This is a genomic window from Acetobacterium wieringae (genome assembly GCF_026646375.1).
Lineage (GTDB): Bacteria > Bacillota > Clostridia > Eubacteriales > Eubacteriaceae > Acetobacterium > Acetobacterium wieringae_A.
This window is the reverse complement of record NZ_JAIPPU010000007.1, coordinates 1-57,671: the sequence shown is the minus strand read 5'-3', so window position 1 is coordinate 57,671 and position 57,671 is coordinate 1. Positions and strand designations below refer to the sequence as shown.

48 protein-coding genes and 1 riboswitch (1 of these 49 running past the window's edge) are annotated in these 57,671 nt (G+C 43.6%); of the genes, 6 read left to right on the top strand and 42 right to left on the bottom strand.

The features are described from left to right. Together Q7P33_RS08025 and Q7P33_RS08020 are read right to left on the bottom strand one after the other, a co-directional pair. Positions 1-479, bottom strand: the 5' portion of a protein-coding gene (locus Q7P33_RS08025) for a hypothetical protein (RefSeq protein WP_303869114.1). 82 nt of this gene lie to the left of the window's left edge; 479 of the gene's 561 nt are visible here — the first part of the coding sequence; it begins with the start codon at positions 477-479; the stop codon falls past the left edge of the window. A 91-nt stretch (positions 480-570) separates the two neighbouring features. Next, the gene (locus tag Q7P33_RS08020; protein ID WP_303869113.1) at positions 571-1,080 is read right to left on the bottom strand and encodes a hypothetical protein; all 510 of its coding nucleotides are present in this window, start codon (positions 1,078-1,080) and stop codon (positions 571-573) included. A gap of 128 nt (positions 1,081-1,208) precedes the next feature. Then, positions 1,209-1,331: riboswitch (molybdenum cofactor riboswitch) on the bottom strand. 185 nt (positions 1,332-1,516) lie between these two features. On the opposite strand from Q7P33_RS08020, the gene Q7P33_RS08015 reads away from it, so the two are divergent. Then, positions 1,517-3,586 (top strand): carbohydrate-binding domain-containing protein, encoded by a 2,070-nt coding sequence (locus tag Q7P33_RS08015; protein ID WP_303869112.1) that lies wholly within the window; start codon positions 1,517-1,519, stop codon positions 3,584-3,586. Between the two features lie 65 nt (positions 3,587-3,651). Here Q7P33_RS08015 and Q7P33_RS08010 read toward each other — a convergent pair whose 3' ends face one another. The 4 genes from Q7P33_RS08010 to Q7P33_RS07995 form a co-directional block, all read right to left on the bottom strand. Further along, the gene (locus Q7P33_RS08010; RefSeq protein ID WP_303869111.1) at positions 3,652-4,056 is read right to left on the bottom strand and encodes a zinc ribbon domain-containing protein; all 405 of its coding nucleotides are present in this window, start codon (positions 4,054-4,056) and stop codon (positions 3,652-3,654) included. Between the two features lie 12 nt (positions 4,057-4,068). Continuing rightward, complete coding sequence (locus Q7P33_RS08005; protein ID WP_303869110.1) at positions 4,069-5,106, bottom strand: DUF4349 domain-containing protein; 1,038 nt, start codon at positions 5,104-5,106, stop codon at positions 4,069-4,071. A 92-nt stretch (positions 5,107-5,198) separates the two neighbouring features. After that, entirely contained in the window at positions 5,199-5,894 is a 696-nt protein-coding gene (locus Q7P33_RS08000; RefSeq protein ID WP_303869109.1) for a hypothetical protein, read from the bottom strand. Next, positions 5,891-6,424: a flavodoxin family protein gene (locus Q7P33_RS07995; RefSeq protein WP_303869107.1), complete on the bottom strand. Its 534-nt coding sequence runs from the start codon at positions 6,422-6,424 to the stop codon at positions 5,891-5,893. Before Q7P33_RS07995 ends, Q7P33_RS08000 begins: the two co-directional genes overlap by 4 nt. Before the next feature lie 253 nt (positions 6,425-6,677). Here Q7P33_RS07995 and Q7P33_RS07990 point away from each other — a divergent pair, with 253 nt between their 5' ends. The 3 genes from Q7P33_RS07990 (at position 6,678) to Q7P33_RS07980 (ending at position 10,209) form a co-directional block, all read left to right on the top strand. Beyond that, a complete protein-coding gene (locus Q7P33_RS07990; RefSeq protein WP_303869105.1) occupies positions 6,678-7,328 on the top strand; it encodes a TetR/AcrR family transcriptional regulator in 651 nt (216 codons plus the stop codon). Positions 7,329-7,569: 241 nt separating this feature from the next. Continuing rightward, a complete protein-coding gene (locus Q7P33_RS07985) occupies positions 7,570-7,839 on the top strand; it encodes a zinc ribbon domain-containing protein (RefSeq protein ID WP_303869104.1) in 270 nt (89 codons plus the stop codon). 216 nt (positions 7,840-8,055) lie between these two features. Beyond that, complete coding sequence (locus tag Q7P33_RS07980; protein ID WP_303869103.1) at positions 8,056-10,209, top strand: HD domain-containing phosphohydrolase; 2,154 nt, start codon at positions 8,056-8,058, stop codon at positions 10,207-10,209. Positions 10,210-10,246: 37 nt separating this feature from the next. Here the strand turns inward: Q7P33_RS07980 and Q7P33_RS07975 are convergent, their stop codons facing one another. The 10 genes from Q7P33_RS07975 to Q7P33_RS07930 form a co-directional block, all read right to left on the bottom strand. After that, positions 10,247-10,768 (bottom strand): PadR family transcriptional regulator, encoded by a 522-nt coding sequence (locus Q7P33_RS07975; RefSeq protein ID WP_303869101.1) that lies wholly within the window; start codon positions 10,766-10,768, stop codon positions 10,247-10,249. Between the two features lie 165 nt (positions 10,769-10,933). Beyond that, the gene (locus Q7P33_RS07970; protein ID WP_303869099.1) at positions 10,934-11,770 is read right to left on the bottom strand and encodes an HD-GYP domain-containing protein; all 837 of its coding nucleotides are present in this window, start codon (positions 11,768-11,770) and stop codon (positions 10,934-10,936) included. 18 nt (positions 11,771-11,788) lie between these two features. Beyond that, positions 11,789-12,193: a response regulator gene (locus Q7P33_RS07965; RefSeq protein WP_303869097.1), complete on the bottom strand. Its 405-nt coding sequence runs from the start codon at positions 12,191-12,193 to the stop codon at positions 11,789-11,791. Positions 12,194-12,251: 58 nt separating this feature from the next. Next, positions 12,252-15,308, bottom strand: coding sequence for a PAS domain-containing hybrid sensor histidine kinase/response regulator (locus Q7P33_RS07960; RefSeq protein WP_303869095.1), 3,057 nt, complete (start codon positions 15,306-15,308; stop codon positions 12,252-12,254). Between the two features lie 56 nt (positions 15,309-15,364). Beyond that, the gene (locus tag Q7P33_RS07955; protein ID WP_303869093.1) at positions 15,365-15,835 is read right to left on the bottom strand and encodes a chemotaxis protein CheD; all 471 of its coding nucleotides are present in this window, start codon (positions 15,833-15,835) and stop codon (positions 15,365-15,367) included. 9 nt (positions 15,836-15,844) lie between these two features. Continuing rightward, positions 15,845-16,894 carry a chemotaxis response regulator protein-glutamate methylesterase gene (locus tag Q7P33_RS07950; protein WP_303869090.1) on the bottom strand — a complete coding sequence of 350 codons (1,050 nt, stop codon included), beginning with the start codon at positions 16,892-16,894 and terminating at the stop codon, positions 15,845-15,847. A gap of 148 nt (positions 16,895-17,042) precedes the next feature. Next, positions 17,043-18,722, bottom strand: a complete 1,680-nt coding sequence (locus tag Q7P33_RS07945) for a methyl-accepting chemotaxis protein (RefSeq protein ID WP_303869088.1) — start codon at positions 18,720-18,722, stop codon at positions 17,043-17,045. Between the two features lie 40 nt (positions 18,723-18,762). Beyond that, entirely contained in the window at positions 18,763-19,275 is a 513-nt protein-coding gene (locus tag Q7P33_RS07940; RefSeq protein WP_303869086.1) for a chemotaxis protein CheW, read from the bottom strand. Between the two features lie 27 nt (positions 19,276-19,302). After that, positions 19,303-21,381, bottom strand: coding sequence for a chemotaxis protein CheA (locus tag Q7P33_RS07935; RefSeq protein ID WP_303869084.1), 2,079 nt, complete (start codon positions 21,379-21,381; stop codon positions 19,303-19,305). An 18-nt stretch (positions 21,382-21,399) separates the two neighbouring features. Beyond that, a complete protein-coding gene (locus Q7P33_RS07930) occupies positions 21,400-21,990 on the bottom strand; it encodes a TetR/AcrR family transcriptional regulator (protein ID WP_303869082.1) in 591 nt (196 codons plus the stop codon). Between the two features lie 262 nt (positions 21,991-22,252). Here Q7P33_RS07930 and Q7P33_RS07925 point away from each other — a divergent pair, with 262 nt between their 5' ends. Continuing rightward, positions 22,253-23,875 (top strand): NAD(P)/FAD-dependent oxidoreductase, encoded by a 1,623-nt coding sequence (locus tag Q7P33_RS07925; RefSeq protein ID WP_303869080.1) that lies wholly within the window; start codon positions 22,253-22,255, stop codon positions 23,873-23,875. Positions 23,876-23,990: 115 nt separating this feature from the next. Here Q7P33_RS07925 and Q7P33_RS07920 read toward each other — a convergent pair whose 3' ends face one another. From Q7P33_RS07920 to Q7P33_RS07885, 8 genes are all read right to left on the bottom strand, one after another. After that, complete coding sequence (locus Q7P33_RS07920; protein ID WP_303869079.1) at positions 23,991-24,458, bottom strand: NAD(P)H-dependent oxidoreductase; 468 nt, start codon at positions 24,456-24,458, stop codon at positions 23,991-23,993. 258 nt (positions 24,459-24,716) lie between these two features. Continuing rightward, positions 24,717-26,855 carry a clostripain-related cysteine peptidase gene (locus Q7P33_RS07915; protein ID WP_303869078.1) on the bottom strand — a complete coding sequence of 713 codons (2,139 nt, stop codon included), beginning with the start codon at positions 26,853-26,855 and terminating at the stop codon, positions 24,717-24,719. A 315-nt stretch (positions 26,856-27,170) separates the two neighbouring features. After that, entirely contained in the window at positions 27,171-28,841 is a 1,671-nt protein-coding gene (locus tag Q7P33_RS07910; RefSeq protein WP_303869076.1) for a formate--tetrahydrofolate ligase, read from the bottom strand. Between the two features lie 545 nt (positions 28,842-29,386). Further along, a complete protein-coding gene (locus tag Q7P33_RS07905; RefSeq protein ID WP_303869075.1) occupies positions 29,387-30,745 on the bottom strand; it encodes an MFS transporter in 1,359 nt (452 codons plus the stop codon). A gap of 154 nt (positions 30,746-30,899) precedes the next feature. After that, on the bottom strand, positions 30,900-31,880 hold the full coding sequence (locus Q7P33_RS07900; RefSeq protein WP_303869073.1) for a uroporphyrinogen decarboxylase family protein: 981 nt from the start codon (positions 31,878-31,880) through the stop codon (positions 30,900-30,902). A 15-nt stretch (positions 31,881-31,895) separates the two neighbouring features. After that, positions 31,896-32,525 (bottom strand): corrinoid protein, encoded by a 630-nt coding sequence (locus Q7P33_RS07895; RefSeq protein ID WP_303869071.1) that lies wholly within the window; start codon positions 32,523-32,525, stop codon positions 31,896-31,898. An 84-nt stretch (positions 32,526-32,609) separates the two neighbouring features. After that, a complete protein-coding gene (locus Q7P33_RS07890; RefSeq protein ID WP_303869069.1) occupies positions 32,610-33,977 on the bottom strand; it encodes an MFS transporter in 1,368 nt (455 codons plus the stop codon). Between the two features lie 814 nt (positions 33,978-34,791). Further along, a complete protein-coding gene (locus Q7P33_RS07885; protein ID WP_303869067.1) occupies positions 34,792-35,295 on the bottom strand; it encodes a GNAT family N-acetyltransferase in 504 nt (167 codons plus the stop codon). Positions 35,296-36,062: 767 nt separating this feature from the next. Here Q7P33_RS07885 and Q7P33_RS07880 point away from each other — a divergent pair. After that, on the top strand, positions 36,063-38,429 hold the full coding sequence (locus tag Q7P33_RS07880) for an ATP-dependent DNA helicase (protein ID WP_303869065.1): 2,367 nt from the start codon (positions 36,063-36,065) through the stop codon (positions 38,427-38,429). A 30-nt stretch (positions 38,430-38,459) separates the two neighbouring features. Here the strand turns inward: Q7P33_RS07880 and Q7P33_RS07875 are convergent, their stop codons facing one another. The 18 genes from Q7P33_RS07875 to Q7P33_RS07790 form a co-directional block, all read right to left on the bottom strand. Next, positions 38,460-38,750 (bottom strand): nitrous oxide-stimulated promoter family protein, encoded by a 291-nt coding sequence (locus Q7P33_RS07875; protein ID WP_303869063.1) that lies wholly within the window; start codon positions 38,748-38,750, stop codon positions 38,460-38,462. Positions 38,751-38,763: 13 nt separating this feature from the next. Further along, the gene (locus tag Q7P33_RS07870) at positions 38,764-39,006 is read right to left on the bottom strand and encodes a hypothetical protein (RefSeq protein ID WP_175440961.1); all 243 of its coding nucleotides are present in this window, start codon (positions 39,004-39,006) and stop codon (positions 38,764-38,766) included. Positions 39,007-39,021: 15 nt separating this feature from the next. Further along, positions 39,022-40,275 carry a DNA polymerase IV gene (locus Q7P33_RS07865; protein ID WP_303869061.1) on the bottom strand — a complete coding sequence of 418 codons (1,254 nt, stop codon included), beginning with the start codon at positions 40,273-40,275 and terminating at the stop codon, positions 39,022-39,024. Between the two features lie 314 nt (positions 40,276-40,589). Next, positions 40,590-41,099 carry a hypothetical protein gene (locus tag Q7P33_RS07860; RefSeq protein ID WP_303869058.1) on the bottom strand — a complete coding sequence of 170 codons (510 nt, stop codon included), beginning with the start codon at positions 41,097-41,099 and terminating at the stop codon, positions 40,590-40,592. 11 nt (positions 41,100-41,110) lie between these two features. Next, positions 41,111-41,809 (bottom strand): sulfite exporter TauE/SafE family protein, encoded by a 699-nt coding sequence (locus Q7P33_RS07855; RefSeq protein ID WP_303869056.1) that lies wholly within the window; start codon positions 41,807-41,809, stop codon positions 41,111-41,113. Next, positions 41,809-42,597 carry an acyl-CoA dehydratase activase gene (locus tag Q7P33_RS07850; protein ID WP_303869055.1) on the bottom strand — a complete coding sequence of 263 codons (789 nt, stop codon included), beginning with the start codon at positions 42,595-42,597 and terminating at the stop codon, positions 41,809-41,811. Before Q7P33_RS07850 ends, Q7P33_RS07855 begins: the two co-directional genes overlap by 1 nt. Before the next feature lie 127 nt (positions 42,598-42,724). Then, a complete protein-coding gene (locus Q7P33_RS07845; protein WP_303869052.1) occupies positions 42,725-44,089 on the bottom strand; it encodes a 2-hydroxyacyl-CoA dehydratase subunit D in 1,365 nt (454 codons plus the stop codon). Beyond that, positions 44,070-45,896 (bottom strand): 4Fe-4S binding protein, encoded by a 1,827-nt coding sequence (locus tag Q7P33_RS07840; RefSeq protein WP_303869050.1) that lies wholly within the window; start codon positions 45,894-45,896, stop codon positions 44,070-44,072. Before Q7P33_RS07840 ends, Q7P33_RS07845 begins: the two co-directional genes overlap by 20 nt. Beyond that, positions 45,893-47,158 carry a 2-hydroxyacyl-CoA dehydratase family protein gene (locus Q7P33_RS07835; protein WP_303869048.1) on the bottom strand — a complete coding sequence of 422 codons (1,266 nt, stop codon included), beginning with the start codon at positions 47,156-47,158 and terminating at the stop codon, positions 45,893-45,895. Before Q7P33_RS07835 ends, Q7P33_RS07840 begins: the two co-directional genes overlap by 4 nt. A gap of 216 nt (positions 47,159-47,374) precedes the next feature. After that, positions 47,375-47,992, bottom strand: a complete 618-nt coding sequence (locus Q7P33_RS07830) for a carboxymuconolactone decarboxylase family protein (protein ID WP_303869046.1) — start codon at positions 47,990-47,992, stop codon at positions 47,375-47,377. A gap of 155 nt (positions 47,993-48,147) precedes the next feature. Further along, a complete protein-coding gene (locus Q7P33_RS07825; RefSeq protein ID WP_303869044.1) occupies positions 48,148-49,080 on the bottom strand; it encodes a DUF1848 domain-containing protein in 933 nt (310 codons plus the stop codon). Between the two features lie 18 nt (positions 49,081-49,098). Continuing rightward, complete coding sequence (locus Q7P33_RS07820) at positions 49,099-49,893, bottom strand: epoxyqueuosine reductase (protein WP_303869043.1); 795 nt, start codon at positions 49,891-49,893, stop codon at positions 49,099-49,101. Positions 49,894-50,042: 149 nt separating this feature from the next. Then, positions 50,043-51,050, bottom strand: a complete 1,008-nt coding sequence (locus Q7P33_RS07815) for a uroporphyrinogen decarboxylase family protein (protein WP_303869041.1) — start codon at positions 51,048-51,050, stop codon at positions 50,043-50,045. Between the two features lie 265 nt (positions 51,051-51,315). Further along, positions 51,316-51,483, bottom strand: a complete 168-nt coding sequence (locus Q7P33_RS07810; protein ID WP_303869039.1) for a hypothetical protein — start codon at positions 51,481-51,483, stop codon at positions 51,316-51,318. A 106-nt stretch (positions 51,484-51,589) separates the two neighbouring features. Next, positions 51,590-53,389: an aldehyde ferredoxin oxidoreductase family protein gene (locus Q7P33_RS07805; protein WP_303869038.1), complete on the bottom strand. Its 1,800-nt coding sequence runs from the start codon at positions 53,387-53,389 to the stop codon at positions 51,590-51,592. Between the two features lie 41 nt (positions 53,390-53,430). After that, positions 53,431-54,594 (bottom strand): iron-containing alcohol dehydrogenase, encoded by a 1,164-nt coding sequence (locus Q7P33_RS07800; RefSeq protein WP_303869037.1) that lies wholly within the window; start codon positions 54,592-54,594, stop codon positions 53,431-53,433. A 238-nt stretch (positions 54,595-54,832) separates the two neighbouring features. Then, on the bottom strand, positions 54,833-55,639 hold the full coding sequence (locus Q7P33_RS07795) for an MBL fold metallo-hydrolase (protein ID WP_303869036.1): 807 nt from the start codon (positions 55,637-55,639) through the stop codon (positions 54,833-54,835). A gap of 586 nt (positions 55,640-56,225) precedes the next feature. Then, the gene (locus tag Q7P33_RS07790) at positions 56,226-57,530 is read right to left on the bottom strand and encodes an ATP-binding protein (RefSeq protein WP_303869034.1); all 1,305 of its coding nucleotides are present in this window, start codon (positions 57,528-57,530) and stop codon (positions 56,226-56,228) included. Between the last annotated feature and the right edge of the window lie 141 nt (positions 57,531-57,671).

The window sequence follows — 57,671 nt, the reverse complement described above, 5'->3', positions numbered from 1 at the left end:
GTTCCACCCTGGGTCTTATCGGTGTTTTCGACGCCATTGCGTTCATAGACAAGATAAACCCCATCGCCATCCAATTCTGCAATTGTCCCAGGGGAGGCATATCCGTCAATCGCTTTATAGGTTACTTTTTCATATTGCTGGTAATCAAAACCGATGGTCTTTAATACATCTTTTAACAATACCCCACCAAAGACAATCTCCACTTTACCTTTGCTGGTATTTAAACCTTCATCCGTGAAAACCTTTGGCAGTGCTTTAACCGCATCCAGATCAAACTGAGCTACAGTTTCATCATTGACGATAATTTTAACCGTTTCCCGGCCCAGCGCCGCCAACCGTTCTTCAGTCTGCGTTTTATTGATCATGACCAGAAGCACAGACGAAAGGGTTAAGAATAGAATTACCAGTGGCAGAATCCATCGTTTGAGACTTTTCTTGCGATTGACAACGCGATCTTCTCCGAGTTCTTGTCTGCTCATCTTCATAGCTCTCCTTAACTGCTAAATTTACCGATTTATTCCCAAACTAAAATAAAGCAGGCAAAGATGTCTCTGCCCACTTAAGTCTTTATTATTTGACAACAGTCATTTTACTGATGTTCTGAACCCAGGCACTGGAACCTAAACTGCCGGCAACTACGCTAACCAGCTCTTCACCGTCTAATGATACTGTCAGTAGCGAATCTTCTGCCTCAACTGACGCTTTGTCATAGGCCTTGGAATAGCCGTCTGATGCTTCCATTGTGATGCTGGTGAAGTCTGTGATACCCAATTGTTTAGCGACATCCTTTAAAGCATAACCTTGAAAAACACCACCCGTTTCTGATCCATCTTTTTTAGTCATTTTAATGGTTTTTTCTACCAGCGGTAACGCTGCCAGATCTGCCTGAGTCAGCTGGGTTTTTCCATTAACCCCTTCCAGGGTGATACTGAATTGCGCAACCGCCTCCTGACTCTGGGTTGTCGTTTCCGTTTTGGAAGCGTTTTCTTCTTTGCCTGAATTTGCTGCTGGCGTACTGCAACCAAGCAGACCAACCCCCAAGACCATCACCAATGCCAGTGTTAACAACTTCTTTTTCATTTTTTCCTCCTGAGCTTTCTTTTTAACGGAAGGCTGCGCAAACCAAAAATCACAAAGGAACAATAAAAATTTCAAATTTTGCAAAAAAAAGCAGGTTCAGCAAAGCTAAACCCACAAAAAATTCCATGCAAACATAATTCTTCTTACTTTTCCAATGTGGGAGGCCCTGTCGTTTCCGGCAGAACCCTAACGTCTTAACCTCCATGACATGTTTACGTTTTAGGAAGATAAGATCAGTAAGCAATTTCATTCCGTATTTGATTATTTTAATTATATTTTTTTAGCCTTTAATTGTCAACTTCTATTTGCAAATGGCACCGATAAATTTTCAGTTGCCACTCACTATCTCTTCACATAACGCTCACCTATCAGGAATATGATAATAAAATGAAGTAACAAGTCCTCTGGCTGCTTCTTTATAAATTTGGAGGTAATTATGAAAAAATCAACCCTATCCATAATCTCAGCAATGACCATCCTGTCGCTGAGCTTCTCAACCAATGTTTTCGCTGGATCCGATCATACAACCGCTATCAGTGCCACCACTACAACCGAAGTTTCAAATAGTATCGGTGTCGAGTACCGGGGTCATATTCAGAATACCGGGGACTACCCCTTGGACAACACCTGGATTCAAGGCCCCACCGAATTGGGCACCGAAGGTCAAGGTCTGCGTCTGGAGGGTTTCTGGATTGAATTAACAGGAACCGTACCAGAAAATGCCCACATCGAATATCAGGTCCATGTTCAAAATGAAGGCTGGATGGACTGGGTATCGGACGGTGAGTTTGCTGGAACCAGAGATAAAAGCCAACGCATCGAAGCCATCCGCATTCGCCTGGTGGATGATGACGGCAATGCCTTGTCCGGATATTCGGTTGAGTACCGCGGTCATATCCAGGATCAGGGCGACACTGAATGGGTTTCTGACGGTGCTGAATTGGGAACAACCGGTTTGAACCGACGACTGGAAGCGTTGGAAATACAGATTATCCAATCTGATGCCAACAACACCGACTCTGAAGACCAAAGCAGTGATGACGACACGACTGATGAACCAACCAGCCCTGGATCGGCCATTGCCTCTCCAACTTCAACCATCGCCATCGATAAAGAATTCTCGAATCGTGAGCAAAACGCCAGTTATGACGACAGTGCCGCTACCCACGCAGTTTTTAACGGAACTGACATCCAGGTAACTGGTGCCGGCGCTACTGCCGAAAATGGTATTCTTACCATAACTTCGGAAGGCACCTATGTAGTAACCGGAAATCTTACTGAAGGCCAAATTCGAGTCGAAACCACCGATACCGAAAAGGTTCAACTGGTCTTAAACGGCGTCACCATCCATAACAGCAGCAGTGCCCCCATTTATCTTAAAAGTGCGGACAAGGTCTTTATCACCCTAGCCGAGGGTACCACCAATACCCTGACAGATGGCAGCGAATATATCCAGATCGATGACAACACCGTTGATGCGGTTATATTCAGCAAAGCCGATTTAGCGATAAATGGAACCGGTACCTTGAACATTACTGCTAATTATAAACATGGGATTGTCTCCAAAGATGATCTGGTCATAACCAGTGGAAACTTTAATATTTCCTCGGTAAAAGCTGCATTAAACGGTAAAGATGCCCTAAAAATAAAAGATGGTGTCTTTAATATCTCATCCTCAGACGGCAAAGGCCTCTCCTCAAAAAACGACAGTGACACCACCAAGGGTTATGTCTATATTGCTGGCGGCACCTTTAATATCAGCAATTGTACCGAAGGGATTGAAGGCACTGCCATTGTCATTGAGGGCGGCGACATCGACGTTACTGCCACTGATGACGGTTTAAACGCCGCCAGCGAAACAACCACCGATACTGCAACGAGCGAGACAACCGAAACCGCACAGATGCCCGATGGTCAAGCACCTGGTGGGGGCGGTGGGATGATGGCGGCTGATACAAATGCCTATATCGCCATTGCTGGCGGTGCCATCAAACTCAATGCTGCGGGCGACGGCATCGACTCCAACGGTAATCTTTACGTGTCCGGCGGCACCATCTTTGTCAGCGGCCCTACCAGCGACGGTGACGGCGCTTTAGACTATGATGGTACTGCCGATGTCAGCGGCGGCACCATCGTGTTAGCTGGTAGCTCGGGGATGGCCCAGAGCTTTTCCAGCACCTCAACTCAAGCGTCCCTTCTTTATAATCTCACCACAAAAGCTACCGCCGGCACAGAGATCAGTTTAAAAGATGCCGATGGCAAGGTATTGGTTTCCTTTACTCCTGAAAAAGCCTATCAGTCGGTGGTGATCAGCACCCCTGAGATGAGCATCGGATCAACCTACACATTGACTACCGGTAGCCAGACCGCAGAGATCGAGCAAACCGCCATGGTTACCAGTAACGGCAATACCCAAGGAGGCCCCGGTGGTACCCGACCAGATGGCGGAAACAGACCCGACCCGGGAGCCACACCGACGACACCTCCAACTGAGACAGCCGTTTAACCTTTCTGCTTAATTATCCCTAAAAAAAGATGCCTGTTTCCTGGTATCTTTTTTATTCTATACTACTAATAATACATGGAACTCACAACAAACGCCATAATCATTCCCATCACAATGCTGATAAGAATCGCTGCGCCAACTGCAATGGCCATCATCACCAGATACGCCCGGGCAAAATTCTTTTTGTTGGGACCCGTTTCACTGCCAAACCCCCAAATAAAAAGCATCACAATCCCGGCAATGGGGATCGCCATAATCAAAAACATGATTAAATATTGACCCATTGTAATTAGATCTGTTGCCTCCGTTTTCTGCAGTGATGATGTCGGTGTACTGGATCTGGTCGGTTGCGGTGATTGAATACTACTGACGTTTTGGGGCGAAGCCGATTTTCCTAACTGCTTTGCCCCACAATGGGTACAAAACGCCGCATCATTGGGAATCTGTTTGCCACAGTTTTCACAAAACATGGTTTTACCTCCTTAGTTTTTACTTTCCGTTTCTTTGTCTTCAGTTTTAGATTTACCTGGCTGTGCGGCTTTTTTATCTTTCATTTTTTTTCTGATTTTCCAGACAATAAAGAATACCAATCCGACAATGGCGGCAAAAGGTATCAGTCTGAATATTAAAACGATTAAAAAAGCCACAATGTAGAGAATTAAATTGATTGAAGTCACAAAACCTTCGCCAATTTTTGTGAATATTTCTGAAAATGGTGAATTAACCGCAGTGGCAGACAATCGCTTTTCATACAACGAAACATATATCGTTGAATAAGCCATTTCAGTATCCCAGTTTTTTATGGTCGTCGTCAGGCTGTCAATTTCTGTTCGAACTCGATTTAATTCGCTTTCGATGGTCAGCATATCATTAATATTTGTTGCCTGTTTTAAATATTCCAACAACCGACCCTCTTCAATTTTCAAGTTGTTTAGCTGTGCCTGGACATCTGCATACTGTTGCGAAATATTGGTACTGCTGACATTGGCACTAATGGGACTGCCCCAGGTCTGAATCATGGTCATGGCTTCGGAAAATTTCGATGATGGTACCCGGATAGTCAGAAAACCTGAGTTATTCTGAACACCAGCCTGTTCAGAGCCGTAATTTGATCCGGAATCCTGGACGAATCCGCCCAGTTCCACAGCATAACTGCTGATTTTTTCAAAGGTATCTTGATAATTCTCCGTATTCAGACTGATGTTTCCGGAATAGATAATTTTGGATGTATCAAAAGGAGTACTGGCATTAGCGGTTGCTTCCGGAAGTGGCACCGCATCGGCTGTTTCACCAGTCATCTGATCAGAAACCATGGCTTCATCAGACCCAGCTTTACTATTGTCCTGATTTGCTCCGTTAAAGCATCCTCCAGCGACAACCATTATCAGACAGAACAAAATAACGACTATACCCCAAAACCATTTTTTCCTGACTTTTGAAAACCTGGGTATTACTCCACTGGAATCAGCTAACGTTTCTTTTTCAGATGCCAGACTTTGATTCGCTTTTTTCTGATTCATGAATCCACCTCCTAAATAATTTTTAGACCAATATCCTTATTTCGTTTTTACCCGTGTTTTTATTGAAAATGCATCAAAATATTTATTTATCTTTAACAGTCAATTGTCCGATCTTTTTTGGAATGGTACAAATCGAGTCCATGATTGTCATAGGGACTTTTTTTTGAATCGCCCTGTTTTTCCCTTCGCTCTTTTTCAATTTTTCGATTCATGATTTTTGCCATTATACAATAAACCAATCCAGGCATTTTTAACTGAGCCTCGTGATAGAGCGTAGCTGGCGAATCTTCCTGCTTTGCCACATTTTCCAGAAAACGGTCAAACTTTTTTTCAGTACTTTTTCCATTTATAAGCTTGCTTAACGGCTGACCATTAAGCATCGCCCCCATACCAACTACAAATCCACCGTTATAACAAAGACCATTCTCCCTGGCAAACAGTTCCATCATTTTTAGCCCCGATTCATGTGTATGAACATACGGCATCCCCCCCTGAATAACTGCATAGAGACATTGTCCATGAAGAATATCCTGATTTTTCTCGAGTTCTTCCAATAAATATACCGTATCAGCAGGATAAGTATTAATGTAGCAAGGGCCAACCATAATGATTGATTCCGCCTCATTAATTGCCGCAAACAACGGACTTAAATCCTTTAAGTTAGGATATAAATGCAGAATTTCCACCCGATAATCCCGGGATAACAAGAATTCCCAGCAACGATTGGCCAACATCATGCTAGTCCCTACTTTTCGGGGGCTTAAATTTATAATCACTGCTTTTTTCATTTGCTTAACCCCTCCGCAGCCGTCTCAAGGCAATCACCGATGTTACTATCATCCGCCAGATACACCCGGCCCCGGATATTCATAATTCTGATATTTTCCTCAACCAGATTTTTAAACGCTCTTTTTTCCTCGTCGAGCCATTCCTCTTTCACACCGACGGCTACTAATGTATGGACCCGACCAATTTTTCCTTTGACCAGTTCGCCGTTTTTACTGTAATAGTGGCGATCGCCAATGACCGCACATTTATCAAAAATGCGCTTCGTTTTAAACGAATAGCTCCCCCATTTAACCGGAGTTACCATAACAAGCACATCAGTTCTCATCAATTTGGGCAAAATAGTGTCGGCATCATCCCGATGGATGCACTGTCCATAAGTTTTGTTGGTGCAGCCACCACAGCTATAACAAGGATCAACATGTAAATCCGTGATGTCAATCAATTCCATTTCAATTTTTCGCTCCCGCAATTTTTGCTCAAGTTTTTCTCCAGCTTCCTGTCTGGTATTGTCTGATAGTATGGTAATCATATTTTCCTCTTTTCTCACTGTTATCTAGCCTCACTTAACAAAAGTAAAGCCTGTTATAAAAGGTAATATATTACATATTTCTTATCTTGTCAACAGAAGCGATTGAAACCTTGTATTAAACACCAAATTCTTTGACACCTTTTTAAAAAGAAAAATCATAAAATAAATGTCCATTATAATTTTTGTGATTCAAATCTTAGTTGAAATATGATAGGATATGAATAGCATCACTATAAAAGTCGAGGAGTAAATAATGTACGAAAAAGGCATCCAGACAAGAAACCATCTTTATGAAATTTCAAAAAAATGCTTTTATGAAAATGGTTATGAGAACACCAAAATTAAAGACATCGTCACGGCAGCTGACACGCCCATTGGTCTTTTTACTTATTACTTTAAAACAAAAGATAATATTGTCCACGAAATATATTCGGATTTTTATCAGCAAATTGATCAATGTCTGGGTGCATTGTCAATTGATGGCCTGGAAAATTCAATTCTTCATCATGCTACATTGAGCTATATCTATTTTGATCTGATCCTCAACAATGAAAATAATCGTCGCTTTTACTTTGAAATTCTCAAAAAAGCATCCAACTATCGAATTGCCGGTGATTTCATCCGCAATACTTATCGTGGCTATATCCATGAATACAATCTTGTCGTCAGCGAACGCGAATTCGATAATTTTCTGTTCATCGATTTTGGCGGACGCCGGGAGTATTTTCTGAATTATTTTCAAAAGCCACTTAACGATTCCATCGATGAACTGGTTTTTTTACTTAATGGCATCCTTCCCCGATTATTAGGTATTGATCAACATGCCGTTACCACGCTTCTTTATAAAGGAATTCAGATTGCCAAAACCATTGATTGCCACCAAATTCAGTTTCTTTCCAAATAAATCTTTTTATTTAAAAGAATGTCACCCTGATACTTAAAACCAGGGTGAAACATTCTTTTTTATTCGTTTTAAACCGTATCTCGCAGAGAGTGAGTTTCTCAATCACTATAACCGTGGCATCTGTTTGTTTTGATTCGGAAGCTGCGGGTATAATGATATCATAAGAACTTCGGCAGATCGCCGCGTGAAACTCTCTATTGGTTGTGTTGTAAAAAATTTTTTTAAAAAACTGGAGATTAAAATGATGAATGAAAAACTGTGTCAAAGCTGCGGAAAGCCCATGGGCCAAACTAACGAACTCTATGGAACTGAAAAAGATGGTACTAAAAGCCGTGACTATTGTAATGACTGTTATAAAAACGGTAAATTTACAACGACTATTTCCAAGGAACGCATGATCGAAGTGAGTATACCCTATCTTCTCAAAGAAAAGCCCGGAATTGATGAGGCTCAGGCGCGAAAAGAAATGGAAGACTTTTTCCCGACCTTAAAAAGATGGAAGACTCACTAAGTCATCCAAACAAATTGCCAATGGATACGATTGGATTATATTTTTCTAGCAATTGCGTTTATTTTATTAATAAATTATTGTATTCTTTATTTAAATTATGCATAATAGTAATATCAATCAGTTTTTTTTACTCAAACATTGTCTCATAATGGTCAAACATTATAATTCATAAAACAACTTTTAAAACTCGAATTTTTGCAAAGGAGGTCAGGGACTATGACAAATAGTTTTTATCATGAAATTATTAAAAATCTGCATGTTGGTTATGCATATCATCGAATTATTTGTGATACCCAAGGAACTCCAGTGGATTACGAGTTTATCGAAGTCAATCCGGCCTTTGAGGCAGCAACCGGACTGATTGGTGAAGAAATTATCGGTAAAACTGTAACTGATGTTATCCCTGAAATCAGAGATTCCGAATTTGACTGGATTCGTTTTTACGGTGAGATTGCACTTAAACATACAACTGCCGAAATCGAACAATATTCTTCTCCGCTTAGTCGCTGGTATCGGGTACAAGTCTATTCTCCCGAAACGAATTACTTTATTACGTTATTTAATGACATCACCCGAGAAAAACGGGATTTAGCGGAACGAAACCTACTACTAACGACTCTTCATGATATTGTTTTTGAAATCAGCACTGACTACTATTTTACCAATGTGATCGTTCAAGATGAAACGACCCTTTTTGTTCCCAAAAACACGATCATTGGTAGCCATGTTACCAGCATTTTTTCCAAAGACTTAAGTGAAGAAATACTTATAATTTTTGCAGCTGCCCACGCTACTGGCCAAAAACAGGAACTTGAATATAAATCTCCGATACCTACTGATAAACGGTGGTTTTTAGCCGAGATTTTTTATATCAATGATAACGACTCACCCCGATTTGTGGTCAGCATTCATGATATCAGCCGACGCAAGCAGATGGAAAAATCGCTTTTTATTGAAAAAGAGCGTTTACAAACTACTCTGTTATCCATTGGTGATGGTGTCATTTCAACCGACTCCCGGGGCTGCGTCACCCTCATCAACAAGGTCGCCGAAAATCTGACCGGATGGAATCAACAGGAGGCTTATGGTCTCCCTTTAGATCAAGTCCTCAAGCTGGTTAACGAATATACCCGGGAAAGCTGCGAAAATCCGGCCCGTCGCGTGCTGGAAGAAGGGGTAATCATCGAACTGAACAATCACACATTAATGCTTTCAAAGGATGGCCGGGAGATCCCCATCGAAGACAGTGCTGCTCCGATTAAAGATCAAGACGGACAAATTACGGGTGTCGTAATTGTTTTTCGAGATTTTACTGAGAAAAAAGAGAAACAGGAAAAAATCGAATACCTGAGTTTTCATGATCACCTCACTGGTTTGTACAATCGTCGTTATTTTGATGAAGAACTGAAACGATTAAACACGCCCCGAAATCTGCCTTTATCACTGCTCATTTTTGACGTAAATGGGTTAAAGCTCACAAATGATGCCTTCGGACATATAGCCGGAGACCGGTTATTAAAAAAAGTTGCTCAGACCATGCAGACAGTCAGCCGGAGCGATGATATCATCGCCCGGATCGGCGGCGATGAGTTTGTAATTCTGCTCCCTCAGACCGAAATCCGGGAAGCAAAGGAGCTGGCCAAACGAATCAATACCGCACTCAGCCACGAACACCTGGAAGCTGGACAAATCTCAATTTCCAGCGGATGGGCTGTAAAAACCACGGGAGACGAAGAAATCACCGAAGTTTTCAAAGCGGCCGAGAATAAAATGTATCAGTTCAAAATTTCTGAACGCAACAGCACTCGAAACGAAGCCATCCAGTTTATCATGAAAACCCTTTATGAAAAACTTCCCCGTGAACAGCAACACTCCGAACGCGTCAGTCATATCAGTGGTCTCATCGGTGCAGCCATGGGCATAAACAAAGAAGAAATCAATGAATTAAGAACCGCCGGGGCTTTGCACGACATCGGAAAAATTGCCATCGGCAATGAAATTCTCGATAAAACAGGCGAGCTCAGTGATTTTGAATGGCTGGAAATCCGCCGCCACCCGGAAATCAGCTTCAGTATTCTGAGCTCACTCAACGACTATGCACCATTGGCTAATATCATTCTTGTTCACCATGAACGGTATGATGGCACTGGCTATCCCAAAGGCTTATGCGCAGAACAGATACCTTTACCGGCACGCATCATTGCCATCGCCGATGCCTTTGATGCCATGACCTATGGCCGACCTTACAAGCAGCCCCTAACAACAGAAGCTGCAATTCAGGAAATAAATGCCGGTAAATCTACCCAGTTTGATCCCGAGATAGCAGATATTTTTTTAAACGTCTTAGCTGAAAATAATTATTGCTTATAAAAAACCGGACATCCATGAATGATGCCCGGTTCTTTACTTATTCCAGCGCCGTATGTTTTAAATTATCAATAAGTTTTTCATGCCAGTTTAAAACCATCTCATAATAGCTTCGACCAAACTGAAGACTGGCATATTCAAAAGGATCCATCCCATCGCTGATCGTCCGTTCAATTTCTGACAGCTTTTCGATGGCATCCTGTACCGTTCCTCTAAAAAGTTCGATATTGAGAATGGCATCGTTTTTTTTCAAATATTTATAGAAGAATAATTTCGCCAGAAACTCAAGATTGAAGGGAGAAAAGGTACATGGGGTTTGCAACCATTCCAAAAACCGTTCCTGACCTCTTGGTGTAATCCGATATAATTTTTTAAATCGATTCCCTTCAACAATTTCAGTAAACGTAATCAATCCCAGTTTTTCCAGCCTTTTTAACATTGGATAGATACTACCAAAACTGGCATCGATAAAATTCGAGGTACGCATTACCATCATTTGCTTAATATCATACCCGGTCATATCCCGATCCAATAAAAACCCAAGAATTGCAAATTCTAACATGTCATCCTTCTTTCAGCACTGTTTTTCTTTTCCAACTTTTTTCACCCAATCACCATTTCAATTTAAACAAATATACAAATCTCCATGTCTGTTTGTTTCCATCATAAACTATCACAATTTGCCTGTCAAGTTTTGGTTCTTGTTGCTGATTAAGGCCACTGCTCTTTATTGTGACATTTTGAAGTCGTATACTGGGATATTACTCAGAAAATAAAACAATACTTGATTATCCAGTTGGCTTCGCCCCTGATGACTGAGATAATCAATGGCTTCCCGGGCGGTTTTTGCTTTCTTATAAATCCGATTTGTGGTCATTGCATCATAAACATCAGCTACAGCAACTATTTTTGGCAATAGACCCACGTAATCATCAGTTGCACAAAGCGGATAGCCTCTTGCATCAATCCGTTCATGATGAAAAAGGACTGCCCGTTTAACCTCAAGGTTAAACGCACTAAACTCATTAAGAAGTGAATAGCCATAAAGTGGGTGAAGCTGAATAATTTCATATTCCTCTCGGGTCAACGCTCCAGATTTATTTAAAATTTCCTCTGGAATATAGATCTTCCCGATATCGTGTAAAAAACCCGCCTGGGTTGCATTGATAATATCTTGCTCATCCAGACCCATCCACATGGCGATAAACATGGAATAAAAGGCTGTATTAACACTATGGGTAAAGGTGTATTCATCCATTTTTTTGATCTGATCCAGGGCTTTTAGAATAATTGGGTTACCTTCGATACTTTCGTACATATGTGCAAGGAATTGGGTCACGTGAGTGTACGTGTATTCTTCTTGAAACAACACATTACTCAGGTTATTTTTTAATTCCACCAACATATCGCGGTTGAGCTGTTCTGTCATATTTTCATCAAGATCACACAGATAATGAGACAATGAATTACCAATTTTTCGCCGCTTATGATTGCTAAGTGTTGCTTGAACCTCCGACTGTTCAAGTTGTGTATGATTATTAATGTGATCTTCTAAAATTCCCATTTTTCACCCCATCATGGCTTATTGATCGACTTTGATCACACCCAGCTTATTCATCACTTCAACCAACTTATCCGTATCAACTGGTTTTGCCGCATACGCTTCACAGCCCAGATCAAAGGCGGTGTTGACAAACTCCGTATCAGCCAGAGCCGTAATAATAATGATCTTCACCCTGTTTTCTGCATGGATTCCCCGTTGCATCTCAAAATCCCGAATAGCTTTGAGCACCTTCACCCCATCGACCTTCGGCATCATTATATCCAGACAAATCAGATCATAGGGATCTTCTTCTTTAATGGCAATGAGATACGCGTCGAGGGCTTCCATTCCATCCACCACAATATCACATTCTCCATATTGGGCTAAAAATTTACCTAAAAAACGTCGGCTTACCATGTCATCTTCCACAATTAATATTTTCATCTTCATTCCTACCTTTCATTTGCTGTGCTGTTTTTTCTGGCCACTATCGTTTAAATAATTATACTGTTTTTTTATATACTGAGTAAATATGATTAATCTGACTGACTCGCTTGGCAGCAGCTTCAAAATTTCCCCGCCGGATATCCAATTCAATTTTAAAGGCAACCACTTTTAAATCTTCAATATCCAGAGAAATTGAGAGTTTCTTGATCCGGTTTGCCAATTTTTCTAAGTCATCTAATTTACCAGCCGCCACCTGATTGTTTATTTCGCTAATTAACTCAGCTAACCGCTCTTCTTTTTCCGCATCACGCACTCTTTCATTTGCACCATCCATTGGTTTTTTTTCCTCGATGATAATTTCCCCATTCGAATCAATATGCATTTTAAAATCTCCGGTCTGGCCAACAACCGCTTTGCGATTGATACACGTCTCTATCTCTTCGACCAGTTGTTCCACTTTAATCGGTTTAGAAATATAACCATCCATCCCCTGAGACAAGAATTTTTCCCGATCGCCATGGAGTGCATAGGCTGTGATCGCCAGAACCGGGATCTCCTGGTTGAATTCCCGAATTCTTCTGGTCGCCTCAATTCCATCCATTTCCGGCATTTGAATATCCATCAAAATAATATCATAACTATTCTTGCGAACCTTTTCCACCGCTTCATAGCCATTTTCTGCAATATCCACCCCATAACCACACTCATTGAGCATTCGTGAAATAACCAGTTGATTAACCTTGTCATCTTCAGTTAAGAGAATTTTATATTGCTCACTGATTTTAAAATAATCCGGCTGTTTCTCCTGCTGACTGGTTTCTGCCAAACCCGGTTCAAAATTGAGCTGAAAATAGAAACGGCTACCCTGCCCCTCAGTACTTTCCACCCAGATTTTTCCGCCCATCAATTCCACTAACTGCCTGGTAATGGCAAGACCTAATCCGGTACCGCCAAACCGGCGGGTGAATGAGCCGTCCACCTGACTAAAGCTTTCAAAAATTCGCTGTCGGTTTTCTTCAGCAATTCCAATGCCCGTATCTTCAACCACAAAAAGCAGTTGAATCGGCTGTTTCCCGACCGACAGATTTTTTACCTTGACCCACACCTCACCGCCATCAGTAAACTTGATGGCATTGCTGATCAGGTTGTTAAGAACCTGCTGAATTCGATGGAAATCCGCCATAACATACTGCGGTACAACGGCAGAAAAAGCGTAATTCAGCTCAAGTCCCTTAGCTGCTGCTACTGGAGCCTGGGCTTTAATGGTATGTTCCACCAGCGCTTTGATATCGCAATTTTGCTTCTTGATTTCGAGTTTTCCCGCTTCCATTTTTGAAAAATCAAGAATATCATTAATCACATTAAGCAAAGCGTTGACACAGGTTTTGATAATTTTGATATTTTCCTGCTGTTCCTGGTTGAGGTTTGACAAACGCATCAGATTAACCATACCAACAATCCCATTTAGCGGGGTTCTGATTTCATGACTCATATTAGCCAAAAATTCACTTTTCGCCTGATTCGCAGTTTCTGCTTCTTCTTTGGCCAATTTTAAGGCTTCCTCCACCGCTAATCGTTCAGTAATATCCCGAACAATATTAATGGCCATTTTTTTTTCATTTAAATAGCAGTGACTGCAGATCACCTCAACCGGCAAAGTCGACCCATCTTTGCGTCTGGCCTTTGTCTGTAAGGTAATATAATCTTTTTCACTCAACTCATTCAGGTTCCGTTCGGTATCACCTGGTGCCTGAATAATTTTAAAAATCGGATCATCCAGTTCAAAAAATTCTTCATAGGTGTACTGAAACATATCGCCAGCCGTCTGGTTAACCTCAATCAACCGACCGCTTAAACCATCCTGGTTTATTTCCTGAACAAAGATAGCATCTGAGGAATTATGAAAAACCTGGCGGAACTTTTCCTCGCTATCAATAAGGGCATTTTCTGAATTTTTCCGCTCTGAAATATCCCGGATAATGCAAATAATCACCCGTTTTTCATTAATTTTGGTGGTTTTGGCACTGACCTCCACTGGAAAATGAATACCATCCTTATGCTTATGGATGGTTTCGAAAAAAACGCCATCTTTTTCGCCATTTTTCATCTCTTCAATGGCTACCGATCGCCCCCCTTCAATTAAATCAAAAACCGAAAGTTCAAGCAATTCCCGCCGTTTGTATCCGTAAAGTTCCACTGCCGCATTATTGGCATCTATTATTTTACCGTTGGTTTCTACAAAAAGAATGGTATCGCGAACCTTTTCCGCCAACATTTTATAGCGGATCAGTCCTTCCTCCAGGTTTTTACGATCGGTAATATCAATACCAATGCCGATATACCCGCCATAACTGCCATCCACCTCAAAGGACGGGCTGTAAATCCCTTCAATCCAGCGATAATTACCCGTAGCATGACGAATCCGATACTGAATGCTAAACGATTTTTGACTGCAAAAGGCGTTCTTTTTCAATTCCATATAGAACTTGCGATCCTCGGGATGAATCAGATCCAACCACTTAATTCCCAGATAGTCTTCATTGTCCTTACCAGTAAACAATGACCAGCTGCGGTTGAAATAAACTACATTCCCCTCCAGATCAGTCTTCCAGATTAGCGTTGGAAAGTTTTCAAACATCCGGTAATAATAATCCCGGGATTTTTCCAGGGACAGCTCCCGATTTTTACGCTCGGTAATATCGACAAAAGTTACCACTGCATGTCGCTTTTGACCACGGATCAGCGGGGCGATACTAACTCGGAACCAATAATCATTTTCTTCGTCATCCACGAAAATACTTTTTTTAAACTCTATTTTGATTGGAATATCTTTTGATTCCAGAACCTTGGAATAGGCATTTCTCAATTCGCAGAATTCACAGGACGGATCAAAACCACAGCCCAGTTTATTTAAACGACTGCTCCGGCATTGAACCGCATCACCAAACTGTTTGCCAATAAAATCTTCGCTGTTCCGATTGAAGTAGTTCAGCAACGGCTCATTAACTCGGGTGACCCGACCATTTTCATCGATGACCACCACCCCCACCGATATGGCATTAAATTCCTGAATAAAATCACGTTCAGTATTTAAGCGCTTCTCCTTTGACATGTACCTCTCCCTATGTATGTATTCCGATCGTGCTCACCACCGTGTCGATCAGATTTCTAAATGATCATATTCTGGTGCCAGATATTGATGTCGCCGCTGGCGACTTCCAGCTCAATGGTGCGACTGACTCTGGCTCCAGTTTCAGCATATTGAATCCCCAAATTCATTTCTTTTAAAATCGCTTTTGTTATTTCCAGATTATGCCGCCCCACGTTGAAGGTATCATTCTGGCGCAGGGATTCTGCGCCACCAAAAATACGGATCACCAGTTCATTTTTCAGACACCCATATTGACTGGAAAACTGCGAAATAAAATATGGTAATCCGGTGCTGGCATAATAACAATGGCGATCACTGGCATCCTCCATTCGAGCTGGCTGGGGCAGAGCAATATGAATAATTCCCCCCACTTTGCGAATCGGCGAGTACGCAGTAATCCCCAGACATGAGCCCAAAGCAAACGTCTTAATTGTATCATCACAGTTATTGGAAATAGCCATTTCGCCGATTCCAATTATTTTTGTCATCACTTCACCTCATTCCTTTAACGCTGCGAGAATGCAGTGGTGGATATTTTCCAGAGCCGACTGAACTGCTACAGCCCCAATATTGTAAGCCACCTTGTTCATCCCGTAGACCACTGAAGATGTTTCATCCTGACCGATGGTGAAGCCGCCACTGCGGCGGATATTCAGCAATCCCTTTGCACCATCATTCCCCATTCCGGTTAACAGCACCCCAATCGCCCGATTGCCAGCTTCCTTCGCTACTGAATCAAAAAGCATGTCCACCGAAGGACAATGTCCATTTACTTTTTCCCCGGCAAAAACTTCAACCCGGTATTTTTTGCCGATCCGTTTAATCCGCATGTGCTGATCACCGGGGGCAACATATACCCCCCCTGGCTCGAGATAATCCCCGGTTTGGGCTTCTTTGCACCGCAGTGACGTCTGGCTATCCAGTCGGTCGGCAAACATTTTTGAAAACACCGGGGGAATGTGCTGAACAATCACAATTCCCGGACAATTCGCTGGCAACTCTTTAAGAATTTCAAATATCGCTTCAGTGCCGCCGGTAGACGCACCAATCGCAATGAGCTGCTCATTTGACTGCCTCTGATCTGATTCTATCACGGCAGAAGTGGCCAGATCAGAGGCAAAATTTCTTTTTGGTGCAATGTTTTTGGCTCCAGCAGCCAACCGGATCTTTTGAATCAGTTCCATCATAAAATTCTCAACAGTCTTCATTGATCTGGGAGTTGGTTTCTCCACACAATCCAAAGCACCGACTTTTCTGGCTTCAATACCAACCTGAGCATCACTTATCATCACTACCGGTAAGGGGTACTGAGGCAATAAGCGTCTAATAAATTCAAGGCCATTCATTCTTGGCATTTCCACATCACAAACCAAAACGTCCAGATCAAATTTGAGAATTTTATCCCGAGCTTCAAAAGCATCATCAGCAGTGGCAATGACTTGAATCTGAGGATCAGCAGACAGATTTCTGACCACCATTTCTCGGAAAGACTTACTATCATCAACGACGAGAACTCTGATTTCTTTTTTTCTGTGCATTATTCTCATCCTTTCTGCCTTATATAAGAAAAGATACACCCATCAACATTGACGCTGATGGGCATTCTCGTTCTCGTTAAATTGATCAACATGAGATTATTTGAACTGCGTTTGCCTGATAATACTGTTTAAATATACCCATTTTCAGGCAGTTAATTTAATACTTTCCAAATTCATTATCCGTTAAGGCAATCCGAGTCGGTTTTGAGACCGGGTTATTAACCGTTTTTCTGCGGATACTGAGATTTTCTGACATTGATTCATCAGCATCCCGATAACCAAAACGGTGGGATTTTTTTAAAGTAAACCGGGCGGCCTGTTCTCTTAACAATTCGGCTTGGCTGGATAATTCCTCACTGGCCGCCGCACTTTCTTCCGAAGTAGCCGAATTCATTTGAACGACTTCCGATACCTGCATAATGCCCTGGTTGATCTGCGAAATACCAATCGCCTGTTCATTGGAGGCTATTGCAATGTTCTCGACGATACTCGAAACCTTGGCTACATCTTCAACAATCTGATTGAGGGCGACTGCAGTGGTTGTCGCTATTTTTGTACCATCGTCCACCTTTTTAATGGAGCCTTCAATCATTCGTGTTGTTTCTTTGGCGGCATCAGCTGAACGGGCGGCCAGATTTCTGACTTCTTCGGCAACTACTGCAAAACCTTTCCCATGCTGGCGAGCTCGGGCAGCTTCCACCGCTGCGTTTAGGGCCAGAATATTTGTCTGGAAGGCAATCTCATCAATAACCTTAATAATTTTAGAAATATTGGTCGAGGATTCATTAATTTCTTCCATGGATTTAAGCATCCGTTTCATTTCATTATTACCCTGAACTGCATTGACTCGAGTCAATTCCGCCAGTTCATTGGCTTCGCCGGCACTGTCAGCATTAAGACGAGTCTGCGCTGAAATTTCTTCAATGGAAGCGGTGAGCTCTTCGATGGAGCTGGCCTGTTCAGTGGCTCCCTGGGACAGACCCATGCTAGAATCGGCAATCTGTTTGGAACCAGCTGATACCTGTTCGGCAGCAGAATCAATATTTGTCATGATTTCATTAATGTGATCGGTCATTTTTACAAAGGCCAATCCCAACTCTCCAACCTCATCCCGGCTGTCTATTTTGACATCCACATCCAAATTACCATTAGCGATTTCTTCAGCCGCACCCACCATTCGGCGTAGGGGTGTGCTGATCATATTGGCCACCAGCAATCCGAGTCCTACCGCCAAACCTATTCCAACGATGATAAAAATGATCATCATTATACTTTGTGTCCTGAATTCGGCGGTATTCTGGGTCAAAACTGCTTCAGCCTGGGTGGTATTATAGTTAATCAGGGCTTCCAGATCCTCATCCACCGTTTGTCTGGTCTGACTGACTGCATCAAGTCCAACGATCGCCTCATCATATTTCTGCGCTTTGACCAGTTCCAGATTGGCATTGCGCAATTCCCGATAGTCGGCCAGGCTATTCGTCAAGGTTGTGTAGAGAGTTCTGTTTTCTTCATCCGAAATGGTGGCTTCATACTCTTTTAGCAAAGCATTATCGCTTTCCACCGCTGCGTTAATAGCATCAAGGCGAGTCTGCAGTGTGGCCGGATTACGTTCATATACTGCCAGTAGCTGATTGGCCCGGATATCTTCCATGGCCGCATGAATGCTGGCCAGTTTTTGGGATGGCACCAGGTTATTATAATACATGTTTTCAGACTGAGAATTAATTTTATTCATGGTATAGATGCCAAATACGCCGACAATCCCAGTGATTGCTGCCAACAGGATAAAACAGGTAACCAGCTTTTGTTTTATTTTCAAATTTCTAAATAATTCCATTACGTATATCCTCCATCAAAGTTTTTTGTGTTTATTTAAGTTAATATCCGGCTTCCCGATTGGGGTTTTCCTCTTTATCATCAGCTAGCAGTTTGTTGCAGTCAAGAATCAGTTTAACTGAAGTTCCTACCTTACTGATTCCTCTTACAAATTGACGGCTGTCGCTTTCATCCAGATCGGGATGGGGAACAATTTCCTCGGCCGGAATCGCCACAACTTCAGCCACTCCATCGACAATCAATCCTACCGTAATATCTGCAATCTCAACCACAATGACGCAGGTGCGCTCATCGTAGTTGCGAGCCGGTTTGCCAAACCGGAGTCGGATATCCACTACCGGAATGATCTGCCCCCTGAGACTCATAATTCCTTTAACGTATTCAGGCAGTTCCGGCACCTCGGTTATTTTCTGAATTCCGATTATTTCAGTAACATAAGTAATTTCAAGCCCATAGGCCTCAGCATCCAAAGTAAAGGTCAAATATTTTCCTTCTTCGGTTTCATCACCTTCTGACATTTCAAGATCATCAAATTCATCATACTCTTCCGCCATCGTTTCGCCTCCTTTGTGCTGCAACTGTTAATTGTTAAGCCGTTTCTGATCGACCAGGCCATTGACATCCAAAATCAGACTAATGTTGCCATCCCCCAGCAACGTGCAACCAGCCAGCCCCTCAATTTTTTTCATCCGCTGAATATACTTTGGCAGCGTTTTTACTACCACTTGTTGCTCACCCAATAATTCATCTGCAAAAAGACAGGTGGTTTTTGATTCCCCCTCTAGCATAATTAAAATGCCCTCGTCAATTTGAGTTACTCCGTTTTTTACCTTGTAATGGTCTTTGAGCCGTAAAATCGGATAGCATTGACCCCGGATCATAATCATCTCATTCTCATCGGTGTCCCGAAAAACCTCCTGGGACTTGGGGATAAAGGACTCTTTTATCGCCATAATCGGCAACGTGTAACACGTTTCCCCCACACGGATATTCATCCCTTCAATGATAGCTAAAGTCAGTGGAATTTTTAGCGTAATGGTGGTTCCCCGACCTTCCACACTTTCCACCAAAATATTGCCGCCTACCGCTTCAATGTTTTTAGCCACCACATCCATACCAACTCCCCGGCCTGAAAACTCAGTAACCGCTTCCTTGGTGGAAAATCCCGGCAAAAAAATCAGGTTGAATACTTCAGTGTCCGTCATCATGGCGGCTTCTTCACCCACTAAGCCATTTTCAAAGGCTTTTTTTAGAATCCCTTCCCGACTTAAGCCCTTCCCATCATCCCGGATGATGATCAATACCTCACCTCCGGCATTTTTCGCTTCCAAAGTGATGGTTCCAGCCCGGGGTTTACCCTGGCTGATGCGGGTCTCTGCCAATTCAATTCCATGATCGGCGGAATTTCTGACAATGTGCATCAGCGGATCTCCAATCTGTTCAATGATGTTCTTATCCACCTCAGTTTCTTCACCCAAAATTTTTAAGGTAATATCTTTGCCCAACTTTTTGCTGATATCCCGAACAATCCGATTCATCTTAAAAAAGGTAGACCCCAGCGGTACCATTCGAATGGACATCACCATATCCTGCAGTTCGTTAGTGATCTTCCTTAACTGTCGAGCAGATTTATTAAAATTGTCCAGAACCAATCCCTTGAGATCCGGATTTTGGGTGACCATGGCTTCAGAAATGACCATCTCGCCCACCAGATTCATCAGTTTATCGAGTTTTTCCACGCTAACCGAAATCATGCTTTGACCATGACAACCATTGAAATTTTGGGGTTCTTTAGTCGGGGGCTGTTCCACTACCATTTTGCTGAGCTGAGGAACGATAATTGCTTCATCCGAAACAAGATTACTTATCTCTTCCCGGATATCCTGAAATTCATTGAGTTCAGTGATTTGGATGTCCTCGATAAAGGCCATGGTATGAAAAAAATCTTCCAGTTTATCGCGGGATTCCGGGGTTTTAATCTCCAAGATGAAACCATCCCGCTTAATGATCTCGACACAATCCGGATCGTTGATAACATCTTCCGGGATGCTCTTAAAGTTTTCTGTCATTTCTTTTAGATTATGAACCACTGTAAAAGCCCGGATATTTTCCATGCCACAGTTTTCGACAAACTGGAGCATCACCTGATAGGTTTTCGGGACACTGATTTTTGCCGCTTTATTAGAGCTGATATAATATTTTTCCTTCACCGGTTCGTTATTGACGACTTGGGAATCGGTCAGGTTGTTTTTTTCTTTAAGCAAACCTAAATGTTCTTTAATCTTCCCGATCAAAATTTCCGGATTTCCATCGGCTTCAATTCCATTTTTTATTTTTTCCAACTCCTGTTTCATAAAGTCAATCCCTTCAAAGACCAGGTCTGACAGGGTCGAAACATCGATATATTGAGGCTTTTCTTCCCGGATGAAGTAAAACATATCTTCTGTGGTATGCGCCAACACGGACATATTGTTAATCAGCATCATCGCTGCCGAGCTTTTAATGGTATGCATAATCCGGAATATTTCATTAACGGTTTCGCCGGGGTAACTACCCAGGGCCTCGGTTTTTATCACCGACTGTTCCATTTGCTCCAATTGCTGAGAGGTTTCAAAAATAAATACCTCCTGCATTGGGTCATTGATATATTGCTCAGCCAATCGGTTCCCTCCTTGATTTTATTCTTTGATAAAGCAACTTAGAATCGTTTCTACCATTTCAGCAGTTTTTTCTTTAATTGAAAAACGATACCGTTCCATTCGCCATTTCAGACAAATTTCCTTGCTACCGCCGGTGAGAATATTTTCTAATAGTACCGGATCCAAATGTGCGCCTATGAGATTCTGATCTTTGGCCGCTTGAATTGTTCTGATTATAAAATCTGCCCGTTTATAAATGATTGCACTAACCTTTTCTGCCAACTCCGCATCGCACATCAGGCTATCGTAAGCTTGAATTACCACCGTAATTTCCGGATAGTTCTGATAATATTCGGCATAGGCATTATAGAAATAGCGAATCGCTTCCAATGGCGAAAAATTTTTTTTAATACAGGTTTCAATGATCGCATCATCATACTGCGAAAAATGATCCACCACCGCCAGCATAATATCTGTTTTGGTCTTAAAATGCCGAAACAGCGTTCCTTCCGAAACACCTTCCTGATTAGCAATCATTTTTGTCGACAGATTTTGAAGCCCCACCTCGTTTAGCGTTTGAATCGTTGAAACGATAATACTTTCACGCCTTTTAATCAGTGATTTTTGCATGGCGTTCCTCCTAACGGAGTGATTACTTACTCCTATTTGAATTATACCCTTTTCCTCTTAATTGTCAACTTCATTATGTGAAGTTCTTAAGGTTCTTTTGTGAATTTTAATTGAATTCTTTCCTCCATCTACTATATCCCTTCACCGTTGGCAATCTCGTTTTCGATTATGACTGCTCACAACTCAGCCACTTTTTATGTTTTTGACTTTGACAAAAGCCATGTTATAATATTTTTTATCTATCACACAACAGGAGGCTCGGATGATTCGAATTCCCAATCTCAAACTCGAGATTCAGCAAGCTAAAAATAATGTGGCCGAAAAAGAGGCCTTAAGAGGCGCAATTTTGTCTAAACTAAAAATAAATCCCAAGGACTTAATCACTTTTAAAATATTTAAAAAATCGATTGATGCCCGCAAGAAAAATGCTGTCGTATATATCTATACAGTTGATGCCAACCTGAAAAATGAGGTGTCAATTCTGAAAAAGGGCAGTAAATCCGGCATTATCTCCACTCCCGATTTATCCTATCAGCCAGTCGTCCCGGGAAATACTTTATTAAACCACCGACCAGTCATTATCGGCATGGGCCCTGCTGGTCTTTTTGCCGGTCTGATTCTGTCCCGCTACGGTTACGCCCCCATTATTCTTGAACGGGGCGATGACGTCGACAGCCGAAGCGTTAAAATTGACACCTTCTGGCAAACGGGTGCGCTCGATCCAGAGAGTAATGTTCAGTTCGGTGAAGGCGGGGCCGGAACCTTTTCTGATGGCAAACTGACCACCCTGATTAACGATCCCCGTTGTCGCAGTATCCTGGAAGCTTTTATTGCAGCTGGCGCCCCTGAAGAAATCCTTTATCTCAGCAAGCCCCATATTGGCACCGATCTGTTGCGAGAAACGGTGAAAACCCTGCGTCAGACGATTATCAACAATGGCGGCGAAGTCCATTTCCGATCCCAGGTCACCGACTTCCTGATCGAAAACGGTCAGCTAACCGGGTTAATCATCAATGATCACGATCACCTCAACTGCCAGGTAGCCTTGATGGGTATTGGCCATAGCGCCCGGGATACCTTTGAAACGCTTTATAAACGGGGTATCACGATGACTCCCAAAGCCTTTTCCATCGGAGTGCGAATTGAACACCCCCAAACCCTTATCAACACTTCTCAATACGGATCAGCCGCCGGATCTGCTGGACTGGGAGCAGCCGACTATAAGCTTTCCTATCACTCCCCTAACGGACGATCAGCCTACACCTTTTGCATGTGTCCCGGAGGGTATGTGGTGGCTGCTTCATCAGAACCCAACAGCGTCGTTACCAATGGCATGAGTGAACATCGACGAGACGGCCAAAATGCCAATGCCGCCCTGCTGGTCGGGGTGCAGCCTGAAGACTTCGGGGACGATCACCCCCTGGCTGGAGTGGCCTTTCAACGCCAATGGGAAGGCCGGGCTTTTACTCTGGGCGGTCAGAACTATCACGCCCCAGCTCAACTGGTGGGCGATTTTCTGGCCGACCGACCCAGTACCCGCTGGGGTCAAGTCAAACCAACTTATACCCCGGGTCTCAGGTTAACTCAGTTAAAAGACTGCCTACCGGATTATGTGGTGACCACCTTAAAAGAGGCTCTAATTCATTTTGATAAAAAGATCACTGGCTTTGCCATGGCTGACAGTATTATGATCGGAGTTGAAACCCGAAGCTCCTCACCTGTTCGAATCAACCGCAACGAAAACCATCTGTCTAACATTTCCGGACTCTACCCGATGGGTGAAGGTGCCGGTTATGCTGGTGGAATCATGTCTTCAGCGGTGGATGGCGTTAAAACTGCTGAGCAAATCATTCAGGTTTATGCCCAACTTACCCCTAAAAAATAGTTTGATCACCTTTCGCTTTTTTAATAATACCGCAAAAGAGCTCCTGAAGATTTTTCTCCAGGAGCTCGTTTGCGACACGTTACTTTCGTATTTTTAGATCGAATTCGGGTTGTTCTTAAACTGCTTTGCAAATTTCAACGATTAAGTTGGCAATCTCTTCATCACGTTTTTTATTTTTCCAACTGACAATAAATGATTTTTCCACTCTGCCACCTTTTAAATCCACCACTGACTTAATCTGCCGGTTTGCCTTGGTTCCGCCGGTAAATTTGGATGCCAACTGTTTCGTCACAAAAGTGAATACTCTTTTCCCCTCCAGGGACGAAACCTGCTCCAAGTATTCTTTCATCACCCCTGCCAACGAAAATGCCCAAACTGGACTGGCAAAAATCACCACGTCGTAGGGGTTTACATCCGGTTTGCTGGTAAATACAATGGGAGGTTTAACGCCGGGATCATCATTTTCCGGAATGATTCGCTGAATTTCAGCATCCAGACCTTTTTTTACCAGGGCCGCTCTCAACTCGTCGGCGACTGAAAAGGTATTGTTGGTTTTAGAAAAGACAATAATACCAATCTTCATTTCATGCTCTCCATTTTCTTTAGAATGTAGTTGTGTTTAAAATAAGAATAAAACTCATGCATTTTTAGTCATTTATAATTCTCTTGTTGACACTAAGGTACCTCATTTTATCATTTTTTTCAAGTCTTTTCGTAAGTCCGATCACAGATTTTTTAAATTATGGCAACTTTTTCGTTACCTACTCTAAAAATCAGCCCAAGAACAGATACTGTTCTTGGGCTGATTTGATTGATTACACAACGTTGTCATTGATTATTCTCATTGATTAAAATAAATCTCGCCATTGGCATCCACTGTAAAAATTTCGAAATCAGTATAAAGCGAACTGCCAAAAATGTCATCGATCTGGAAAGAGTAGTAGTAGTCGCCGACAGCCAATGGTTCTTCATAGATCACCGGATCATTGTTAAACGTATAAGCCTCGCCTTCGTAAACACCCTCTTCATCGGTTTTCATACTATAAGAATAATACATTGGCGTGATCAGATCGCCCTTTTTAAGCTTGGTAATTTCTTTCGCTGACTGACCCGTGACCGCATCGATGCCGTCCCAGGCTCCGATAATTGAAATGGTATAGTTGCCATCGCTGGCAAAGTCAATTTTTATTCGTAAGTTGGTCTCCACCCCATTAAGCATCACCGGCGACGTATAGATATTGTAGGTGTCACCTTGTTCAACAATATAGGTGGCCAAAGGCTGTCCATCCGGCAGTGAAATCCAGTAACCGTTGAAATTATCTTCAAACTTACCAGCATTCCAGTCAGCGGTGATATTGTCATCCAGTCCCAGTTCAATCAAAGTCTCCCCATCTCCGGCATCCATGAACACGTCACAATATACCGCATCTACATAATCCAGGGTATTGGCTGAAATGGTAAAGCCGTACATGCCATTGGCATTAATGGCGGGCGGTGATGAAAAGGAAATCGCACTTTCGTCTTCACTAAAATTGTAAGCCTCGGTGTTCTCCTGATCCAAGTCAGACCAATAATCCGACCCAGTTGCTTCATTGTAACCACTGCTCCAGTAAATCGAGTTTTCCCCAAACCAATTCGCATCGCTGTATCCTCCGAAATCACCGTTGGTATCACTACCGTAGGCCATTTTATCAACAAAGGACATATAATAGGGACTAACACAGATATCTTTAAAAATCGACAGTTCCTCAGAGCCCTGAATAGCCAGCGGATAATAAATCGCCAAGCCATGAGAGTCAGCTTTATCACTGCCGTTTTTCATGTAAACCACACAGTCCTGAAGGGCAGCCAAAGCCTGATCAGTACCTGCTACATTTCCGGTAACATTTTTTAACACTGAACCCAGATCAACCATATTGGTATAGCCTTCAGATTTGTTATTGCCACCATAGTTTTGAGCTGAGGTGATCCCTTTGATCATTTTTGAAAGAACATCACTATTTGCGGTGGCACTGTACATCTCTTTTGCCACATTATTAAAAGCATACACCAGTTCATCAATTTTGGACAGATCAACACAAGACAGGGTTGCCTCATTCTGACTGTCTATGGCAACACATGCCGCATAAAATGAATCCACGATCACCTTGCCCAGCTCAGCGCCACTGGCACCCGGATTGCTGCCGATAAAACTACCTATGGCTGTATAGTCCCAGCCATAGCCGGGTTCCAATTCTTCCGATGCCACCATATAGCGGGCATGTGGAGCCAGCATATTGCCAGTTTCCACCGTTCCCATTAAACAGGCATCAAAACCAATGAATTCAAATCTATCCGTCATATTTGGATAAACTGAAGTCAGAGCATTTTCCACTTCCAGCAGGGAAAGACTGTCGCTTTCATTCTGCTCATCAAAACACACCCCGGTGATACTGCCGCCACCGTGATTCCAGAAAACCAGCCCCATTTTTTCGGCTGGATAGGACGATACCCCCCAATCCAGAAATTCTGCCAGAGTTTGAGCACTACCCATATTGGCGCTATCGTCCTCCTGTATCTGCTCCATTTTCTGGTTTTTAATTACAAATCGCTGGGTCAATGAATCATCAACCAAATCATTGTCCCAGGCGTTGGCTCCACCAGTCTGAACCACAAATTTTATCTTATCCGACTGGGTAGCATCAATCATTTCCTGAAGATCCATCGTGGCCAAACCACTTTCGCTTTCCAAATCTGAACCACACATATAAACAAAAATAGTCCAGGTTCCGCTCGCACCCATTTTTCTTGTTTCACTTCGGTTCAAACGCTGAATTGTCAGATCCCCGCTGGAACTGACCTGCATATCCGTACTTCGTTTCAGTGATGTATTCAGGCCACTGTTTTTGTGAGTGCTGACGCTTCCGCCTTCATCTGAGCAAGCTGTTAATAACAGCACCATGGAAAGGACAATCATAAATGCTGTCAATTTTTTTTTCATGTTCTACCTCCAGGTTAAATAATTTTTCTGATCATTACATATCCTATCCATCAACGGAAAACTCACAGCCAATGATCCTTGCTATAAATAGTTTAACTAATTACAATGGATTTCTACACAATACTGATTCATATTATACGCCTCCCGGATTGATTCGAAAAGAAATTTCGCACCCAAAATCACTTTTTCACGATTCCTTTATAAAAAAACACAGACGCACATTAATGTGGTCTGTGTTTTAAATGCTTTAAGAAACAAACGGTCACCCGTTCCGATTAGAAAGACATCTACTATACACTCATAATTCCTGAATGATTAAGATAAACCAATGATTTCACCGTCTTCGGTAATATCCATGCCATTGGCGGCAGGTACCTTTGGCAGACCCGGCATCGTCATAATGGCGCCAGTGATTACTACCACAAATCCAGCTCCCGCTGACAAGCGTACTTCTTTTACATGAATATTGAAATCCTGGGGAGCGCCCAACAGCGTTTGATCATCGGAGAAAGAATATTGGGTTTTGGCCATACAGACTGGCAGGTGGTCAAATCCCAAGGCGACAATCTCATCGAGCTGTTTTTTTGCTTCCGGCTCAAATTCTACCCCATCAGCCCGGTAGATTTCTTTGGCAATGGTTTCGATTTTCTGCTCAATCGGCAGTTCCAGCGAATAAAGTGGTTGGTATTGAGACTCACCCTGATCACAAAGCTTAACCACTTCATGGGCCAGTTCTTCGCCGCCTTTACCACCCTGTGAAAACACATCAGACAGGATTACCTTGACATTTTTATTTTCACAAGCTTTTTTAACAGCCTCAAATTCAGCTTCCGTATCCGTGGGGAATTTATTCAAGGCAACTACCACTGGTACTTTAAACTTTTGCAGGTTTTCCAAATGCTGAATCAGGTTGGCACTACCCGATTCCACTGCTGCCACGTTTTCAGTTGACAGTTCAGTCTTGACTACCCCACCATTCATTTTGAGCGCTCGGACAGTCGCTACAATCACCACAGCATTGGGTTTTAAATCAGCATAACGGCATTTGATATCAAAGAATTTTTCGGCACCGAGATCAGCCCCGAAACCAGCTTCGGTAACAACATAGTCCGCCAATTTCAAAGCGGTTCGGGTGGCCAGCACCGAGTTGCAACCATGGGCAATATTGGCAAAAGGACCACCATGGATAAAGGCCGGGGTATTTTCCAGGGTTTGAACCAGATTTGGTTTGATCGCATCTTTAAGAAGCAGCGCCATCGCCCCAGTCGCTTCCAGATCATCAGCAGTCACCGCTTTTCCTTCGATGTTGTAAGCCACAATCATGCGACCCAGTCGTTCTTTAAGATCAGTAAGACTGGAGGCCAGACAGAGAATTGCCATTATTTCAGACGCAACGGTAATGTCATAACCGGTTTCCCGCTCCACACCATTGGCGCGACTGCCCTGACCAACGGTTATTTTTCGTAGGGCGCGGTCATTCATATCAACAACCCGGCGCCAGACAATTCGATCCAGATCGATATTTAACAGATTTCCCTGATGAAGATGGTTATCCAAAAGAGCCGCCAGTAAACTATGAGCCGCAGTGATGGCATGGAAATCACCGGTAAAATGGAGGTTGATGTCATCCATCGGAACAACCTGGGCGTAGCCGCCGCCGGCAGCACCACCCTTGACTCCAAAGCATGGTCCCAGCGAGGGTTCTCTCAACGTCGTAATGGTTTTTTTACCGATATAATTCAGCGCCATGGAAAGACCCACGTTAGTGGTTGTTTTTCCTTCACCAGCTGGAGTGGGATTAATCGCAGTTACCAAAATCAGCTTACCATCTGGTTTATCCTGGTTGTCTTTCAATACCGATAAGGACACCTTGGCTTTATGATTGCCATAAAGTTCCAGGGTATCTCCAGTGATCCCCAATTTTTCGGCCACCGCTGCAATCGGTTGCAATTTAGCTTCCTGTGCGATCTGTACATCTGTTTTCATCTTGTCTTTCTCCTTTTAAAATAATTTTGTTTTTCCCTGAGTCTCTTTTTAAATCTGATGCGCACGTTTCGACTAATTTTTTTAACATCCGGCGCACATGTATATACAGATTTTTCATAGATTACCATCTTTTGTTCCATATGTCAATATTTTTCTATTTTGGAGCAAATTATTATCTTTACTTGTTTGTTATTTCTCAAACAAAGTTTAAGCATGAAAATTCTTGTTATTATTTTAACAGTTTTATGTGTTTTATTCGTCAATAATGGTTATTTTTTATAGTTTTAGTATTTTTACAAATCTTTCTCCTTATTTTCTGTAAACGTATAAAAAAAAGCCCCGAACAGCTGCACTGTTCAGGACTCCTTAAAATTCATTCGTAAAATCGCTTTTTTTATCGTTCTTCTTTTGTCACTTTTATAACATTAATATTCACAAACAATAATATTGTTTGGACCAGCATCCATCCTTTTGAGGCAATTGATAAAAAATCCATATTTTTACTTTTTTTAAAGTAAAAATATTTTTTTAATCTTCCTGTTTTTTTAATTCTCTACCACCACTTTTTTTGCAGCCTGATCTTTTTCCATATCTTTGAGTTTTCTCGACAGGATCACAAAAACCACCAGACCAAAGATCATTACCAGCGCCGGGTATAAACAAAATCCGTTTTTAATTGCTTGAATCAGTTCCGGTGTCGGCGCCATATCAGCCACATAACTGGCCGAAGCCAGAGCTGTGGTAATGATGACACTTTTAATAAAGTTTCCGACTTTAATGGGGGTAGTCAGTAACGCCATGATAAAGCCACGAACATTTTTACCGGTGCGCCACTCGCCGTAGTCGACACAGGTAGCATACATCGCAACTACCAGCGCATCCGGCAAACCGTAACCAATAAAGGATAGTAACATAACAATTTTAAATGCCGTGGCACTCATCGGTACCAGCCAGGTAATCAACAATCCGGCAATGAAGATGCACAAAGCCCCAACATATGCCTTTCGGGGTCCGAATATTTTAGAAACGGTGGTCGCCAGAGTGGCCGAAAGCAGCATAACAACGGTCAGTCCAGTCATGAAAATCGCCATACCCGGGAGATCATTGAGTACATATTTAAAATAATAAAAGGCCAGACCAAGCACCACAAACTTGCCGACGTAGCGCCCCAGATCAATCAACAATAAACCGATCAGCGGAGGGTTATGCAGCAATTGCTTGAGTATTTCAGGAATTGGCATGCTTTCTTTTTTCTCAGTAACCGGTGCAGTTCCCCGGAAAGCATATTCTTTTGTCAGAAAGAAAAATATCCAGTAACACAGAACCATAAATAAAGCAACCATAATAACCACCGTCGTGTAACCCATCGCCGGATCATTAAGCGCTTTGCTGATTTCCTGAATCGCCCGAACCCCAACATAAGAAAAAGTCAGAGAACCCAGAGCGTTGAAGATCCCCCGATTGGCCGACATTTTAACCCGCTCATCGACACGATCCGTTAGGGCACTATTCATGGCAATGTGAGCAGAATAATACACATCAAAAACCAAATGGCCAATAATAAAGCCAGCACAAGCGGTGATGGCATTGGTCATCGAGTCGCCGATTTTTAGAAATTGAACCACATAGAGTAACGCTGCCACTGGCGGGCCAATCAGCAGCCATGATCGGAATTTACCCCACTTGAGATTACTTTTCTGGAGGATAATTCCGGCCACCGGTACCCAGATCAAGTCAAATATACTGGTAATCATAAGCACCGATCCGGCCAGCGCCACCGGCATCTTAACCGCATCGGTCAGGAAGGCCGAAAAAAACATTAATTCGACATAAATAAAAATCTGAAAACCAAACGAAGGCAGACCATAGAGATAAATAACACTTTTCTTTAACTTATCAGCCATTTCTGATTCCTTTCCAAATTGAAGAAATCGTCCCCAAAAGCGGCAATTATTTTAGAACCTTATATCAAAATCCATTAATAATTCCTATTATTTTCGGGGACGAATCTGTGACCCCTTCCATCAGGAAGTTACGGCCACTTAGTAATCATTTAGTTTAGAACATTTTTTCTGACATTTTATCAATTTCTTGATTGATGGTTTCATAAACCCCTGGGAATGAATCAATCGGTAGACCCGAGGTCTGGGAAGGAATGAAATACAATTTACCATTTTCTTCACAGGTTTTTTTCACATATTCTGCTACGATTTCTGGGGTCCAACCCGGGAAATCAACCAAACCACTGTGAATACCACCCATAAAGGTAATTTTATCGCCATATTCTTTGATCAGTTCAGGAATGTTATTGGTGTTCATTACGCCCTGCCAAATATCGATCCCCATTTCGATCATCGATGGTACCAGATTAGCAGCGTAGCTATCACTGTGGTGAACAATCAATTCAACGCCATTCTCTTTATAATAGCTATAGATTTTTTTGTAGGCTGGTTCAAAGAATTCTTTAAACATCGCTGGTGAAATAAAAGAATTGATCTGGCTACCCCAGTCATCATGATGGAATACCGCATCGGGATGAAGATGATCAATAAACTCTTTAGCCAATCTCAGTTCAAAATCAACCAGATAGTCAATCAGCGCATGCATTTCTTCCGGTTCTTCGTAGTAAGCCATTAAGGCCTCTTCCATACTCATCAAGTAATGGACATGTTCAAACAGACCGGGAGCCACAAAAACAGTGACATACTGATCACTCCGATCAACTGCATTGGCTTCAGCAACCGCCGTCACCCAAGCCTCTTCGGGGTAGTCCAGCTTTGGTGCTTTAACATAATCCCGCCATTTGGTGATATCCTTAACAACGATGTGTTCCTCATCATGAACCGGAAATGATCCCAACTGACCCTCCGGCCAGCTCAGTGTGACGCCCCATTCATTTACAACCGTTCCACCGACCGGCGGTTTTATACGACTGATCGGGGTTTTCATCATCAGGGCAAAGGGTTCATACTGTTTGACAAAGCGATCCGGATTTCCACCCCTCATCACTTCAACTAAATTTTGTCTTTTTGTTAACATTTGTCTCTCCTTCTATTATGCAGTAACCAGTTCTTTTGCTTTAACGGCAGCGCTACCAGCATCAGGCGCATAACCATCAGCACCAACTTCAGCAGCATATTCCGGGGTGACCGGAGCGCCACCAACAATCACTTTCATCTCCGGATAAGCAACTTTAATGGTCTGAACCGCTTCTTTTAAGGCCGGCATCGTCGTGGTCAATAGACCGGAACAGGCTACCAGTTTGACATTGGCGTTATCTTTAACCGCTTGAACAAAGGTATCAGCGGGGACATCAACGCCCAGATCAATCATATCAAAACCAGCACTTTCGATCATCATCGAAACCAAATTTTTACCAATATCATGAAGGTCACCGGCAACTGTTCCAATAATGCAGGTACCTAAAGAAGTAGATCCGTCACCAGCCATAAGTGGTTTTAAAACTTCCACACCTTTTGACATGGCTTTGGCGGCAATCAGCATTTCCGGAACAAAAATTTCGCCAGATGAGAATTTATCCCCAACAATGCCCATGGAATCAACCATGGCCTGAAGAATTTCTCCGGGCGAGTTGCCTTCGTCCAGTGCTTCCTGTACCAGTCCGGGAACCAGTTTTGATTTTCCAGCTTCAACCTTTGCTTTGACTTCTGCTATTTTTGACATAATTTTTCTCCTTTTTTAATCGATTTGTCTAACTTGAAGCGAAACGATGTGTGAATCGCTTCGCTTTAATTCACCTTGTTATAATTACGCCTGTTTGCGTTCTGCTAATTCTTTATTAATTTCTTCCATACGTTTTGGTGTTAATGAATAAAGTCCAAACATCATCACCATTCCAATAATCATAATGATTGCCGGATAAAGGGCAAAACCATTTTTAATTCCCTGAATCAGTTCTGGAGTCACGGCCATATCAGCAACATAACCAACTGAAGCCAGCACCGCTGAAATGATAACCGAACGGACGAAAATAGATGCTTTGATTGGCATACTGATCAGCGACATGATGAAACCACGGGCATTTTTTCCAGTTTTCCAGTCGCCGTAATCAACGGTTGCAGAGTACATTGCCACACCCAGAGAATCCGGCAAACCATAACCAATATAGGCAACAAACATGATGATTTTAAATGCAGTTGCTTCAAGCGGCATAAACCAGACAATTAGCAAACCGATAATCAAAAGCGACAGGGCGATTAGATAGGTGTTTTTTTCGCCAAGTCGTTTAGCAATTGGTGACGCAATCATGGCCGCAAAGAAGTTGACAATGGTTAATCCGGTCATGAACAATGCCAGTCCAGGCAAATCGTTGATAACATATTTAAAGTAGTAGAAGGCCATTCCAAAAATAACGAAACGTCCCAAATATCGTCCCAGTTCCACCAGCATCAACCCCATCAATGGTGGGTTGACAACAATTTGTTTGAACATTTCGCCCACTGACATCTTTTCAGCCGGTTTGCCCGCTTGGGCTTCGGTTCCGTTTTGAGCATAATCTTTGGTGATTACAAAATAAATGATGTTACAGGTAATCATAATCACACCAGTGATCGCTGCCATATAGGTGTAACCTAAAACCGGATTGCCGACACCAGCGCCAATAGCAGCAATAGCTTTTACCCCAAAGTAAGAGAATACCAGAGCGCCGGCCGCATTGAACATTCCCCGGTTACTGGCCATCGAGATTCGTTCTTCACGAACCGTGGTCAGCGCATTATTCATGGAAATATGAGCAGCATAGAAGGTATTCCAAACCAAATGGCTGATGGCGAATCCTAAAAAGATAATAATAGCATTAATTTCCGAGGTTCCACCAATCTGTGAGAACTGCAAAATATAAAAGAGTGCCGCAATGGGAGGACCAACCAATAACCATGAACGGTATTTCCCCCACTTCATGTTGCTTTTTTCCAGAATAACCCCCGATGTTGGTACAGCCACAATATCAACAATACTGGTGGCCAACAAGATGGTACTTACCAATGCCAACGGAATTTTTGCAAAGTCGGTGAGGAAAGCTGCAAAAAACATGACTTCAATATTGACTAAGGTCTGAAACCCAAATGACGGTAATCCGTAAAGATTAATAGCCGACTTTTTTAACGGTTTGTTCATAATTCTTTCTCCTTTTTAGTTTCAACTTTAATAACAATTTCTGCTTAAATAACTGTCAACACGATTTGTCCGATCAGTCAATCGCCCTGTAACAACAAGCAAACAGCAACACTTCTATCCAATCGCTCCGCTACCAGAATTTATTTTGCATCATATCTACCTACTTCCTACCTGCTTCAAGCGATGCAATCCTTTTCACAATGCCTTTCTTCATTGTTAATATGTTCATATAGCGGTACCGAAGATACTATATTTTTTTCTGTAAATCGTAAATAATATTGTAATTACTAACCTATTTACAACATCATTGTACTCGTATTCAATGAACCTGTCAATGTTTTTTTAGTAAAATATTTTATTTAATCTATTTTCAAAAACTTTGTACTCGTTTACTTCTGTAAATTTTTATATTATTATTCGTTTTTTTTGTATCTTATGTATTTTTACTGCGATCAACAAAATATTGAATATCATTATATTATTATTTTTCATTCAAAATTTACAAAATACTATTTAATGGCTTTAAAATTTAAGAAGAAATTCATAAGTACTCCCCTGTATTAATATTCGCTTGCTTATATAATGTATACCCTGGCACAAAAAAATTATCCTAATATATTTTTCTTACTTTACAGAACACCTTCGCCACCAAAATAAAACCCGACAACAGATCTGACCACCTGTAATCGGGTTTGTTTTCGTTCTGAAAGAACTTCGCATAAAATCCTTTTAAGCGCTTTAATTTTTGAAGATATTAGTTATTTTAAATGTCTTTACTCAGTAATTCTATGAAATTACTATAAACTGCACCGTTTTATCTCGTCAACGCATACATGCAGGAATCCTGAAACTTACCATTTTTGTATATACTTTTCTGAAAAACACCTTCTAAATGAAAACCTGCTTTTTCAATGGTTCTGCGAGCCTTCTGGTTATCTGCAAAGGGCCGAGCATAAATTCTGACCAAATCCGACTCATCAAAAGCTTTTTCACAGATCTGTTTAATGGAACCAGTCATGATTCCCTGACCCCAATAGGGTTCACCAAGCCAAAAACCCAACTCGCCACTTTTGCAACTGACATCTTCCTGCATCAGTAGACTGATCGCTCCAATTGGTACATCATCGATTGTGATCGCCTTGTTTAGATGTCTTCTTTTGTTCTGATGAATACTTTTGGTAATAAACAGATGGGCATCATCCAGAGTGTACGGATAGGGAAAAGTATTTCGTAAATTTCCTGCTATCTTTTCATTATTGGCCAGAGGAACAATATTTTCAGCATCACTCAATTTCCATTCTCTTAATCCAAATTCCATTTTTTTGACCTCCTTTGATCATCGCCATTGATTTCTAGTTTTTTCTAAAAAACTAATTTGTACTCGTTTACTTTTTAATTTTCATCAGCTTAACATCTTTGGAATTTTATGTCAATATTTTTTCCTTTTGCAACTATTTATTACCTTTACTTGTTTGACATTTCTCAAACAAGAGGTAGTGCTGAAACTATATTGTTCGTTAATTAACAAATCATTTTTAATCAAGATGTTATTTTTCGATAGATTTTATTCGGGTAACTTTAATGTATCTACATCAAATTCAATTTATTGATAACATACTTTTTATCTATTGTTTAATCGTTGTCGATCAACTTTTTATTTTTTTATCAATTCCACATAAATAAATCTGCTATCTAATTGATCTTGAACGTTAAGTTACCTCTAGCTCTGTCAAATTGGTACCCTACCACTGGCTAATACTATGAAAAATATTTCTCTCAAAAAACCCAACAGCATAGTTGTATTTAAATGCATTTTAATGAATTAAATCACTATTCTCAGACCTTGTACCACCATAATAATTTTAGTTATTAAGTTTTTTTGCCCTAATTTTTTTATCATTTTGAGCTCCATCAAAGAAATAATTAAGTATCTTTTAAGCTTTGTAATTCTGATTATTACTCTGACAATTATTGTCTTTCCCTGCTTTGATCCCTGGATCAGGAACCAAATTTGCTATACTTTCTTCACCATTTAGCATAAAATTAGAACATCCAAGCGTCATTATGAAGATCACAGGTGAAAAAATGAACAATCAACCCGAAATAAAACTATCCGTCCGCAATCTGGTAGAGTTTATCCTCCGTTCCGGAAATATCGATTCTCAGTTTATCAGCAACGCCAGTGCGCTGGAAGGAACCCGGGCCCACCAGAAGGTTCAGAAAGATAATCGAGACAAAGGCTATGCCCCTGAAGTATCGCTAAAACACCATTTCGAATATGAAGGCTTCTGTTTTCGGATCGATGGCCGGGCCGATGGCATCATCACCAGCGAGTCCGGGATTATTGTAGACGAAATTAAGTCAACCAGCCGGCCGCTGGAACAAATTGACGAAGACTACAGCCAAACCCATTGGGCTCAGGCCAAATGCTATGCCTATATTTACGCCATCCAGAATGAGCTACCGGAAATCAGCGTCCAGCTGACCTATTTTCAGCTGGACAGCGATGAAATCAAACAGTATCTAAAAATCTTTACCCAAACCGAGCTGACTGCATTCTTTTATGATCTAATCAATCAGTACCTGGTCTGGGCTGCTCTGACCAGCAACTGGGTGACCCGGCGCAATGCCGCCATCCGGGCTCTTTCTTTTCCCTTTGAGTGCTATCGCCAGGGTCAGCGTGAACTGGCAATAGCAGTTTATAAAACCATTGCCGAACAGAAAAAACTGTTTGTCCAGGCCCCCACCGGAATTGGCAAAACAATATCAACTCTGTTTCCCGCCATCAAGTCGATGGCGGAAGGGCACACCGCCAAAATTTTTTATCTGACTGCCAAAACCATTGTCCGGGAGGTGGCCGAGGAAGCCTTTGCTAAAATGGCAAGTCAGGGATTGGCTTTCAAAAGTGTCACCCTGACCGCCAAGGACAAAATCTGTTTTCAGGAAGAAACCATCTGTGATCCCGATCACTGCTCTTACGCCCGGGGCCATTTCGACCGCGTCAATGCTGCACTGCTGGATATCCTGAATCAGGAAGACCGCCTGACCCGGCCCATCATTGAAAGCTATGCGCGTATACATCAGGTCTGCCCTTTTGAGTTATCACTGGATTTAACCCTCTTTAGTGACTGCGTGATCTGTGATTACAACTATGTTTTTGATCCCCGGGTTTATCTCAAACGTTTTTTTTCCGATAACGGCGGCGACTACAGCTTTTTGATTGACGAAGCCCATAATCTGGTCGATCGGGCCCGCTCAATGTTTTCGGCCGAACTTTATAAAAAACCATTTCTGGAGCTAAGGCGATTGTTTAAAGATAACAACCCCAGTCTTGCCAAAGCGCTGGGAAAACTCAACACTCACATGATCGGGCTGCGGAAACTGGCCACAACCGACTCGCCTTATCACCAGAAAGAGGCCCCTAAAGATTTCTTACTGCTGGTGATGAAGTTGATTGCTCTGGCCGAAGTATGGCTAGTCAACAATGAAGGCTCCCCGGGCCACGAAGAACTGTTGGAACTGTATTTTAACGCTCTGACCTTTATGCGCACTGCCGAGTTTTATGATGACCACTTTCTAACCTACGTCGAAAACACCAACGGTGATACCCATATCAAGCTTTTTTGTCTGGATCCTTCCCACTTGCTGGGAGAAGCCCTCAAACGGGGCCGGGCGGTGATCTTCTTTTCTGCCACCCTGTCACCACTTGACTATTTTTCAGAAATTCTCGGTGGTGATCCTGACAGCTATAAAATTAATCTGCCATCGCCTTTCGATGTTAAAAACCGGGAAATACTGATTGCCGATACCATCTCAACCACCTTTCGCAATCGTGAAAAAACTTACCCTGCCATTGCCAGTTACATCAAAACGGTACGTGATCAACAACCGGGTAACTACATCGTCTATTTTCCTTCTTATAAATATATGAATGCAGTATTTGAGATTTTTAGTGCTACCTACCCGGAGATCATCACCATCCGACAGGCTCCGGAAATGAATGAGGACGACCGGGAGCTATTCCTGGGTCAGTTCCGTCCGGTACCCGACACTGCCCCCGTCGGAATCCTGGGCTTTGCAGTGCTTGGGGGGATCTTTTCCGAAGGGGTTGATTTAAAACACGAGGGTCTGATCGGCGCCATTATCGTCGGGGTGGGTCTGCCCCAGATCTGTTTTGAACGTGATATCATTCGGGATTATTTCAATGAAAAAAAACACACCGGCTATCAATATGCCTACCTCTATCCTGGTATGAACAAGGTTCTCCAAGCTGCCGGACGGGTGATTCGAACCGAAACCGACCAGGGCGTGATCGTTCTGATTGATCAGCGTTTCAGCAGCCTTAACTATCGTCAGTTATTTCCCCGGGAGTGGTTTCCCCATCGCCAGATCCGTAATGAAGCCGAGCTGAAAAAAGCTCTGCAGGATTTCTGGGCCACACCCAAAACATAAATTTAACATAAAAAAACATCTGCTGTCGCACTACGACAGCAGATGTCTGATAACCATAATGGGGTGATAAAAAATAAGCTGTGGGCCGCTAAAACCCATGACCTTGCGAATTTTTAGCTGATTCGCTTTATTATAGCAGTGGCTTGGACAGTGCTTACAAAAACCCTTGTTTTCGCCATAGCGGCAATGGTCCAATCGGTTCAAGGCGTAACTTAACAGAGCCTGGCACTCCGCACAGAGATGCTTGGTGTGATGTTTTTTGCGGCAATAGATTTTAATCATCACGATGAGGGTTCGTTTTTCCTGGTCTATTTTTGGCATTAGGCTTTACTTCCTATCTTTCCTTACTTTCGACAAACCATTTAGGTTCTTCATAATAGAGACAGACTTCCTTATTCTGGATTCGGCAGGTATAGCGGATTCCCTGCCCCCCCACCTTCAGGGAGACCCCTGGACGCATATCCAGAACCCGGTCAATCGAAAAAACCCGACCGTCCTCCCACAAAACCTGGAGGGGGATGATTCTGCCATCTTCTTCAAATTTTGCAATCACCTGGACAAATTTTTTTATCGCCATTTTCTTAATTCTCCTTTAAAAGTATCCAATTGGATGGATGACATGATCTTTTTTGGGATCCAGGCCGCTCATCGAATCGCCAATAGTGACCGCCCGACGCAGAACCAGATTACCAAAGCGCTTGCGTAAATCATCAACGGTATCATCCAGTTGAGCCTGACGGATCCGCAACGCTTCATTGCCAAAAACATCCAACTGAATCGGGGTTGAATCCGGTACCAGATCAGTGACCCGCACCCCCAGGGAACGGATATCCGAACTGAAATCATAATTATTTTCAAACAGGGCAATGGCAGCTTCAGCTATTTCCCGGGTCAGATCCGAGGGTTTTGCCAGCTTCGTTTGCCGGGTAAAGCTATGCAGTTCTTTGGTACGGACATGAATTGCTACTGTTAAACAATAGCATCCGGTTTCCCGCAACCGCATCGCCACACTTTCAGTCAGCATATAGGTGATCAGTTTGACATCCTTCAGGTTTTTTAAATCCCGGGGAGTGGTGATGCTGTTACCGATGCTTTTGAGAATCCGTTCGTTGCCGTTATATTGCTCGTCAAAAGCTTTGACCGGACTGTCATCAAGACCATTGGCAAAGCGCCATAACACCATCCCCATCTTACCAAACTGGAGCACCAGAAAATCTGAGGATGTTTGCGCCAATTGTCCAATGGTATAAATACCATATTTCATCAGCTTCTTTTTCGTGGCTGGCCCCACATAGAGCAGATCCCCAATTTCCTGGGGCCAGACAATTTTTTTGAAATTATCCCGGGTGATTGTTGTGATGGCATCCGGTTTCTGATAATCCGAGCCAAATTTGGCAAAGATTTTGTTCCAGGAAACGCCAATCGAAACGGTGATACCCAGTTCATCCTGAATGGCCCGACTGATTTTTTCGGCAATGGCTCGGCCACTGCCGTGAATTCGGGCGCTATTAGTGACATCGAGCCAGGCTTCATCAAGGCCGAAGGACTCCACCTGATCCGAATAGCGGTTGTAGATTTTACGGGCCAGCCGGGAAAAACGCAGATACAATTGATAATTGGGAGGCATAATCACCAATCCGGGACATTTTTCCCGGGCCTGCCACAGAGCCTCCCCAGTTTTAACACCGGCAGCTTTAGCTTTCTGGTTTTTAGCCAGAATAATCCCATGACGTTTTTCCGGATTACCACCCACTGCCACCGGAAAATCTCTAATCTCCGGATGATAAAGACATTCCACATTGGCATAAAAGCTGTTGATATCCGAATGTAAAACAATCCGTTCCATAACTCACCTTTTTAATCCACCTCGATAAAATTAGTACATATGTTCTGCAACTATTCTATACCCCTCACCGTGCTTTGTCAATGCCTAAATTATTAATCACTCTACCAGCAATTTATTGCAAACAATCCAAAAAACAAGATCCGTGCAGGCACGGATCTTGTGACGATCGATAAGCGACCATATCGGCCAATTGTTCAGTCGTCGACTAGCACACACTTCGTGCCGACAAACAAGCTGTTAAACGATTGATGACACGACGTTATTCTTCTTGATAGTCTGAGTTATTTTCCATCATTATTATCATAACCTCTTTTTTAACTATAGGTTGCATAATATTCGGCTTCAGTCTGCTGCGCTTTCTGATTACCCACGCCACAACGGGGATTAAGCAACGAGCAGTTTTTGCCGCATCCGCCGCAGCGGAATTGTGAGAGATATTCACTTAAACTGGGAACATCCGGTTCCGGTTCAGTGACTACCGGTTCAGCCACGACGGGCGCAGCTTCAGCAATTGCCGGTGTTTCGACGGATTCAGTGACAGCTACCACAACCGGTGTCGTTGTATCCGTCGTTGTTTCTGGCACCATTTCAGTAACGGTTTCCGTGGTTGCCGCTTCCGTAGTCGTGGTATTGGCTACAACGGTTGTGACGACACTTTCGGTATCGCTGTCGGCGGCCGCATTTTTGACAACAATCGCCGGGGGAATTTCTACCTGAGCAGCCATCACCTGTTCATAACTGCGATAGGTAGTGGCCACTGTACCATAGACGATCAGCAAGGCGGCCACAGCTGCACCAAACTGCTTGATAATTTTGATTTTCATTTAAAACCTCCTTAAAACAAATTGAACACTGCCCCGATCGAAAACAAGGTTAGTAATACGTAACTACCGAGCCGAAACCACTGCAGCTGTTGGGGGATTTCTTTGGTGATTTTTGCTGACAGGATCCCCGACAGCAGCACCATCAGCAGCACCGGGGTCAGGGTACTGGCAGCAGCAAACACGCCGCCAACCAGAGCCGCGGTGGCAACCGGCAAGGTAACCGCTACCCCCATCATCAGCAGCAACGGAGCACAGGGGGAGGCTCCATAGGCAAATCCAGCCATAAACAGCGGGATCAAACCTTTTTTATCCTCCTTTCGCTCTTTTTTCCCCCCTGCACAACCCGAACAGCTAGTGGCTGATCGGGCGTTTTTTCGATTATCGATCAGCCATTTGCCAATCAGCACCAGCCCCAGGGCAACCATCGCCAGCTCCATAATCAAACTCAGGTTGACCCCAAATACATAACCAGCGGCATCAATAAATTGACTACCAACTAGCGCCGCCAGTGTGCATAAAAGCACTACTGCCGCGATTTTTCCGATAAAAAAACTTAAAAATTCAAGCAGCGATTTTTTCATCCCACCAGCATGGGTGATGATATAGCTGGACAAGAAGACCGTAACTGCCGGACTGCAGCAGGTGCCACAGCCCAACCCTACCGACAGTGCTGTAGCCAGTACCGGAATCAGTAATGTAAGGGTCATCATCAGGCCCTCTCGCTGGCAATCAGGGCAGCCCCGATGGCACCGTTAAACTGCGGATGTCTGGCCACATAAACATCCCGCATCATTTCTTCTTCAAAGGCTTTGTGGACCCCAATATTCAGGGCGCCTCCGCCGGTCATCAGGATATCCCCACCCTTTTCGGCTTTTTTCATCATTTTGATGATCCGTTTAGCCATTGATAAATGCATTCCAGCCAAAATATCCCGGCGATCATATTTCCGGGCCACCAGCGAAACCACTTCCGACTGGGCAAAAACTACGCAGGTGCTGTTGATGTCGCAGGGCGCCTTACTTTCCAGCGAAAGCGGACCGACCTGATCAATGGTGGTTTCCAGAATCTGAGCAATGACCTCCATGAATTTACCGGTTCCGGCAGCACATTTATCGTTCATGGTAAAGTTTTTAACGGCATAATTTTTGTCGAGATAAATGATTTTACTGTCCTGGCCGCCGATATCAATAATCATTCCCGGCCGGTATTCCCGGGGCGCAGTCAGGCGCACCCCATAGGCATGGGCAGTGATTTCTGAAATATCGTCATCAGCGATATCAAAGACCTTACGGCTGTAGCCGGTGGCCATGGTATAACGCACCTCAGCACGTCGGATCCCCCGGCGGCTACACATTTTTTCAATTAAGCTATTGGCGGCGGCATTGTTATCAATCCCGGTATTGGTGACCATCGCATCGACCACTTGATTCTGACAGATCAGCGCCGCCTTGGTGTAAGTTGATCCGCCGTCTAGTCCGGCGTAATAATTTCTGTTCATGTTATTCTCCTGTTTTCTCGTTTTGTTCAAAACCTCACCGACTACCGCCAGTCGTTATATCAGGTTGTATGTATCGGGGCGAACAACTGCTTGACAATTAGTCGGGACAACCGTTAGCCAGCTATTTCTATTTTTTGGATCGCTCAGCCAGATCTTTCAGTTTGATCAGCTCAATAAAGGCCTCGATCCGAATCCGCAATTGCTCAATGTCTTCTTCGTTATAATCACTTTCAACCCGGATTACCGGAATCCCCAGTTTGCCCAGCTCGTCCTCAAGGGTCTGGTACTCAAAATCATAGACCAGACAGCCCCGTAAAACGTGGTACACCACCCCCTGAACCTGATGATCGGCAATCATCTGTTTGATCCGGTAAATCCGCTGGTCATTGTCAACAAAGGTCGGACAAGTGCAGGGCCGGGTGTAGCGGTTAGCCAGAGAGCGCATTAAACCGTCAAAGCTTTGATCCACCACAACAGTGGGATCATAAATCGAACGCTCACCCATACAGGTTTCATCCCCTACCAAAATGCCTCCAGTCTCTTCAATCAGCAACGGGATTTTGATGTTCGGGAAAATAATCGGTGACCCGGTGACCATAATCCGGGGCTGCTTATCTTTACTGACAAATTGCTTGTCTTTTTTGCGTCGAGCCAGTTCCCGATTAAGCAAATGCAGCTGCTGGCTCCACTGCGCCAACGGCATATATGAAAAAGCATTCATTAAAGCCATCGCGTGAGTGCCTTTAATCAAGGCCGGAACATGCTTTTTGTACTCATTGAATTTCGACATTTCATACTGGGCAAAGCCCATCTCGTCAATGCTTTTGGCCAGACTCTGATAACTAATCGTCTGGCCGGTGACGGCTTCCAGCTCCGGAATCAGCTGGTAGAGTTCTTGGACATACTGCTCCATATCAGTGTCATCGCTTTTGGACGTCGGCACATGGAGCGAATAGGTTGGAACCATTTCCTTTAACATCCCGGCCATTTTCTTTTTGCAGTCGCAGGTTATCGGCACTACCATCAGGGCGCAGTCTTGGTAAACCGGCATTACGTCCATGGCTTGAAAACCCATTACCGCCTTGATCAACGGACAGGCATCCCGGGGCACCAGATCGTCACCAATCGCAAAGGCGGTATAACTGCCGCTGCATAATTTTACCGGCTGGGCTCCAACGGCGTAAATCAGCTCATGGGGAACCATTACACAATAAGTACCGACAGTTTTAGTATCAGCCGCTCTTTCGACATTTTTCATTTCAACATAAATATCTTCGAGTACCTTAAAAAATGGCTGTATTGCTGCCGGCGCTCCGGGCAATTCTGCCAGCCGCCGCAGATATTTACCCGACACCTTGGTGGCTTTATCAATAAAGCGCTGGCGTTGCCGTTGTTCCATGGCTGTCAGCTCTTTGGTTTTGTTTTCAGCTGCGCCGTTATGATCAGCTAAACCGATTTTTTGGCTATTTCTCTTATTTTTGATCAGACTCATTTTTTTCTCTTTTCCTGATAAATCGTTTCAGTTTCTTTTCAGAGTTTTTATGACCGGACATAAAGGTTTTTCGGGATGCCCGGTAAAATTTCAGGCCACTGAAGCTCATTGACAATGCTTTGTTTTCCGGGCATTTATCGATGCATTCACCACACATGATGCAGTCGGCTGTGGTAACATCGGTTTTTTCCCGCTCAGTATAGATGGTTTTAATCCCCATCGGACAGGCTTCATAGCAAGCCCCACATTCGGTACAAGCCTGACAGTCCTTTTTAATGCGGAACAATGAAAACTTGTGCCCCAATCCGATTAAATAACCGAGGGGACAGATATTGCAGAAGAACCGGCGTTTAAAAAAACCGCCGATAATTACCACGATCATGAAGAAGCCCCCTAAAAACAGCGATACCTTAAAGCCAGCAAAGGCCGGAGACAAGGTAATTGCCGGACAGATATCGCAAAAATTACCGCCAACAAAACTGAGTCCCAAAAACAATAGCAACATCGTCCATTTGATTGGTTTTAACTGACGATAGAGTTTTTCACTCAAGGGCAACCCTTCAATTTTCAGCCCCTGCCGGGTTTCGTGGGTAAGATCCTGAACCAGTCCCAGGGGACACAGAAAGCCACAGATAAACCGGCCCAGCACCACAATGGAGATCAGCAGCGAGGCTAAAAAGATACCAATTTCCGACCACCTCAGATTAACCAGGGTATTTAAATGGGCCAGCGTATAACAACTGCTGGCAATCAACTGATCCTGATTGATAGGGCAGGCAAAAATCGGAATTTCGATCGCATTGACCCATTGGCCCAGTAATTTCCCGCCATAGATCAGTGTGAAAAAGCTGATGATCATGGTGAGCCAGCGTAGCGTCATAAATCCGAATTTCCGCTGTCCTTTCATCGTCCCCACCGGACCCAAGCTCGTTCGCTCATTGGCAAAGCGACCCATTACCGGATCTTTTTTGACAATCCGGCGGCGCAGCCACAGACACAAAATGATGCCGACGGCCGAAAGCAGCACAATGATCATAAACGGTGTCATTGCTGCCAGGTAACGGCTGGAAAACAGCGTATTATCTTCGACCTGATAACTCATCTGATAGACATTGTCGCCGTCGTCTGCGGCATAGGTAACTGCAATGCCACTGCGGATATCCAGCAATGACACGCCTTCAATAATCCCTGCGCTATTAGTGGTCACCTGACTTGTCCCGCTTCGCTGTGAAGTCAGCGTCACGGTTTGATCGGCCAGCGGCTCACCTTCAAATAATACACTAAGTGTGGTTCGATCAGTAAAAATGATCTCCAGTGGAAACAGTTCATGATCAAAAATTGGTGGCGTGGGCCGATAGCCCTGGGTAAATTCCATATCGGTTTTTGCCGCCAGATAAAGCGTTTCGCTGCTGCCATCGCCATCGAGATCGGCAGTTTGTTGTGGTAGAGTGGCAATAAAACTGCCTAAATAATCCGGACTCATCACCGCCATATTATCAGCGGTCATTTCGGTAACCCCGTTAACGCTGAGTGCATAAAGCGTTGCGGCGGAAGCATCCTGATTGCTCATCGTATTTAAACTAATCTGGTTATTGTCATAACTGAAATAAAGCTTGCTGCTAGTGTCGGTCTGCTCCCCAGCTTCTTCGGAGCTGACAGCAGTGACCATGGTATAACCGGTGGCATCGGTACTAAACTGGTAGAACACCAGGTTATAGGCAAATAATGACAGCAACATCAACACAACACAGACAAGGATGACCGCCGGCGTTACTGTTTTTTTGATATTCTGATAGATTTTTTTCATACGGCTCTTTTTTCCTCACGATAGCGATGATGGGCCAGCATTTCCATAAACGCCTCCATTCTGATTCGTAATTGTTCCACATCCTGATACTGATAGTCAGTTTCCAGCCGGAACACTGGAATATTCGCAGTTCCGAATAGCTGTTCAAAACGCTCCAGTTCAAAATCATATTCAATCTGACCTTTCAGCACATGAAAAACAACCCCTTCAATGCGCCCCTGCTTTAAATGCCAAAGCGCACTTTGATAAAGCATGTCATTTTTGGCATAGGCTGAAGAACAGTCATAACGGTAATGGGTCTCAATGATCGCTGTAAAGGGATCGCGTTTACCGGCTTTATGCTGACTGCTGCTGGCGTAGATTTTTTGAGTACTGCTATCCAGCGCTGCTCCGATTTGCAAACCAATATCGCCAATCAAAAAAGGAATCTTGTAATTGGGCAGATATACCGGCGACCCTATCAGCAGGATTTGCGGTTTGTTTTTTTCCTTTTCATAAATCACTTGGCGACTTTCCAACAGTTCCAGATTCAGTTTGCGGAGATGGCTGCACCAGCTTTTAAGATCAGTGGAGTAATAATACGAATTCAGAATTGCCATTCGTAACGCCCCAGAAATCAGGCCGTCTTTTTCCTGACAGACCTGGATAAAATCACGCATCAGCTTCCGGGCACCCTCAACCAGCTGGGTAGCCTGAGTCAGCTTTTTTTTCGTCAGCCGCTGACCGGTATGATCGCTGAGTTTGTCAGACAGATTTTCCATCTGGCTCCGCCATTTAAGACTAGCCAGAGGATCGCCCTTTTCCGGGGGAATATCCACCGTGACGACTTTTTTTCCGGCTTTGCTCAGCAGATAAGCCATTTTGCGGCTGCTGTCACAGGTGATCGGAACGATGATCAGCGCTTCTTCGGCGAGATCAAAGTGCTCATTCAGCAGAAATCCCAGCACCGAGCGACTGACCGGATCGGTATCCCGAGGTACTAAATCGTCGGACCAGGCCACCGTACCCAGGCTACCACCAAGTATCCAAAAGGGCTTGGCTCCGGCGGCATAAATCAGTTCCTCGGGAATGCTGCTGCCCAGCACAATCACCTGGGGCTGGCGCTTTTTCATATTGTCCGGTTTGAAGTAGCGATAGATCGTATTTAAAAAATAGCGCAGTTCCTCGATCTGGCTGTTTTCATTGAACAAGGTTCTCAGGGTATCCATGTATTCACTTTCATAGCTGCTAAACGGCTGGTTTTTTTCGTAATTAACTGTCATTGTCTGACCTCCAAAAGCATTTGTGTTTCAATGTTCATTTCATGTTGCTATTGTAGTATGACAGTTTGTGGATGGTTTGAAGCTTATCTGAAGATTGGGTGAAGACTGGCTTTTTAGGGATAAAAAACAGAGGCTATAATCCTCTGTTTGAAAAAAGTGGCTATATTTTAGCGTTCCGGGCGGCAAAGCAATCGTCACATCACTGCTATCCTGATATTATTCATCCCGATGATAAAGTAAGCAACGGTCGCTGAATCCAGCGGGTGGGATGCCCAGGCCCTGATTCAGTCGGGCCCAATAATTAACACTGGCAATGGTACTGGCCAACATCACGATTTCGGCTTCACTAAATGCCGAGGTAAGGTTTTTGATGAACTGCTCCGACAGATCCGGCGGCGTGCTTGACAGGCTGATGGCATACTCCAGCGCCAGCAGTTCACGCAGGCTGAAGCTATCAACCGACCGAACAGACCGACGCCCCTGTAAAACATCCAGTTCATCCTCGGTGATGCTATTCTTAACAATCCCGACGGCGTTCATATCAATGCAAAATGTGCAGGAGCAAATCAGCGAGGCCTGAAGTCTGACCAGATTGAGCAACCGCCGTTCCTGCGCGTTCTGCCCTTTTGCAGTCATCATCTCCAACACCCCGGACCCGATCGCCGCGCGAGGATACCAGGTTAACAACCGCGCCGGCAGCAGGTCTTTACCGGTTTCATTTTTGGCGATTAACAATCCAATCCGCAGTAATAACGGGATTTTTTTCGGTGGTTTAATTAATGATCTTGAGCTTTGCTCATTTTTAGACAATGTTTTTTTTTCCGTAATTGTCATGGTGCACCTCCGCTTATTTTTATATTGACTGTATACCATTATTTTAAGTACTTAAACGGTACGCCTATGTGAACCGTTCAACGGATTACCCTAAATAATGTTCCAATCCGGATTTGCCACGACTGGTCACTTCGAATCCTTGCCACTTTACCATTTTATCGAAAAAACGACAGTTGTCCATCCAAATATGAAACCTGTTTAGCGTCTTTGATACTATCTCCATCCACGGCGTTACCGATTAAAAAGGATGAGCATGGATCATGGTTGGCCATATTGTGCCTGACCGTTTCCATATCGTGATTGGCATAGCAGTAGCGACAACCGTGGCCGCAACTATTGTAAACACCGATATCGCTGCCCAGCAAACAGTCGCAGCCTTCCCGGCTGGTTTGATGGTTCTTGGGCATCTTCAAATTGATGCCGATAGCCCGCTCAATCACTGGCTGAGTCATACAACCGGAGCAGTCCACCCCAAATTTCCCCAGATCGAAGCCTTCCATACAGGTACGCAGGGTCATCCCGTTTTGTCGGGCAATGACGGCAAAGGCCTGGCCGATCGCAGCCCGATCAGAGCTTTTCACAGCCTGGACGTCCTTAAAATTGCGCCGGGTCTTTTGATAAAGATCAATAAAGCTGATGACACAGTGATCGGTGTAACCTTTCAGGTTACTGGCCATCCGCTCAAAACAGTACAGATGGTAATCCAGCGAGTACTTTTTCGAAATAAAAATCGGATCATAGCGCCAGCCCACTGCCTGGGTGCCCACCGCATTGGACAGCCGCTTGAAGGCCTCAATGATCGCTGCTTTGTCCGGCACATGGGGTTCAATGTCCCGGCCGTACGGGGTGATGGTGACAAACCAGAATTGTTTAAAGGCACTGATTTCTAACAATCGGTCCAGCATTGGGGCGGGATTTTTGGTACAGAAGGCCAGACAATCCACTAGCTCCGGCGTCAACTGATAGCGGATGACCTGTTGGGGATAATAAGGATTGCGAACCAGAACAAAACCGGCCCGGATGCGATTGTAAAACCATTCACTGTAGAATGCCGGGATGTCAGTACGGTTACCGGTGTTTAGAATCATCAGAACTCCTTTCTTGAATTATGAGTCGCTTTTTTTAGCTTTACCAGGAATTCCCAATGAACAGGGCACACCACACATGCATTTGCCGCAGGCATCGCCGCTGCCGATGGGATATTCGGGGACGATTTTATCATAGATCTGTTCATTACAGCGATAACGATCAAAAGCTACCTTCCTATCGGCCAGCGTAAAAGCCTGGTTGACGCATTTTTTCAGACACTTTTGGCATAACCCGTTGTTCTTGTAAAAACATAATTCTTCTGCAGTTCGCAGCGTCGGCGTCAGTTCCAGATCGGTGATGACGCTGCCCAGCCGGCCGCAGCAGCCCTGCTCCGTAATCAGCATGTTGTGGAGACCGAATTTTCCGATCCCGGCAATATAGGCAACACTGCGATGGGACCAGTCACTGATTAATTTTTCGCCATCATAATTGTAGGTTGACGGCAACAATGAGGCGTGATAGCCCATTGCCACAATGGTATCGTGTAAAAACCGGTTTAAATCATTGATCAGTTGATTGGTTTCAATGCAGGCGTAATCCCATTCTTGTGAGCTTTCCTCGCCAGCAATGTTACTCGCCACAACGCTTTTGGAAAAAGGCAGAAAGAATACCAGCACCGCTTTGGCCCCGGGTACCAGCTCACCGGGCAGAACGTGATTGGGACCGATGAGCTCCTTTAAGCTGGGAAATAAGGGATCAGCGGCAGCGGCCACACCAATCACCGGCTCCCGCCAGGTGGTACGGGTCTGTTTCTTTTCCTGATAGTTCTTAACGTAGTCGGTAATCAAAGCCACAAATTTTTTATTCATCATCTCAAAGTCCTCAATTTCTCCCCATTTTCGCTTGTGTCCTGATCTGCTTAATCTACCCCTTATTTCACCACAAAAAATTATCTTTGTAAACTGACAAATAAAAAACAACCGGAGAAAATTCTCCAGCTGTTTTAATTTATCAGCGGTTATTATTTACCGGCGTTGATCAGATCAATTTCTGCAGTAATAGCTTCATAAACGCCAGGATAGACGCTACCCGGCCCCCCCTGTGTGATGCATGGGATGTAATAGTGTTTGCCGCAGCGAGCTACCGCTTTACGAACTTCAGCTCCAACGCTTTCCTGTGTCCAGTTTTCATCGTCAATCAGGGAGTTATCAATGTCGCCCATGAAAGAGATCTGGCCACCATACTTTTTAATCAGTTCAGGAACATTGTTGTTAGAAATACAGCCTTGCCAGATATCAATGCCCATTTCAATCATGTGGGGCACTAGATTGGCGGCATAGGAATCGCTGTGATGAACCACCAGTTCGACGCCGTTGGCTTTATAAAAACCGTAGATTTTTTTATAGGCCGGAACAATAAACTCTGCAAACATATCAGGAGCCATGAACGAATTCAGCGAGCTGCCCCAATCATCGTGATGGAAAAGACAATCCGGTTTGTAATATTTGATCAGTTCAGCAGCATAGCGGAGTTCATAGTCAACAATGTAGTCGATCAAGGCATGCATTTCTTCCGGTTCTTCATAGAAACCCATTAGACAATCTTCCATCCCCATTAAATGATGACATTGTTCAAAAACTCCGGGGGCCACAAAGACAGTCGCAAATACTTCGTTGCGATCAATCGCTTCAACGGCTGGCAAAAAGGGTGCCCAGGCTTCGGCTGGCAGATCGGTTTCCGGCGCTTTTACGACATCCCGCCATTTTGTGATATCCTGAAGAACCTTGTGATCCTTATCGTGTAAGGGAAAGGCTCCGGGAGTGCCGGCTGGCCAAGCGAAGGTGATACCCCAGGCATTTTTGACCGGTTCGCCGCCAGGCATCGGAAAACCGCCTTGAGCCGTAATCGGATCCCCCATTATCATTCCGTAAATGGCATCAGTACAGACAAAGGCCTCGTACTGATTGACAAAGCGGTCAGGATTGCCACCTTTAATCGTTTCCAATAAGTTCTGTCGTTTCGTTAGCATAAATCATTTCCTCCTACAAAATATTAGCGTTGCATAATTTAAATACATATATATTTGTAAAATAGATTATATCATCAGTTTTAATCAATAGCAAGCAAATATTTAACCGGTTAAATATATTTTTGATGACGTTATCATCGGCTTTTTAATGGGCTTTTAAAAATCAAGAAAATATCTTCTTTTTTCTGATCAAATGGGTCATTCTTCAATCATTCTACCCTTTTAAATATAATTAAGAAATCGTCTATGTTTGCCGTTTGATAATCTAATTTGCTATCACCCCCATTGATCGGATTTTTTCGTTATATTTCCCAGAGTTATTTTTTAATGCATCAGTAAATAAGACTGTTTTTAGCTCCTTCTGATCCAGCTGTTTCCGCAGATCAGCCATTTGATTGTACACATCACCAGGCACCGCAACATTCGAATCCATCCGTCACTGGATTATCTCTCGATAGTAGCCTATCGACAATCCATGCCACTGACTAAAGTCTAAACCGAAAAGGGACGACCGATGGTCGTCCCTGCTGATACTTATTTTACAATAAACCTAATTTTTTGAGCCGTTCATCGGTAGGAATCCCATCTTCATCCCAGCCCCGTTCTTTATAGTACAGTGGCAGCAATTCATCCAGTTTATGAACCCAGCCTTTGGCTGGTCCATCGGGCATGGCTTCTTCCAACAACCGTGGTGGTAAGGTATCTTCATCGGATGAAACACCTGCTTCCAGATTAAACAGTTTTTCCAGATTCCAGATCCGTTCACCAGCCAGTAGCACGTCGTCGGCAGTCCAGTTGGTACCCAACACTTCATTAAGCATATCAGCGTATTGCTGGGCCCCCAATGCAAACGAGGTAAACAGGCATAAGCCGGTGGAGTCAATCACCGCGGTAAGATCCTGGAATACTTTTGCCCAAACTTCTTTACCAGCCAGATCAAATCGATCCAGTTTTTCGGGTAAGCCAAGAATTTCCGGTGAAATCAGGTAGCCCCGCACATGGCAGCCACCCCGGTTGGAGGTTGCATATTGCAGACCCATCCCCTGAATCCCCCGGGGATCATACGCCGGTAAATCCTGCTTTTTAACCGACATCGAATATTCAGGAGCACCAAAGTAATCAGCCAGTCGGTAGGAACCTCGAGCCAACAAGTCGCCAAAACCTTCCCGATTACCCATTTTTTTGATCCAATGGACAACAGCATCCGGATTACCGAATTTCAGGATTACATCATCATCCAACATTTCGTCAGTGATAATTCCCCGTTGGTAGAGTTCCATGGCTGCTGCCAGAGTTGCTCCAGCCGAGATCGTATCAAGACCCAATTCATTACACCAGTAGTTGGCATCAATTACCACTTCCATATCATCAATTCCCAGATCGCCGGCAAATACCCACAAGGTTTCGTATTCCGGTCCGCCAATGCCATCAGGGCTCTTGTCGCTTTTAACCCAGCGACCACAGCCAATCGGACAATGATGGCAAGGATTTCGCTTGAGTAGGTATTTTTCAGTCAGGGTTTCACCACTGACAGCTTCAGCCCCGGGATCAACGCCTTCCTGGAAATTTTTGGTCGGATAGACCCCATGTTCATTGATAATATTAACCAGGACCGCGGTTCCATAGGTTGGCAGTCCGCCACCGGTAACACCATTTTCTTTTAGGAGAGTCCGGCATTCTTTAGTAACTGCTTTTAATCCTTCCGGGTTGGCAATTTCCGGTTTTAATTTTCCGTTAACGGTAATGGCTTTCAGGTTCTTTGCCCCCATTACCGCACCAACGCCAGAACGGCCGGCAGCTCGATCTTTTTCATTCATAACGGCGGCCATCTGTGACAGTTTTTCACCCGCTGGCCCAATCAGCAATACCTTTGAACCGGGATGTTTTTCTGCAAGCATGTCGCTGGCTTCTGTCGTATATTTGCCCCACAGATCCAAAGCCGGCAAGATTTCTGCCTTTTCTTCATCGATATTAAGATAAACCGGCAAACTGGCCTTACCTTCTACAATCACGGCATCATAACCGGCATATTTCAGATATGCCCCCCACTCTCCCCCAGAGTTTGATGATGCGATACAACCGGTCAACGGCGATTTGGTAACCACCATATAACGGCCGCCGGTAGGGGTTGCGGTTCCGGATAAAGGTCCATTGATGAAAATGATTTTGTTTTCCGCCGCAAACGGATCGACCTTGGGATCAACCTCATCCATATACAGCTTTGTACCTAAACCGCGACCACCAATAAATTTCTTGGCCAGCTCAAAATCAAGTGCTTCGGTTGTCACTTCACTGGTGGTCAAATTAACACGCAATATTTTTCCCATATAACCAAACATGATATGCCTCCTAGACATTATTTATCAAAAATTTTAAGTTTTTACAAAGCGTTTTTAAAGATCTGGATGACGTCTTCCAGCTTGGCCTGTCGAGGATTCGTAGCACTGCAAGCGTCTTTCATAGCATTGATAGCCATTATTTCGAAATCTTCTTCTTTGGCTCCCAACACCGCCAGTCCTGCGGGAATGCCGATATCCTGAGACAACTGAACAATCGCATCGAGACCTTTTTCGGCCGCATCTCTGACTGACAGGCCACTAATGTTTTCACCCAGAGCGACGGCAATGTCAGCCAGTCGTTTCGGATTGCTGTTTAAATTAAAGCGCTGAACATGCGGCAATAAGATCGCATTGCAAACACCATGTGGAAGATCATAAAAGCCACCTAATTGATGGGCCATGCCATGAACATAACCCAAGCTGGCGTTATTAAATGCCATTCCGCCCAGGAATTGAGCGTAGGCCATATTGTTTCGAGCCTCAAAGTTCTGACCGTTGGCAACCGCCTGACGGAGATTTTCACCAATCAGTTTGATTGACATCAGGGCCGCAGCATCGGTAACCGGGGTGGCTATGGTCGACATATAAGCTTCGACTGAATGGGTTAGGGCATCCATTCCGGTAGCGGCCGTTAATCCCGGCGGCATCCCCATCATCATGACCGGGTCATTCACCGAAATCGTCGGCGTACATCGCCAATCCACGATGGCCATCTTAACGTGAGTATCGGTGTTGGTGATAATACAGAATCGGGTCATCTCACTGGCGGTGCCAGCAGTGGTGTTGATCGCAATCAGCGGTTTCATCGCCTTTTTGCTTTTGTTGACACCTTCAAAATCGCGGATATGGCCGCCGTTTCCGGCCACCAGACCAATACCTTTGGCACAATCATGAGACGATCCACCACCTAAAGAGACGATTAAATCACATTTATTTCCCTTGAAGATCTCTAAGCCATCGTGTACATTGATGTCCGTCGGATTTGGCTGCGCACCAGCAAAAACAACTACTTTTAGACCAGCCGCTTCAATGATATCTTTAACCTGGTCGGCGACACCCATTTTTTCCAGGCCAGCATCAGTGACAATTAAAGCCTTTTTCAAACCGAGAGACTTTGCCTGAGCACCTACTTCTTTCACTGAACCCGGTCCCATCAAATTCACGACGGGCATAAAAAACCCAAATACTTGATCTGCAACTGCCATAATAAAGTACCTCCTTGAATTCTTTCTTTTATTTTGTAACCTGAATCCGTTTGACCAAACCCCGCCTATCTTAAACCGGCATCACCTCCATTGGCTTGTTCTTGAAGAAGACGCTTGTTTGCAAACGTTTTCTTCTTGTGTTTACTTACCACAATTTTTGTAAATATCACATATTCTTAAAAAAAATAAGAAAAACCACCGCTTCATGATATCGATGGTTTTTCTCTGATGTTTTAACTCAAAGTTCAAATTCTTCCAAGTCATCCGGCACCAGCAGCTTGCCACTGAAAAACGGTGCCCCCTCGGCGGTATAAAGCGTCTTGCGTTGGGCCAAATTACGGTCTTCGGTATGATAAAGCAGCAGGTTGGCTGCGGCCAGCCGTGATCCAATTTCGCAGGCATCCTTAACTGTAGTATGGGCCTTATCATAAGGTTTGAAGCGCTCCCGTTCGGCATAAAGACAGAAGGCCTCATGGAGCAACCAGTCCGTCCCAAAAGCATACGAATACTCGTGTTCGTGATAGGGCTCGTCACCCAAAAAGGTCAGCCGCCGCCCCGACGACAGCGTCATCGCAAAGCCGAACTGCTTAGCTTTGTCGGACTGAATGTCAAAAAAAGTCACCTTATTGCCGAGGATTTTCTTGGTTTGACCATCCTTGACAATCTTAAATACCACTTTATCGCCGATCAGCTTGACAAATTTCTCCGGCAGCATCAGTTTGACAATTGTCAGCGCCGTTTTCTTCAGCTCGGCGTGACAGTAAATGGTCAGCTGGCCCTGATAGTGGCCGCTTTTGATCTGGGCGGTGATCATCCGGATCAGCCAAATCAGCCCCAGCAGGTGGTCGGTATGTCCATGACTGATAAAGACCTCATGGATCTGTGTCAGACTGATGTTGGCCCGCTCCAACTGGGTCAGAATACCGTTGCCGCCGCCGGTATCAACCAGAAAATAGTCCTCGCCCTTTTGGATCGCAAAGCAGGTATTATAACACCGGGTCACCGCCGCATTGCCGGTTCCGAGAATAATTAAGCGTTCGTTCACGTTGTTCCTCCCTTTTAACAGCGTTCATTAGCCGTTACGTCGCTGGATTCACTATACCACGATCAACTACAAAGATCAATCAGGGGGCAACACATGGCCGAATAAAAAATCCCATTCACAAGAAACTTTCAAATGGGATTACACTCAGATTTATGGCGTGCCATGAGGGATTCGAACCCCCGACCTTCCGGTTCGTAGCCTCATTGGATTAAATTATTCATTTGTTGATATACCGCCGTTTTGTTTGTTGTCTTTATCTGCTTTTGCCCATTTTTCGCTGCGATTAATGGGCAAAAAAGGGGGCAAAATTCTCAATTCTTAATCGTTACTTATTAACCTAATTCAATAGTATTAAACATATTTTCGACAATACCATTTACGTACTTTGCAAACCTTATATATAACACAAGTGAGGTTAATTGCATAAAAAAATGTTCACATTTTAACTTGAACCAGCGCCCCCTACCATATTGATCACTTGAATCAAATTGTTGCTTTTTATCCTATAACATATTAATTCACTGCTTTAATAAACTACCTTTACATGATCATATCAAGATCGTTCTTGGGCTGTTTTTTATTTTATTTAAGATAACTTCATTTCCAATGTATTGATTGCCCACAAAGGAAAATTAATCAGCCATTCTTCCTGCTTATAATCCATCATCGAGGTGCGAATTGAGATTTCGGGACTGAATTTTTCATGATAGGTTCTCAAGCTTTTAGCTTTCAAATTGGTCTCAGCTTTAACCTCAATGGGAAACACATCGCTTCCATTATCAACAAGAAAATCAATTTCGGCACTTCCTCGATCATTTGTCCAGTAATAGGTTTCAATGCCTTCAAGCGTTTTTAACTGCTGGAGAACATATTGCTCTGTCAAAGCACCTTTAAACTCTTTGAACAGATCATTACCATCTAGGAGAACTGTTTGATTCAGTCTAACCATACAAGATAGTAAACCAACGTCCAAGATGAACAGTTTGAATGCTTTCAAGTCTTCATAGGCCTTTAATGGCAGACCAGGTGTTGTTACCCGTTGGACTTTGTGAACAAGACCACAATCGGTCAGCCAGAGCATCGCCATTTCATAGTCTTTTGCCCGTGACCCTTCTTTAACCAGACCATAGATAAACTTCTTATTTTCTTTGGTGAGCTGGGACGGAATATTATTCCATAACATTCGAATCCGTGGGATCACTTCATTTGGAGCATGTTTCGAAAAATCCTGCTCGTAGGCGGTAAGGATTCGCTTCTGTATCTCTCTTGCCTCATTAAAATCCTGATCATTTACAAAGTTGACGACGACTTCCGGCATTCCACCAACAAAATAGTAATATTTGAGCAAGTCAATGTATTCCTGTTTAAATGTGTTCGCCAGCTCATAATCGCCTTTTTTGATGAGTTCTACAAATTGTTCTTTTCCCATAGCTTTCATAAATTCTGTAAAGGACAAGGGATAGAGGTCAAGAAATTCTACCTTGCCAACTGGGAATGATGTCCCCTGGTGTAAAGCAACCCCCAACAATGACCCAGCACAGATAATTTGATATTCCGGTGCATTTTCATTAAAATACTTTAAGGATGTCAATGCCTTGGGCACTTCCTGTATTTCATCAAAAATAAGCAGTGTATTTTCGGGATCAATCTTATTACCTGAATAAAGTTCCAGACCTGTGATTATCCGTTCAATTTTCATATTGGCTTCAAACAGATCCTGCATCTGCTGATTATTATCAAAATTGATATAAACAACGTAATCATAGGTTTTCTGGCCAAAGTTTTTCATCAACCAGGTTTTACCGACCTGCCGAGCCCCTCTAATAATAAGAGGCTTTTTGTTTTTCTTCAGTTTCCATTTATTGAGCTGTTCCATTGCTAGTCGTTCCATTTTAATCACCTCATTTTAGTATTCTAATCTATTTTAACACATATTGCGACGAATATTTGTTAATAATAACATTTTTTACGATGAATTATAATGTACACGCTTGTCAAGACACAAAATGAAAAAACGTTAGTTATGACTCCT

Excerpts from the sequence above, each read along its gene's own strand:
- Q7P33_RS07865 (WP_303869061.1), bottom strand. The coding sequence starts at position 40,275 with ATGGAACGGATTGTTTTACATTCGGATATCAACAGCTTTTATGCCAAT.
- Q7P33_RS07975 (WP_303869101.1), bottom strand. The coding sequence starts at position 10,768 with ATGTTAGAATTTGCAATTCTTGGGTTTTTATTGGATCGGGATATGACC.
- Q7P33_RS07950 (WP_303869090.1), bottom strand. The coding sequence starts at position 16,894 with ATGAGAATAATGCACAGAAAAAAAGAAATCAGAGTTCTCGTCGTTGAT.
- Q7P33_RS07820 (WP_303869043.1), bottom strand. The coding sequence starts at position 49,893 with ATGATGAATAAAAAATTTGTGGCTTTGATTACCGACTACGTTAAGAAC.
- Q7P33_RS07920 (WP_303869079.1), bottom strand. The coding sequence starts at position 24,458 with ATGAAGATTGGTATTATTGTCTTTTCTAAAACCAACAATACCTTTTCA.
- Q7P33_RS07980 (WP_303869103.1), top strand. The coding sequence starts at position 8,056 with ATGACAAATAGTTTTTATCATGAAATTATTAAAAATCTGCATGTTGGT.
- Q7P33_RS07985 (WP_303869104.1), top strand. The coding sequence starts at position 7,570 with ATGATGAATGAAAAACTGTGTCAAAGCTGCGGAAAGCCCATGGGCCAA.
- Q7P33_RS07955 (WP_303869093.1), bottom strand. The coding sequence starts at position 15,835 with ATGACAAAAATAATTGGAATCGGCGAAATGGCTATTTCCAATAACTGT.
- Q7P33_RS07850 (WP_303869055.1), bottom strand. The coding sequence starts at position 42,597 with ATGAACAGAAATTATTACGCCGGACTAGACGGCGGATCAACTTACACC.
- Q7P33_RS07790 (WP_303869034.1), bottom strand. The coding sequence starts at position 57,530 with ATGGAACGACTAGCAATGGAACAGCTCAATAAATGGAAACTGAAGAAA.
- Q7P33_RS07910 (WP_303869076.1), bottom strand. The coding sequence starts at position 28,841 with ATGAAAACAGATGTACAGATCGCACAGGAAGCTAAATTGCAACCGATT.
- Q7P33_RS07860 (WP_303869058.1), bottom strand. The coding sequence starts at position 41,099 with ATGAAAATCAAAATTATCAAGCAGTTTGGTGCAGCTGTGGCCGCCTTG.
- Q7P33_RS07825 (WP_303869044.1), bottom strand. The coding sequence starts at position 49,080 with ATGATTCTAAACACCGGTAACCGTACTGACATCCCGGCATTCTACAGT.
- Q7P33_RS07800 (WP_303869037.1), bottom strand. The coding sequence starts at position 54,594 with ATGGCAGTTGCAGATCAAGTATTTGGGTTTTTTATGCCCGTCGTGAAT.
- Q7P33_RS07845 (WP_303869052.1), bottom strand. The coding sequence starts at position 44,089 with ATGAGTCTGATCAAAAATAAGAGAAATAGCCAAAAAATCGGTTTAGCT.
- Q7P33_RS07990 (WP_303869105.1), top strand. The coding sequence starts at position 6,678 with ATGTACGAAAAAGGCATCCAGACAAGAAACCATCTTTATGAAATTTCA.
- Q7P33_RS07970 (WP_303869099.1), bottom strand. The coding sequence starts at position 11,770 with ATGGGAATTTTAGAAGATCACATTAATAATCATACACAACTTGAACAG.
- Q7P33_RS07915 (WP_303869078.1), bottom strand. The coding sequence starts at position 26,855 with ATGAAAAAAAAATTGACAGCATTTATGATTGTCCTTTCCATGGTGCTG.
- Q7P33_RS07895 (WP_303869071.1), bottom strand. The coding sequence starts at position 32,525 with ATGTCAAAAATAGCAGAAGTCAAAGCAAAGGTTGAAGCTGGAAAATCA.
- Q7P33_RS07900 (WP_303869073.1), bottom strand. The coding sequence starts at position 31,880 with ATGTTAACAAAAAGACAAAATTTAGTTGAAGTGATGAGGGGTGGAAAT.
- Q7P33_RS08020 (WP_303869113.1), bottom strand. The coding sequence starts at position 1,080 with ATGAAAAAGAAGTTGTTAACACTGGCATTGGTGATGGTCTTGGGGGTT.
- Q7P33_RS07890 (WP_303869069.1), bottom strand. The coding sequence starts at position 33,977 with ATGAACAAACCGTTAAAAAAGTCGGCTATTAATCTTTACGGATTACCG.
- Q7P33_RS07885 (WP_303869067.1), bottom strand. The coding sequence starts at position 35,295 with ATGGAATTTGGATTAAGAGAATGGAAATTGAGTGATGCTGAAAATATT.
- Q7P33_RS07880 (WP_303869065.1), top strand. The coding sequence starts at position 36,063 with ATGAACAATCAACCCGAAATAAAACTATCCGTCCGCAATCTGGTAGAG.
- Q7P33_RS07875 (WP_303869063.1), bottom strand. The coding sequence starts at position 38,750 with ATGCCAAAAATAGACCAGGAAAAACGAACCCTCATCGTGATGATTAAA.
- Q7P33_RS07855 (WP_303869056.1), bottom strand. The coding sequence starts at position 41,809 with ATGATGACCCTTACATTACTGATTCCGGTACTGGCTACAGCACTGTCG.
- Q7P33_RS08000 (WP_303869109.1), bottom strand. The coding sequence starts at position 5,894 with ATGAAAAAAGCAGTGATTATAAATTTAAGCCCCCGAAAAGTAGGGACT.
- Q7P33_RS07960 (WP_303869095.1), bottom strand. The coding sequence starts at position 15,308 with ATGTCAAAGGAGAAGCGCTTAAATACTGAACGTGATTTTATTCAGGAA.
- Q7P33_RS07995 (WP_303869107.1), bottom strand. The coding sequence starts at position 6,424 with ATGATTACCATACTATCAGACAATACCAGACAGGAAGCTGGAGAAAAA.
- Q7P33_RS07930 (WP_303869082.1), bottom strand. The coding sequence starts at position 21,990 with ATGCAAAAATCACTGATTAAAAGGCGTGAAAGTATTATCGTTTCAACG.
- Q7P33_RS08015 (WP_303869112.1), top strand. The coding sequence starts at position 1,517 with ATGAAAAAATCAACCCTATCCATAATCTCAGCAATGACCATCCTGTCG.
- Q7P33_RS07835 (WP_303869048.1), bottom strand. The coding sequence starts at position 47,158 with ATGACAGTTAATTACGAAAAAAACCAGCCGTTTAGCAGCTATGAAAGT.
- Q7P33_RS08005 (WP_303869110.1), bottom strand. The coding sequence starts at position 5,106 with ATGAATCAGAAAAAAGCGAATCAAAGTCTGGCATCTGAAAAAGAAACG.
- Q7P33_RS07945 (WP_303869088.1), bottom strand. The coding sequence starts at position 18,722 with ATGGAATTATTTAGAAATTTGAAAATAAAACAAAAGCTGGTTACCTGT.
- Q7P33_RS07815 (WP_303869041.1), bottom strand. The coding sequence starts at position 51,050 with ATGCTAACGAAACGACAGAACTTATTGGAAACGATTAAAGGTGGCAAT.
- Q7P33_RS07925 (WP_303869080.1), top strand. The coding sequence starts at position 22,253 with ATGATTCGAATTCCCAATCTCAAACTCGAGATTCAGCAAGCTAAAAAT.
- Q7P33_RS07840 (WP_303869050.1), bottom strand. The coding sequence starts at position 45,896 with ATGAAAAAAATCTATCAGAATATCAAAAAAACAGTAACGCCGGCGGTC.
- Q7P33_RS07905 (WP_303869075.1), bottom strand. The coding sequence starts at position 30,745 with ATGGCTGATAAGTTAAAGAAAAGTGTTATTTATCTCTATGGTCTGCCT.
- Q7P33_RS07940 (WP_303869086.1), bottom strand. The coding sequence starts at position 19,275 with ATGGCGGAAGAGTATGATGAATTTGATGATCTTGAAATGTCAGAAGGT.
- Q7P33_RS07870 (WP_175440961.1), bottom strand. The coding sequence starts at position 39,006 with ATGGCGATAAAAAAATTTGTCCAGGTGATTGCAAAATTTGAAGAAGAT.
- Q7P33_RS07805 (WP_303869038.1), bottom strand. The coding sequence starts at position 53,389 with ATGTTTGGTTATATGGGAAAAATATTGCGTGTTAATTTGACCACCAGT.
- Q7P33_RS07810 (WP_303869039.1), bottom strand. The coding sequence starts at position 51,483 with ATGGATTCGAATGTTGCGGTGCCTGGTGATGTGTACAATCAAATGGCT.
- Q7P33_RS07830 (WP_303869046.1), bottom strand. The coding sequence starts at position 47,992 with ATGACAATTACGGAAAAAAAAACATTGTCTAAAAATGAGCAAAGCTCA.
- Q7P33_RS07965 (WP_303869097.1), bottom strand. The coding sequence starts at position 12,193 with ATGAAAATATTAATTGTGGAAGATGACATGGTAAGCCGACGTTTTTTA.
- Q7P33_RS08010 (WP_303869111.1), bottom strand. The coding sequence starts at position 4,056 with ATGTTTTGTGAAAACTGTGGCAAACAGATTCCCAATGATGCGGCGTTT.